Below are 56,913 nucleotides of genomic sequence, written 5' to 3' on the forward strand. Positions count from 1 at the left end.
TCATCGCCGACGAGCCCACCAGCGCCCTCGACGTGTCGGTGCGGGCGCAGATCCTCAACCTGCTCCTGGACCTCAAGGAGCGGCTGAACCTGGCCATGGTCTTCGTCTCGCACGACATCCAGACGGTCAAACGGATCAGTGACCGCGTGGTCACCATGTACCTCGGCCGGATCGTGGAGCAGACACCCGCCGCCGGGCTTCCCGAGGTCGCGCAGCACCCGTACACGCGGGCGCTCTTCTCGGCCACGCCGGGTCTGCTCTCGCCCCTGGATCCCATCCCGCTCGTCGGCCCCGTCCCGCTCGCCACGAAGCCGCCGACCGGATGCCCGTTTCGCACCCGGTGCTGGAAGGCGACCGACGGCTGCGCCATCGAGATGCCCCCGGTCCGGTCGGGCGACGGCGGCGCCGGCTCCCACGAGTTCCGGTGTTACCACCCCGTACCCGCTGGATCCAGCAACACGGAGCTGGTCGAGCTCGCCAGAGCAGCGACCGGCCGCACCACCCCCCTACATCTCGAGGAGACAGCGTGACCACCCCTGCCCCGCGGTTCGCCGGAGTCGTGCCGCCGGTCGTCACCCCTTTGACCGAGGAGGGTGCGGTCGACGTCGCCTCCCTGGAGCGGCTCATCGAGCGGATGCTCAGCGCAGGCGTCGACGGCATCTTCGCCCTCGGCAGCTCCGGCGAGACCGTCTTCCTCACCGACAGCCAGCGGGACCAGGCTCTCGAGGTCGTCGTGAAGACCGTCGCGGGCGCCGTACCGGTCATCGCCGGCTGCATCGAGCCCACCACGCGCCGGGTCCTCGACCGGGCCGACGCGTCGACGCGCCTGGGCGTCGACGGCCTGGTGGCCACTGCACCCTTCTACGCCATCGTCGGCCCGTACGAGGTCGAGCGTCACTTCCGGTCGCTCGCCGCGTCGGTCGAGCTTCCCCTGCTGGCGTACGACATCCCCGTCTGCGTGCACACCAAGCTCTCCCCGGGTCTGCTGAGCCAGCTGGCGGTGGAAGGCGTCCTCGCGGGCGTCAAGGACTCCAGCGGCGACGACGTCGCCTTCCGTCAGCTGGTGCTGGCGATCACGGAACGCGCGCCAGACGCCGGGTTCAGCCTGTTGACCGGGCACGAGGTGGTGGTCGACGCGATGATGCTCGCGGGCGCCTCCGGCTCGGTCCCCGGCCTGGCCAACGTGGACCCGGCGGGCTACGTGCGACTGCACCGGGCTTGCGTGAACGGCGACTGGGACACCGCCCGCGTGGAGCAGGACCGACTGACCCGGTTGTTCCGGATCGTCGACGCGGCCGACCCGGCGACGGCGGCGGGGGCGACCCGGGGCGTGGGCGCGTTCAAGACCGCCCTGGCCCTGCTCGGCGTCATCGACAGCAACAACGTGTCACTTCCGATGCGGCCGCTCGACGCCGACGAAGCGGCGCGGGTTCGTGCCCAGCTGGAACTGGCGGGGCTGCTCTAGCCATGTCCAAGGTGCGCAAGCCCCCGGTCGTCGACGAGGCGGTAGCCGCGCTCGACATCGGGGGCACCAAGACGGCTGCCGCCCTCGTCACGAGGCAGGGCGAGGTCGTCCACCGGGCCACGGCCCCCACCCCTGGTCGGGCCGGGGCGACCGCCATCCTCGACACCGCGGCCGATCTCGTCGATCGGTTGCGGGCGAGGGCGACGGGGACACGCGTCCGTGCCGTCGGAGTCGGTAGTGCCGGAGTGATCGACCACCGAACGGGCCTGGTGCTCTCGGCCACCGACGCCCTGGCCGGTTGGGCCGGCACGGATCTGCGACGACGACTGCGCGAGCTGCTGGACCTGCCCGTCGCGGTGATCAACGACGTGCACGCGCACGCCCTCGGCGAGACGCGCCACGGGGTGGCCGCCGGCCACCAGACGACGCTCTTTCTCGCGGTCGGCACCGGCATCGGTGCCTCGTTCGTCGTTGACGGCACCGTGCTGGCCGGCGCCCACTCCGCGGCCGGGCACGCAGGCCACCAGCCGTCGCCGTACGCCGGGCAGTTGCCCTGCACCTGCGGCGGGCAGGGACACCTGGAGGCGATCGCGTCCGGGCCCGGCCTCGCCCAGGAGTACGCGCGGCGTACCGGCCAACCGGTCGACGACCTGCGGTCGGTGGCCGCGCGCGCAGCGGACGGCGACGCGACGGCCCGGGAGGTGGTCCTGCTGGGCGGGGCTGCCGTGGGCTCGGCTGTCGGCGGACTGGTCAACATGCTCGATCCCGCTGCCGTCGTCATCGGCGGCGGGGTCGCCGGCCTCGGTGACCTTTGGTGGCAGGCACTTCGGGACGCCGTGCGGCGGGAGACGTTGCCCAGCCTGGTCGACGTGCCCGTGCTGGCCTCGACCCTCGGATCGGACGCCCCACTGCTCGGCGCCGCGTCACTCGCCTGGGAGGGCACCGAATGAACAAGCTGATCGCGCATCTCCGTCACCGCCTCGTCGTCTCCTGCCAGGCGTACCCCGGTGAGCCGATGCGCACCCCGGACACGATGCGCCGGGTCGCCCTCGCCGCCGCCAAGGGCGGTGCCGCCGGCATTCGCGCCCAGGGTGTGGCGGACATCGCGGCCATCCGGGAGGCCGTCGACCTCCCGCTCATCGGGCTGTGGAAGGACGGCGACGACGACGTCTTCATCACCCCCACGCTGGAGCACGCGCTGGCCGTGGCACGGGCGGGCGCGCACGTCGTCGCGCTCGACGGCACCGCGCGGCCCCGGCCCGACGGCCGAACCCTCGCTGACACCATCGCCGCCGTCCACGAACTGACCGGGGCTCTGGTGATGGCCGACTGCTCCACCCTCGGCGAGGGCATCGCCGCCGCGGCGGCGGGAGCCGACCTGGTCGGCACCACCCTTTCCGGCTACACCGCGTACACCAGCAAGCAGCCCGGCCCTGACCTGGACCTGGTTGCTCAGCTCGCCACCGCGATCGACGTGCCGGTGATCGCGGAGGGTCGGATCCACACCCCGGCCCAGGCGGCGCAGGCGCTGCGGGCCGGGGCGTGGGCGGTGGTGGTGGGCACCGCGATCACCCACCCCAGCACCATCACCGGCTGGTTCGCGTCGGCGATGGCGACCGCCAACCCTGCTGTCACGGAGGCCAAGCTGTGGCTTTGAGCGATCTCACTCTCGCCGAATGCTGGGCGTACCGACCCGATCTGGCTGTTCCGGAGGACCTGGACGCCTTCTGGGAGCGGACACTTCGCGTCGACGAACCGGTGGAGGCGACGTACGAGCCCGTCGACACCGGTCTCACCCAGATCCGCACCTGGTCGGTCACCGTCGCCGGCTACGGCGGCGAACCGGTGCACGGCTGGCTGCACCTGCCGACGAATGCCGCCGGGCCGTTGCCCTGCGTGGTCGAGTATCTCGGGTACGGCCGTGGTCGTGGCCTGCCGCACGAGAAACTGTTCTGGGCCTCGGCGGGCTTCGCGCACCTCATCATGGACACCCGGGGTCAGGGCTGGAGTGCCGCGCCCGGCGACACCGCCGACCCGCACCGCTATCCGGCGGGCACCGTTCCGGGTTTCCTCACCCGGGGGGTCACCAGCCCGGAGGACTTCTACTACCGCAGGCTGATCACCGACGCGGTCCGGTTCGCCCAGGCTGCCCGGGAGCATCCCGCCGTCGACCCCGACCGGGTCGTCGTCACGGGCATCAGCCAGGGCGGTGGCCTCACGCTGGCGGTGGCCGCGCTGTTCCCGGAGGTGGCGGCCGCCATGCCCGACGTGCCCTTCCTGTGTGACTTCCCGCGCGCCGTCCAGGTCGCCGGTCAGGGTCCCTACGGCGAGGTCGCCGAATATCTCGCGCTTCACCGGGGTCAGAGCAGCCAGGTTTTCCGTACGTTGTCGTACGTCGACGCCGCCGTGCTCGCACCCGGCGCGACAGCGCCCGCGCTGTTCTCCATCGCGATGATGGACCAGATCTGCCCGCCCTCGACCTGCTTCGCCGCCTACCACCGCTACGGCGGTGACAAGGAGGTGCGCGTGTACGAGTTCAACGACCACGAAGGTGGCGAGGCGCACCACCAGCTCGAACAGCTCGCCTGGCTGCACAAGCTCTTCGGCCGCTGAGGACAGGGCCGACGCCTGGCGTCAGCGCGGCTCCCAGGCGTCGGGCAACGCGGTGAGCTTGCGGACGTGGGCGGGCAGCCGACCGCTGACGATCTCGGCGAGGCTCACCTCGTCGACGACCCGCCGCACGGCGGCGCGCACCGCCACCCACAGGCCGGGCAGGTTTTCCGCCGAACCCTCGTACCGGGTCTCCTCGGGGCGCAGCCCGCGTACGCCGGCGAGCGGGCCCTCGACGGCCCGCAGCACCGCGCCGACGGTCACCTCGCGCGGCGGTCGGGCCAGCGTGTAGCCGCCCTCGGCGCCGCGCTGGGCGCGCACGATGCCGGCCCGGCGCAGATCCGCCAGGACCGCCTCCAGGAACTTGCGAGGCATGTCCTGCTCGGCGGCGATGGCCTGGGTGGACAGCAGCGAAGGGTACGCGGTGGCGAGGCTCAGCGCTGCCCGTACCGCGTAGTCGCCGCGCGCGGAGATCTGCACAGTGTCATCATGCCCGCCCGGTGCCGTTGGCCGGTGTGGTGGGCGACCCGGGTCGCGTGGTGTGAGAACCGTTGGCGGATCCGCCGGCGCGGAAACCGCCGCCGTTGGCGCCCGTCGGCTCGGTCGGCGGCCGGGGCCGGATCACCCGGGCGGCCGGTTGGTCGCGCGCGGCCCGGAACGCACCGGGGCTGACGCCGACCTCCCGGGTGAAGAAGCGACCGAAGTTCGTGGGCTCGGAGAAGCCGAGGTGCCGGCCGATCTGGGCGATCGGCTGGTCGGTCGCGGCGAGGAGTCGGCCGGCCTGCAACGCGACGCGCTCGTCGATGACCTGCTTGGCGCTGCGACCGGTGACGGCCAGGCAGGCCCGGGTCAGGGTCCGCACCGAGCAGCGGAGCTCGGCCGCGTAATCCTCCACCCGGCGGGTGTGCGCGTAGCTGTGCTCCACCTCCCGACAGAACCGGTGGAACGTCTCGTCCTCGGGGCGGGGCGTCGACCGGTCGGCACTGCCCAGGGCCAGCCGCAGCAGCAGTACGGCCAGTTGGTGGCGGAGCAGCGCGCGGGCGGCGACGGTGTCGGGGTGCCGCTGGCAGTCCACCACCAGTTGGCTCACCTCGGTGATCACCGCGTCCTCGTCCTCGCCGGCCAACTGCCGCCAGGTCACCGGTGTGTCCAGGTCGACGTCGAAGCCGCGCAGCGCCTCCGGGTCCCAGGCGACCACTGTCGCGTCGAACTGCGGACCGGAGCAGCGAAGCACCTGGCCGGCGCGGACCCGCAGCAGCGTGCCGGGCCGACAGGGCAACGGGTGGAAGTCGGGTTCGGCGTCGCCGTGCCCACGCGTGGTGAGGATCAGCAGCTCCCGCTCGACGATCACGGGCCGACGCCAGCGCGGGTCAGGGGAGAGGTCGGCCAACGCGAACGTGGCTATCTCGTCGGGGACGGGTGACGCCGTTCCGATCGGTGGCGCGGGGGAGGGACCGGTGGAGACCATCGCCTGCGACGGTAGCCCGAACCGCAGGTCACCGCATCCCGATCGACGCGCGCAGCGAAGTTGGCGCGTCGATGCGGGCTTGTCGCGATCGTCGTGGCCGGGCTACGTTACCCGGCGGTAGCGCCGTCCGGTCCGCGGTCCGCCCGGCGCACCGCCGGCCGCCTACCCGGTCGGCGGCCTCCGCCGACTCGCGATGGGATGGGCATGACGCAGCTGTTCTCGGTCGAAGGCAAGACGGTCCTGGTCACTGGTGGTTCGCGGGGGATCGGTCTGATGATCGCCCAGGGGTTCGTCCGGGCCGGCGCCCATGTGATCATCTCGTCCCGCAAGGCGGACGTCTGTGAGGCGGTCGCCAAGGAACTCTCCGCCGAGGGCCGCTGCGAGGCCATCCCCGCCGACCTGGGCGACGACAGCGGCGCCGAGGCGCTGGCCGCCGCCGTACGCGAGCGCTTCGGTCGCCTCGACGTGCTGGTCAACAACGCCGGCGCCACCTGGGGCGCGCCGCTGGAGGGCTACCCGGAGGCGGCGTTCGACAAGCTCTGGGCGGTCAACGTCAAGGCCGTCTTCCGGCTCACCACCGCGCTGCTGCCGGCGCTACGCGCCGCCGCCAGCGCCGACGACCCGGCCCGCGTGATCAACATCGGGTCGATCGACGGCATCCGGGTGCCGTGGATGGAGGTGTACGCGTACTCGGCCACGAAGGCCGCAGTGCACATGCTCACCCGCAGCCTGGCCCACCAACTGGCCAGCGAGCAGATCACCGTCAACGCAATCGCGCCCGGCCCGTTCGAGAGCAAGATGATGGCGTTCGCACTCGACGACCCGGAGAGCCGGGCCGCCATCGAGCAGCAGGTGCCGCTGGGCCGCATCGGCCGCCCCGAGGACATGGCCGGCACCGCCATCTACCTGTCGTCGCGCGCCGGCGCGTACCTCACCGGCGCGGTCATCCCCGTCGACGGCGGCATCACCACGCACGGCTGACACCGGCTGACCCGGGTCGGGCTGCCCGCGTACACCTTCGGGTGTGTGCCGGGGCCGCGCGGACTCGGCAGATCCGCGCGGCCCCGGTGTGGCCGGTGTTGCCCGTTCGGGCGGTGCTCAGCGACCGGCGAGCAGCCGGTTCACCGCCGTGTCGACGTCCAGGTGCTCGGCCTCACGGCCGCGCGGGACGACGACGTACGTCCGTCGAAGGAAACGCACCAGGACGCTGCGCGGCACCTCGAAGAGGGCGTTGCCGTCCGGTGACGAGAGGGCCAGCGCGACGAAGTCACCGCGCGGTGTGGCCCAGGGCCAGACCCGCACATCCCCGATGCCGGCTGGCTCGTCCAGGCCGGTGACCAGCAGTTCGCGGGCAAAGGACCAGCTCACCGCCTCGCCGCCGGCAGATTCGGCGTGGAACAGGACATGGACCGCATACGGGTCAGCAGGGTCGTAACGCAGACTGGCACGCACCGGCAAGGCGGTGGCGTCAGGTGCGACGAGCCTTAGCGACGTCTCGACCTCTACGGTCGTCGGTCGGATGACACTCATGGACGTTCTCCCCCCGGCACCGCTGCGGAACGCGCGTGTCCCGCTTTTCCCATACTCAGGTGCTACTCCTGGCTACGCTCCGCCATACGCTGACTTCACCCAGTGGTGGGAAGGGGGACGGAAAGGCCGCGTGAATACGAGGATTCGCGTAGAATTTCCGGTTCTGCCCAGTGCGTGATCCCGCCCGGCATCGGGTGGTTCAGTCGTCGACTTACTCCGGTAACGTCCAGTCGGCCGTTGCAGTGACGGGCCCGAGCGACACTGGGGGGTGAAATGGTGACGAAGAGATCCTCTATGGATCCGTCGGCGGCGCCCGGCCCGCCGAACGTCGCGGTCCGAGCAGCCGAAAAGCGGGGGTACGCAGTGCCGATGGAGCAGCCCGAACGGGCCGGTCGGCCGGCGTCCGGTGCCGATCATCCGAGCGGCCGAGGCGCGGACCGGTCAGCTGTTGGCCCCGGCGGTGGCAGCACCGCCGTGCAGGACCCGCCACGCCGCCCCCGCTGGCGGGAGCGGATCACGGTGACGCTCGATCTCATCCGGGCCAACCCCACCGGCCGGATCGCACTCAAGATCTTCATCGCGATCGCCGGGGCGCTCGTGGTGACCATCGGCATCGCTCTCATTCCCCTGCCCGGTCCAGGCTGGCTGCTGGTGATCGCCGGGCTGGGCATCTGGGCCGTCGAATACCACTGGGCGCGCCGGCTGCTCGGCTTCACCCGCCGACATGTCCACGGATGGACACAGTGGGTGACCCGACAATCACTGGCGGTGCGAATCGTGCTCGGCTCCGTCGGCCTCGTCTTCGTGGGCGCCGTGGTCTGGCTGTCCCTCAAGTACAGCCTCGGCATCGACGTGGTGGCCGAGGCGATGCACTACCTCGCGACGCACTGACCCCGGATTTCCGGTCCGGTTCCACGATCGGGTAGAGTCAGTGGCGCTGAGGGCGATTAGCTCAGTGGGAGAGCGCTTCGTTCACACCGAAGAGGTCGCTGGTTCGATACCAGCATCGCCCACCCTTGGTTTTTGCAGGTCAAAAGCCCGTTACCGGAGTCATCGGTAACGGGCTTCGCCGTATGCGCCGCTTACATTGGGAGCAGATTGGGAGCAGCGGCTCTAGTTGGGCAGTCCCGCGGGCGGCGACCGGGCAGTCCGATGCCCCGATCGTTCGACCGCATCCGTCCAGATGCAAGCTCCGGCAGCATCATGAGGCTCCGACAAAAGCCTGCCCCACAGTCAGACAATCTGCGGTGCCCTGGCCGCCCCGCTGGGCGCCGTGAAGATGGCCAGTGCCGCCATAGTCAGGGGGCGGCGGCCCAGCGAGCGACGAATTCCACCTTCGCCGGGTGCCGCGCCGATGTCGACGAAAGTGCGCCGGGTTAGCGTGTGCGCGACGACCAAGGCGATGCCGCCAGTAGCAGGCCGGCGTCTGTCCCCGGCAAGGCGTCAAGCGTCCATTGTCGCCCAGCGTCTGTCGCATGCCTCGCCATCGATGATGGTGACTCGGTAGATGCCGGTGGCCCCAGGGTTGGCAAGGCAGCGATCGGCGATCTGGGTGCCGGATTGGTTCGGAGGCATGGCGAGGCCTGAGTCAGATCGTGGAAGCGGCCACCGCCTCAACATCACCGACATGGAGGTACAGAAGTGTGTCGGGTCGGGCATCGTCTCGGTGCTCCGACAGGTAGAGCTGCATCGGCTCGCGTGAGACGCATACGAACAGCGGAAAGCTGGGCTCAAAGCGGTGCTCCCACTGCTTGGCGAAGCCGAGCCGCGCGTACCAGGTCGCCGAGGCTTCAGCGTCCGCAGTGTGCAGGATGGGCGTGATCTTTTCGTCCATGCAGGCATCCTTGCAGACCGAAAACCGTTCCCCGTGGGGCGAAGATGCGCGCACACTAGCCGCCGGCAGTGCGCGCTGCGAGGGTGTGAGGATGCGCTCGCCGAGACGTCGGCGGGTACGCGCTCGCCCCAGGGCGGCTGACCGCCGTTCAGGCACCCTTGCAGCAGACCAGCGCGTGCTGGCGCCTGTCGGTCGCCCCCGTCATCACTTCCACACGGTCGCGTGGTTGCCGCCCGGTGTGTTCGTCCACCCGGCCAGCATTCCCCGATTGTTGAGTGCCATCACGGCGGCCGCCGGATCGCCGGTGACCATCCGGCGGTTGCGCAACAGGAAGGCTCGTCGTGGGTCGCCTGCGGTGGTGCCAGCGATCCAGCCTCGTTCGTTGATGCGGGCGTCATACCCGGGAAACTCGGTGCGGACACCCTGGTACCAATGGAAGACCCGGGCCGCCCCATCCGCCGAGTTGCTCCACCCGACGACCTGACCATGGTCGTTGATCGCGAGTGCCCCGCTGATGCCGGACGGCGTGCCAAGGTCGATCATCCGGCCACGCTGCCAGAGGAATGCGTGCTGGACGCCGTCCGCCGTGGTGCTCGTCCCAACGATCTGCCCGCGTTCGTTGATGTCGGCTGGCACCGTCTCGTTGCCGCCGAGGGTTCCCAGGTCGGTCAGAGTGCCCCGCTGCCACAGGAACGCCCGTTGTCCGTTGGACGAGTAGTGCACGCCGATCACCTGGCTGTGGTTGTTGATGCCGGTGGCGCTGCGGTCGCCGACGCCTCCCAGATCGGTCAGGACGCCGCGCCGCCAAAGGAAGGCGCGGGTCAGGCCACCACGGATGAACGTCTGATTGTCACCGACGACTTCGCCCTTGTCGTTCACCGCCAACGCGGTGCCCGTACCTCGTTCGTCGAGCGTGCCCAAGTCCCGCGGCCGGCCCTGCCGCCACAGGCACGGGCGTGCCGCGTGGACCGCGGACTGACAGAATCCGACGACCTCGCCGCGCTCGTTGACGTCCCGCGGAAGGCTGCCGTTGCCGCCGGGCAGCGGACGCAGCACCGTGTGTTTCCCGGCCTGCCAGAGGAATCCGAGCGGCGGTTGGATCTCTCCGTTGACCGTGTTCGTCGCGGTGACGATCACTTCACCGTGGCTGTTGATGTCCGACGCAGAACTCGACATCCATCCCGCCGGGTGGATGTTGACCGCTGTCGGCCTCCTCGGCCCGGACGCCCACGCCGGCGCCGCCGTCAGCAGCGGAAACGCAATGAGCAGCGCGCAAACTAGCCGTCCGATCAGACGGGACATGGGTTCTCCCAACCACACCGCAGGAATGACTGAGGGTCCGGGGTCGATTCACCATTTCACCCGTACTCCGGCCAAGGCAAGACAGAGGGGGCATGCAACCAGTATCTGATAGACGACCCCGTCCACCTGGCGTGGCTAACCAGGATTCGGTTTCGGTTGACCACCGAATCCTTTGCCTTACGAAGCACCAAGATCACGTTCACTGATCTGCCGCTGAAAGGCGCGGTGATCGTGGGCATGCTGCCCCGATCGACCGATGCGGCTGCGGGAGCCAGCGCTAGCGCCAACCGCAGCACTGGGCCGGCAGCTCAGGAGTGGTCGGCGGTCCGGCGCGAGCCCGGTCTAGGGGGAGCAGGCTGGGAGCAGCGGGGTGCCCTGAACAGCTTTGAAGTGCGCCCAATGGCATCGAACGGCGTTCAATTGCACCCACCCCTGCCTGCGGCTCCACGTTCTCGCAGGTCAGAGTGGGTGTGGCGTCCTGTTTCACCGCGGAATGCTCTGCGGTTTTGCACAGCGGTCGACAACTCTCTATGTTGCCTGGCTGGGGAGTGTGCGCAGGTCAAGGCTTCACGGTGAGAGCCGTCTCGTCCTGCGTTGTGGTTCGTCCGGGCACCGAAACGTGGTCGTGCCGTCCCACAGAGAGCGCCATCATTGCTCCGTGACCAGTTTCCCTGCGCAGGCGCGCCGCGTCCGCGACAGCACGCTCTCGCCGCAGCGCAGGCTCTACGCATTGCGGGAGTGCGCTCTGCACTGTGCCCCGTACGGATTCCGCGCCACCTGGCACCACCTGGTCGTCGCCGCCCGGTATCCCACGCAGTCTCACCGACGATCTCGACGCGCTCGTGCGTGCCGCTGACGAACTGCAGCGGACACGCGACGTGGTCGTTCAGCGTGCGCAGGAGTACGCCGCTCTGCGGCGTCGAGAGAAGGCCACTGGCAGACGACTCCCACGGACGCCGCCACCTTGGAACTCGTGGGGCTGGTCCCGGATCGCCTACTGTCCCGACCCTGAGCACCACCCGACGGGACCTCTCGCCACGGTCGTCCAAGCGGTCCTCGATCGCCACGATGCCGGAATCAGCGTCGACAGGCACTGCCTGGCATGCGGCATCGAAAGGCGCCCGGGCCTCGCATGCCCGACCTGTGGCGTCCATCCGGACGGCCCCGCCGCACGTTGGCGTGCCTCCCCAGCCGAGGAACGCTGGACACGGGTTTGGCGCCGTGAGCTAGACGACCGGCCGACGCCGCTCGTCCCATGAGTTCGAGGTGCACGGATCTGTCGATAAGCGGATGTTCGCGGCGGCCGCGATGATCAAAGATGTTGGCCATGAGCCACGAGCACCACACCTTTCACAACCCTCCGTCGGCAACGCCCGCCGATGTGCGGAGGGCTCTCGACCGCAACGACATCGTCGGGGCTACGGATGCAATGGTCGGATGCGCGTTGTACGGCGACGGCGACTGGAAGGCGTCGCAGGAGCTCTACCTAACTCTGCTCGATCACCATGACCACCAGGTGCAGGCGCTTGCAGCCACTTGCCTCGGGCACCTCGCGAGGGTCTACGGTCAACTCGACGAAGATCGGGTAGTACCCGCACTCCGCCACGTGCGCGCCAGGCCTCACGTCAGGGGGACTGCCGGCAACGCTCTGGAGGACATTGAGGTCTTCTTGCATCCTCGGCGTGCGCGCTGGCGTGGGCGCCTGTGGCGACTTGTACGACCGTGGACCTGGTTCTAACGCAGTTCGGCGCAAAAAGTCTTCAGCAATCACGGACCCGGGTGCAGGCAGGACATTCAAGTTCACTGTTTGCCGCCGATCGGGTGTCACAGCTCGTCAGGAGCAGTCCGTGCAGCGAACACCAGGCCTTGCCGATGAGCGGGGGTCCCATCGACGATCTGCTCGCCAGGCGCTGGCGATAACGGCGTGCCGCTAGATCCTCGGGATCGTGCGCGACACTGGGCTCGTGGATCAACGGCTGAAGGTGCTGTGGTCGCGGCTTCTACACCTGCGTTCGAGCGCGGCGGCGTTGGCGGCGGAGTCCGGTGTCCTTGTTGTAGCGGAGCGGCACTCGCGTCTTGTTCGACTGGACCCGCAGAGCGGGGCGCCGTTATGGGAGCAGGAGGTTGAGGACTGCTGGGGCACTACCGTCGTCGCGGGGGACCGCTGTCTTTATCTGAGTCAGGCTGGTGTCCTGCATTGCTTCGACGTGCACAGCGGGCAGCGGAGGTGGTCGACACCGAAGCTGCGCCTGCGCCACTACATCAGTGTGAGTGGATCCATCGTTTTTCTGGGCGGGTGGCGCGGCTACCGTCCGCTGATACGGGTGGATCTGACCAACGGCGAGCTTCTTCCGGGCCAGTTCCCGGGACCGGCATCGGACAGCAGCTTGGCCTGGCCGCTGACCGTACGACTGGACCCGACGCCGGGCTGCACGGCCGACGCGGTCCTCATCGCGACTGCCAAACAGGCGGCACTGTTGCTGTTGGACGCTCGGACCGGCGTTGCGAGGGGTGAGTGGTCGCTGCCAGCGCCGGTGCACTTTCCCGATTCCGGCATCGCCTTCAGCGCCAGCGAAGACGGCCGTATCGTCTTTCTCAGCGGTAGGCGCACCGTCATGGCCCTGCATCCGGCCAGTGGCGGCATGGAGATCCTGTGGCGGCACGACCGTGACCTGCCATCGCTGCCCCTGCTCCTCACCGGTCGGACGCTGTGGCTGGCTGAAGACGCCGGGGTCACGATCATCGATCTCGACCGCAGTGCCCGTACCGAGGTGACGCACCTCCCGCCGGGTGCTACCAGTGAGGGTGTCCCCGTCTGCGGAGGTGCACTCTTCGCCCGCGCCGGTAACCAACTCATCATGGTGAACCGGGCCGGGGAAACCTTCGGTTGCGTGCGACTGCCGGCACGCATCGATCGGCTACTTGCCGACGGTCGATCCCTGGTACACGCCATCGGCAAAGGCCACCTCACCACGATCGACATCTCGACCACGCTGACGTGAGCACAGCTCCCGCTCGGCATCCGGATTTGCCGCCACCCGTGCCTGGCACCCTCCGAACCATCACCCCTCGTGGGTGCGCCCAGGGCGGCATCAGTCCGGATCCCCGCATCGGACACCGACGCTTTCTATCTCCCCGCTGCGAACCAGTTCTCGGATCGCTCTGGTCATGGCCGACACGCCCGGTTCCGGCACGATCAGCTGGTCAACGGCCCAGAAGTAACTGCCGTTCGCGACTTCGCCGGTCTTCTTCCAACTCGCAAGCAGGCGGCGGACCTCGTCGACGGTGAAGATCGTCAGGGCCCAACTGGAGCCGTCAGGAAGATCGACGAAGGCATCCACGTTGGCTAGAGGCTCGTCGGTGTCCGTGTGGGGATTGAGAAGGATCCGTGCCACGAAGGTCGGTTCCGTGATGGTCACGTACGGATCGGTGTTGCCCATGAACGCCCATCATGCCGCACCGAAGTCGAACGTCATCGAGGGATTGTGTGTGCAGTGCGGTGTAGGTCCGGCGGTGGTCGAGGCGGCTCCGGGATTCGGGCTTGTCAGGCCGTCAGGCAGGTGCCGAGGCGCTCCAGAGGCGAAGTGCCCGGTCGCGAAGCGGCTCGGAGAGTTCGCGCGAGTCCTTCATGTCGGCCAGTACGTCGCGCAGATCCCGGGTCGGCCAGCCGGCGTCCAACCAATCGAGTGCCAGTGTCGGCCAGTGCTTTCCCCATGCGGTGAGCGCGAACCGCACGAGGGCGGGAAGCGGCGTGTCGGCTAGCGACACGTCAGCCAACTCCGCACTGACGTCGCTCGGGGTGTGCTCCAGCAGTGGCAACAGCCACACCGGCCGGTCGGCGGCCGGGTAGACCAACTCGTCGGCAGCGCCATGGATTAGCCAAGTGCCGACACCATCCCGCACGAGGAGCAGGCCGTTGCTGATCCTTAACGTCAGATAGGGACCATCGCCGGCGGAGCTCATACCCAACACCCTGGTATGCCTTGGTATGGCGCGGCATCCGAGAAGACGGTCGGTTGTCACCGTCCTCGTCGGCGTTCTCCCGGGTGTCGATGCCGAAGTCGATGAGTCAGAAGCTGTTACTTGACGGCGTTCAGTTCGTGGGGGAGAGCCGGCCTGTCTCGTGGCCGTGGGCGTTGAGAAGCACGAGAACATTGCCGTCGAGACCGGCTCGTCTGGCCGTTGTGAGCCATTGGTCGATCGGTACGTTGTCGGCGCAGAACGCCAGCGTGGTTGGTCTTGCGGTGGCGAGCAGGGTGCCGCCGGCAGAGGTAACCCATCGGCCGGTCTGGTCGTTGCAGCCGTCGGATGCGTGCCACTCACCGTCTGTGGTGAACTCCAGGTAGGCCCCCTTGTGTCCGCTCTTGGGCGTCCAACGGCCCATCGGCTGGTGCTGGTCTGCGGGTACGAGCGTCGCCGGTAGTTCGACGGCTGGCGCCAGGGCCCGTCGAGCCTCGTCGGTGACCACCGGCGGTTCCAGCACGGATTCGGCCTTGTCGGGTTCGGGAGTCGGTGTCGCGCCGGGGATCAGCTGGACGACCACTTGCCCACGTCCGTCGAGAAGTACTGGCATACCCGCGCCGTCGAACTGGTAGGCGGTCACGCTCCGCAGCCACCCGGGTGTCTCTTGACTAGCCTTGGCGCAGCCAGGCGTGCCTTCGACGACGGCCGTGGAAGCCGACCAGATGTCGGCGAGGAAGACACCTTCATCGTTGGCCCGCCATGATCCGCCCAGGGTGCCGCAGCGGCTGCCGATCAAGTGCAGGTCACTGTCTGCGAGGCGCAGGATCTTGCCCGCGCCGGGGTCAGCAACGTCAACGAGCGTCCAGGAGCCGATCAGCATCTCCGGCGCTAAGGGCACCACAGCCCTCGTGGTGTCCGTGACCGGCGTTCTTGGGTCTGCTGCCTCCGGGTGGCCCTGCCTCGCGCATCCGCTGAACAGCACACCCATCACCACCATCGTCGCCAGGTGGCCCTGATGCGCCTTGCGGCATCTCATCCCTTGGTCTCCCAGCTCATCCATGCACCGTCGGGCCGGGACCGGGCGCACTCGGCTTGCGACAGATGCTCTTCTTCTGTCAACGGCTGGTAGGAGCGTTGGATGCGCCCACGATCTTGTCGGACCGCGACCCACCGCACTGGCCGCCCCCGGAAAGAAGGGGCGAGCGAGCTGTCAACCCGCAGATTGCGCGGAGGTGCTGGGCGACGGCGCTGGGGTTCGCCGTCTGAGCGCTCGGCGGCCACCGGCCCGACAGTTCATCCAGACGGTGAGGGATGTACTGATCTAGTAGCCGCGATTTGCTAGTAGATGTAGTAGCCGCCGACGGAGGCCTGAAGCCAGTGAGCGGATCCTGCCAGGGTCTGGCGGCAACAGGTCAGGGTTCGGCACATCCGGCCGAACGGTTCAGAGCAACTCGAGGATGTTGCCTTCGTTGGACTCGCTGCCGTCTGGGCCGTGGCCTGGATGATCTCGACGATCATGTCGAACAGCGTCTGCCCATGGCCGTGCTGAGCCTGGCGCTTGCGGGGCGAGCGGCTTGCTCCGCCTACCGCTACGGCGCGGGGGCCGGGTAGCTGATCGCGGCGATGTCCTTGCTCAGGTCAGCGAGGGTGAGTTGCGGGTTCAGGGCTTGTATCACGGTGTCGGTGAGCGGCAGGTGAGCGACGATGTGCTCGACTGCGGCGCGGTTCAGCTCAATCTCGTAGTAGTCGCTGGCGAACTCCATGTAGTGATCGACGATGTCGTCGAGCATGATTTTGAGCATGCCGGAACCGTCCGGCCCGGTGTCGTCGTACGGCCCGCGCAGTGGTGGAAAGCTGATGCCGTCGCCAGCGTGCCAACGGTCGTCATCGGATAGTCGCCACAGCACTGCGGTCGCGATGAACTGCCCGTTCTCATCGCAGAAGGCGGGTTCACCCACCTGCGGGCGTAGCGCGGCGGGGATGCCGTCAAGCAGACCCGGCCACAACTCATGGTCCGGGCCACCGTAGGGCGAGATGGTCGACTCATGGTCAAAGACCCGGATGAACGCTCCGTCGGCGGTGAACACGACCGCCCACTCGTCACCACTTCCGTTGCTCATCAGCGCCGCCTCGTCCGGACCCCATGCTGAGGTGTAGGCGTAGTACGGTGCTCCACCATCGATGATGCGTTCCAGCACGGCCAACGCTTTACAGCGTTGCCGCAGCCGTCCGATGGTCGGCAATCTGGCGGCGATGTCGTACGCGGTCACCGGCTGACCCTACTGGCACCGCGGCGGCGCAGATCACCTGCATGATCCGGCTGCCGGTGGGCGGTGGGCGGTGGAGGATCATGTTGGGGATGGGCAGTGTCGTGGAGGTGCGGAGTCCGGTCGATGTTGCGCAGCTCCGCGCCCGGCTGGGGGATGCGGGTGTTGTCCAGTTCCAGGAGCCGCTCGCCGAGGCGGAGTATCGGTCGGTGGCCGCGCTCCTGGGGGATCATCCGATGGTTCCGCTTCGGGTCTACGGGTTCGATGACGACTTGGCGACGCTGCGGTTCCTGCGCTGGTTTCCACATGTTCGCCGGTTCAGCGTCGCGGGCCTGTGGCACCTGACCGATCTGGCCCCGTTGGATCAGTTGAGCGCTGAGGTGGAGTTCCTTGACATCGGCGAGACCCGGAAGCCTCTCGACCTCGCTCCTGTTGCCCAATTTCGTCGGCTTCGCCGGCTGAGGGTCGCCGAGCACCGGCGTGGGCTTCCCGAACTGCTGCACGCCAACCCGGGTCTGCGGGACCTGTCGCTGTGGCGGCTTCCCGTCGACCACGTCCTGCCCGTCATCGCCCTGCCACACCTTCAGGCCCTGGCGCTGACCCTCGGCTCGTTGACAAACAGCGAATGGCTCACCCATCTCCCCACACTCCGCTACCTGGCACTGCGCCAGGTTCGAAAGCTCAACGACCTCACCCCGGTGACACACCTGCCGGCATTGCAGTGGCTGTGGCTGGAAACGCTCACCGTCGACCGGCTTCCGGACTTCAGCTCCAGCATCATGCTGACGCGCGCCGAATGCCTCGGGATGCGTCATCTCCGCCATCCGGCAGCCCTCCAGGGCCTCGCCGCGGCACCACAGTTGCGGGAACTCCTGGTGGCAGCGCCGCATCTGCCAGTCGACGCGCTCGTTCCCTTCGTTGGTCACCCGACACTCGAACGCGCCGGGATCGTGCTGGGCAGCCAACAGCGCGACCGCGACGCCGATGACCTTCTGCGGCTGCCCGCACCGCGTCCGGACACGCAGTTCGCCGCGATGCACGGGCTGACCCGCATTTTGTAACCCAAGCTCCTGCAGATGGCGGCGGCGATCTGCGTCTGTGGGAGGCTTCGTCGCGGTGAAGGTTGATCAAGAGACACTGGACGCTGCGGCGGCGAATTCGAATTCTCCAGCGTGGAAACGAATCTGGAATGGACCGTCGCCTGATGGCACTTGGGATCTCCCAGAGCCTGCCGTCCTGCCCTGGCTGGCCCGGACCTGCTCGACATTCTCCCGGCGCGAACGGGTCGAGGTCCTGGCACTCGCGGGGGTGGTCGCACGGGCGGCCGACGCCGCGAGCCGCACGTTGTACGCCCAGGAGATCGCCACCTTACGGGCGCTCGCCTGTGATGGTCTGGCGGACGAGGCCTTTCACGACTTCACCTTCGTGGGTCCACAACGGGCAGTTCTCGGTTTGGACGGTGAGAAAGTCTGGAGCTCAGAACTGAGTCATATCAACGGCGGTGAGGCCGAACTGGAATGCCCAGCGTGCGAGAGCGAACTACTCCTCTGCCTGGAGCCTGGGGAATCCACCATCGAACCGGGCCTCTCCTCGGAGTTGGCCGAACGCTTGCATGCCGAGGCCGTGCAGGCGGGTCGTGAATTCGTGGCTACCTCCCTCACAAAGTTGTTCGGCCGTTTCACCTGTCCCGAGTGCCGTACCACGTTCAATATTGCCGATCAGGTGGCAAGCGGTTTAGCGGATCGAGACGGACGCGGAGTGCAACCCGACGGGCCGCGAGATCGGGGGGCTGCATGAGTCTCTGGGGGAGACGGACCCATCCGGCAACGAGAGTGCCGACCTGTGGGAGTGAAACGGCTGGGTGACTAGCCGGGTGACGATCGGGACGGACGTCAGCGGGCGAGCAGGGACTTTCATGGACGGTTTCAGCAGGTCAAGACCGGTGGAACGGCAGGCCAGCGACCCGTGTTGGTTGCCTGGGGGTCAAGGGGTCGGCGTCGGCCGACGACGTTGGGGCACGGTAGCCGGGCCACGACCGAGCACACTGAGATGTATGAGGACCATGGCGACGTTCCGCCTTCATGGTGGCGGGGAGCGTACCGCTGCGCATGTGACGCAACTCCTGGGCATTCAACCGAGCGACGTGTTCGAGGCGGGCACACCGGTCGGCTCCCGAAGTGCGACTCGGCATGAGGAGTGCGGCTGGTTGCTCAGCAGTGCGGAGAGGCCCGAGAGCGACGTCGAGCTTGCCGAGCAGTTGGGGAGCTTGCTCGACATTTTGGAGCCGGTGACGGACCGGCTATGGCAGCTCATCGATGGGGGCTACTGGGCGAATTGGTTTTGTTTCCTCGGCTCCCACGCTGCAGAACATGCCGTGGAGCTTGACCGTGACCTTCTCCATCGGTTGCTCAAGTTGCCGGGTGGTCTATGGCTGGACGTCTACGGGGACGACGAGGGTGATGAGGGCGACGGCTGACCATGCACGCCTGTGACGCGAACACCCACCCGGTGGTGAGTGACGAAATGAGTGACAACCAAGGCATGCAGTCACGGACGACCACGGACGTCGGTGGACTGTTGGCGCCGACGGACGAGCATGGACACCGGAGGATTCATCCGGCCGCTCAGCGCCGGTGGAACAGCAGGTCAACGATTCGTGTTGGCTGCCTGGGGGTCAAGGAGTCTCTTCAGCCTTGCCCAGAGCGTCGGCCAGATCGCCGACGAGCTTCTTGGGCCGCCGATGCCACCACCAGCCCATTCCGGGAGTGATCTGGTGGTAGCGGCCTACTGCGAGGCCGCCATCCTCAATCGTGGCGGCTCGGAAACGCTCGTCCAGCGGTTGCAGCATCGAGTGCCAGCATGACCGAACGGGGTGAGTCACGTGGGGCCACACCTTAGCTAGCCAGTCTCTGCAGTAGAGATCATTTGTGTACTCATAAACGAGGTCGGAGTAGCCCCGCTCAACCTGGGCGACGAGCCACGCCCATTTGCCGATCATCTCCTCGATCGTGAATTCCTTGCGCCACCCTTGCTGATGGAGCGCCGAGCTGGCGGCCCGGACGGACTCCAGGTCCTCGGTACTCAAGTGGCTGTCATCAGGGTCCAAGTCCACGTCGGGATGCTAGACCGGCCGTGGATCCACCGGCGGCAGCCGGGGCACACACGGGGCACAAGGCACTGTGAAACGTCGGCAACCAGCCATCAACGACGTGAGCCCAGGAGCAACCGTGACCAGCGCGCTGACCAGGTCGTCGCAGGTCAGGGAACAGTCCGTCTAGCAGATGGGGAGCAGCGGCGATGGTCATGATCAGCAGCTGTCAGTCATTGACCCGTCGTGTGGCAACGTCCGTGGACAGGTAGGTAGGGGGCTGCCCAATGAGGACGCCGACGCGGACGATCGACGTCATGTTCTGGGTTCTTCGTCGTCGCTGAATAGGTTCGGCTGCGCGGTCTGGGGGAAGGCGTTCATCGTCACCCGACCCGTACTGCGGTCGATGGCGGCCGTAGTGCCGCTGTCCGCCTGCGTTGGTGTGTCGGGGCCGCTGTCGGCGTGAGTGTGTCAGGCCGATTCGGTCTTGAGCCGTCCGTCTGTCTACGGCTGCGCGGGCCGTTCGAAGCAGGTGCCGGAGATCCTAGTTTCGACGGTGTGGACGTGTCGGAAGCCTTGTCCCTGGTAGTAGGCGTGCAGCCGGGTGTTCGTCGTCCAGGCGTCGAGGCGCAATCGGGTCACCCCGGCCTCGTAGGCCCGACCGCCGGCCCAGTTGAGCATTTCGTCGCCCAGATTCGCTCCGGAGCGTTGGAGCGGAATCATCATTCTCGCCGCGTAGAGCGCGTCGGCTGGGTCGTCCGCCGGGTTGTGCCCTGCGCGATGTCCTTGGGCAAAGCAGTTCAGGTACTTTGTTGCACAGGTCCATTGGGTAGCGCGAAATCCCACGCGACCGAACAGCCGGATCTGCCGCATGGCCGTGGCGCGCCTGCCCACCGCCGACGCTATTGAGGTACGCGGTTCCACGGTGCGACCTCGCGTCAGGCCCGATCCCATGGGCCTGACGCGAGTCCATACCGTGGTTCGCTGGTTCGATTCCCGCATCGCCCACCAGGTTTGGCAGTGCGCCCGTTCGCCTACCTCGGCGTGGCGGGGCTGAGCTCGATGACGCTGCCGGTGGCCCGGGACCGCTCCGCCGCCCACACGACCCGGTGCGAGGAGATGCTCTCCTCGGGCCCGGAGGTGACCAGTGAGCGGTCTCCGGTGGCGACCGCCGCGATGAACGCCTCGATGAGTGCCGCGTCGGCGCCACCGTGCCCGTCGGCGGCCGAGGCGTCGCCGTCGGGATCCAGGTCGATGGTCTCGACGGTGTCGGTGAGGAACTCGTGGACGTGCAGGCTACGGCCGTCGCCCTCGATGCTGCCGAGCGTGCCGAAGATCCGGGTCTTGCGGAAGTCGAGCGCGGTGAACGCCGTCATCGTGAAGGCGACGGTGACGCCTCCCTCATATTCGAGGTTGACCACCTGGTGATCGACGACGTCGTTGCGTCCTGTGTAGACGCAAACGCCGTACGGGCCGTCCTCCAGGGCCTTGCGGACGCCGTCGGCGCTGACATCGTCGGTGAGGACGCCCAACGGCCATGCCTCATGGACGGGGTCGCCGAGGAAACGCTCGTAGATCCGGATCGCGGAGTAGGCACACGACCGTTCGACCGGGCAGTCGACGCAGCGCCCGGCCGCTCCGGCCGGTCGGTTCTCCGGCCGGAAGTGGGCGAGGCCGCCGAAGGAGGAGACCCGGCGGACGGGTCGGCCGATGAGATGGCCGAGCCAGTCGATGTCGTGGCACGACTTGGCCAGCAGCATCGAGGACGACTCGGCCTCCACCGCCCAGTTGCCGCGCACGTAGCTGTGGGCGTGGTGCCACCAGCCGACCGGTTCCAGGTGGTCGATGCTGACGATTGCACCGATCCGCCCGGAGTCGACGAGTCGCTTGAGCGTCCGGGAGTAGGGCGTGTACCGGAGTACGTGACAGACGGCGAGGAGGACGTCGTTGTCGACGGCTGCGGTGACGATGCGTTCCGCCTGCTCGGGCAGCGGCGCCATCGGCTTCTCCAGCAGGATCGCGTAGCCGCGTTCGGCGAAGGCCACCACCGGCTCGACGTGCGCGCGATCGGGGGTCGCGACGATCACTGCGTCGGCGAGCCGGGGCTGTGCGGCGAGGTCTTCCCACGAGGCGAACCGGAGCTCCGCGGGTACGTCGAATTCATCGGCCAGTGTGCTGCGGCGGGCGGGGTCGGGATCGGCGACAGCTGCGATGGTGGCTTTGGAGGTGGCGACGGCGAGCCGCGCGTAGGCAGCGCCTCGCGCTCCGGCACCGACGATTGCCAGAGTGATGGACATCAGGTGTCTCCTATTTGATGGCGCCGGAAAGGATGCCTTTGACGAAGTGGCGCTGGAAGAAGAGGTACAGGACGACCACGGGCACGATGACGATGATCGTTCCGGCGCTGAGCAGCGGGATGTTGCGGCCGTAGGCCTGGATGAACTTGCCGAGCCCGGACGGCGCCGTGCGCATCGCCGGGTCCTGGATAAGGATCAGCGCGAGCAGGAACTGGTTCCACGCCCACATGAAGTAGAGAAGGCCGAGAGTGGTGAGCGCCGGCCGGGCGGTGGGCAGCAGGACCCGGCGCAGGATCTGCCTGCTGGACGCGCCGTCCATCTCGGCGGCCTCAATGAGCTCCGGGGGCAGCGACTCGAAGTGACTGCGCATCCAGAACACCCCGAACGGCATGAACGCCCCGATGAGCGGCAGGATGACTGCCCAGTAGGTGTTGAGGAGACCGATCGACTTGAGGTCGTAGTAGAGCGGGATGACGATCGACTCGTACGGCAGGGCCAGACCCAGCATGAGCAACGCGAAGATCGGCCCCCGGACGGCGAGCCGCATCATCGCCAGCCCGTATCCGGCGAGCGTCGCGAGCACCAATGCGAGGGGTACGACGCCGAGCGCAATGATCAGACTGGACCGCATGAGGTCCGCGAACCCGCCGGACGACCAGGCGTCGACGTAGTTGTGCCACTGCGGATCCGACGGCCACGCCAGGCCCGGGCTGAGATTGTCCTGTGGTTGCAGCGACGCGGCGAGGATCGCGTAGAAGGGAACGAGCACCGAGGCTGTAGCAGCCAGCAGCGACAACCGGGTCAGCGACCGGATCATGGCTTCTCCCGGGTGAGGCGGTTCAGGGCGAACATGACCGCGCAGGTCAACAGGGACAGGACGACGGCGAGCGCACAGGCGGTGCCGACCTGCCCTGCGGTGAAGGTCAGCCGGTAGATGGCGACACCGGGCACCATGGTCGACTCGCCGGGGCCGCCGCCGGTCATCACGTAGACGACGTCGAAGCTGGCCAGGGCGGCGATCACGGTGACGGTCGCCGCCACCGACATCTCCCGGCGCAGACCCGGCACGGTGACGTGCCAGAACTCGTGAATCGCGCCGGCGCCGTCGAGCCGGGCGGCTTCGTACAGGGCCGGATCGATCTTGCCGATTCCGGAGTACAGCAGCAGGAAACAGAGCCCGGTCGAGACCCAGGTCCCGACGACTCCGACCGCCGGGTAGGCCCAGGTGAAGTCACCCAGCCAGGCCCGGGTGACGTCGGACAGGCCGACCGCGCGCAGCAGCGCGTTGAACGGTCCGTCATCGTCGAAGAACAGCTTCCACACGCTGCCGACCGCTACCAGTGGAAGGATCTGCGGCAGGAATATCACGGTACGGACGAACGGCATGCCCTTCCAGGGCACGTTCGCGACCAGCGACGCCAGCACCAGGCCGAAACAGATCGGGATGACCGAGTAGAAGAGGATTAGCCCGAAGGCGTGGACCAGGGAGAGCCGCAGCGCCGGGTCGGCGAGGATCTCCCGGTAGTTGTCGAGCCCGGCCCAGGTGGCGACGCCGATCCCGTTCCAGTCCCAGAACGAGATCCACAGGCTGTGTAGCCATGGCGCGATCACGAAGGCCGCGTAGAAGAGCAGCGCCGGTGCGGTGTAGAGCAGCGGTACGTATCGTGCCCGCGAGCGCCGGGCCCGCACCGGCGTCGCGGATGCGACGACGGTACGGTCCCGGACGGTCGCGCGATTCGCGAGGCTGTCAGCCATGCGTCTTGGCCCAGTCGGACTGGACGGCTCGGATGAACGTGGCGGCGTCGACCTTGCCCGCGATCAGCTTCTGGGTCTCGGCGACCAGCGTGTCGTTCATGGTCGCGGTGGCGTTGTTGTTGAACCCGATGAGCCCGTCATCGGCGTTGACCTTGTTCCACGCGGCGATCAGGTCGGCGGAGATGGTGCCGGGCTCGGCGGTCACCGTCGAGGTGTCGGAGGGCAGGAAGCCCTGCGCGAACGAGGCCTTGGCGGCCTCCGGGCCGCGCAGGAAGTCCAGGAAGGCGGCGGCGGCCTGCGCGTTCTTCGACTTCCGCGAGATCCCGTACGCGACCGACGTGCCGATGGCGGTGGCCTTGGGGCCGGGGAAGGGCACGAAGCCCGCGTCGCCGCGCAGCGCGTCGCCGATCTTCTTCGAGTCCCAGGAACCGTCCACGAAGAAGACGCCGTCGCCCTTGGTGAACTTGTCCACCGCGCCTTGGAGGTCGATGCCGTTGGCGTCCTTGGAGTAGTAGCCCTTCGTACCCCAGTCGGTGATGCTCTGGGCGCCCTTGGCGTTCCCGGCGGTGTCGAAGGTGGACCCGCCCTCTCCGAAGACCCACTTGGCGTACGCGGCCGGGCCGTCCGTGGACTGACCGATGAGCTGGATCGGGAAGGAGGCGTGACCCTCCTTGTTGCCGAGTTGCAGCGGGGTCTCACCGCCGGCCTTGGCCTTGGCCAGAGCGGCCTCGAGGTCCTCCAGTGAGGCCGGAGCCGCGGCGATGCCGAGCTTCTTCAACTTGGCCTTGTTGTAGTAGAGCCCGACCTGGGAGAAGGACGCGGGTGCCGCGTACAGGTCGCCCGAACCGAGGGTGGTGCCGTCCTTGGCGATCCGCCACTGGTTGAGCTGTCCGGCCGGGTACGCCGACTCCCAGCCGTACGCCTTGGCATAGGGCTGAAGGTTGAGGATCAGCTGGTCCTTGACCGTGGTGCCCACCGCGTTGAGCAGCACGATGTCGGGCGAGGTGTCGCTGGACAGCGCGAGGTTGAGCGACTTGTTGTAGTCATCGTACGTGGTGTCGACGTAGTTGATCTTGACGTTGGGGTGCTTGGCCTGGAATGCCGGGATGATGTCCTTCATGGCGGCACCCGACTCGGGGGTGGCGATCAGGTTGAGTTCCACCTGTCCGGACGGAACGCCGGTCTGGACGGCCGCGTTCGCGTCGGCGGCCGGTTCATCGCTGGATGAGCTGCCGGGTGCGCACGCTCCGAGCGCGAGAAGCACGGCGGCCGCGCTGAGCGCACTCTTCACCGATGGCATGGACTTCATGGGGGTCTCCCTGAGCAGGAAGTAGTTTCGAAGGAAACTTGCGTTCGCTATAGTGAGCCGTCTACGAACGCACGTCAAGGGGCAGCGAATGACCGTAGGTGATGCTCTTCCAGGCGGGGGCCAGAGCGCCTTACGGCACCTGAACACGCGTCGTGTGCTGCGGCTTCTCTACGAGGGGCCGTCGCTGACCATCAGCGGTGTCGCCCGCGAGACCGGGCTGTCCCGCCCCACCGTGCAGGGCATCCTGACCTCGCTGGTGGAGTCTCGACTCCTGGTCCTGGACGGCTTCGACAACGCCCCGACCGGAGGGCGACCCGCCCAGCGGTACCGCTTCGCCGCGGACGCGGGCATCGTGGCCGGCCTCGACATCGGGGCGCACGCGGTGTCGGTGCGGATCGCCGACCTCGCCGGCGCGCAGGTGGCGGCCGCTCGGGCCGCCATCCACCCGGACCTGGACCCGGCTGAGCGCATCGACGCCGCTGTCAACCTGCTGCGACGGACGATGCCGGCCGACGCGCCGCGGTTGTGGGCGGCCTGTGCCGGCTCCCCGGGCATCATCGCCGACGGTGCCGTGCGGCTGAGCGTGGCCATTCCGGACTGGACCGGCACGGCGTTGGCTAAGGAGCTCACCGCCCGTCTGGACTGCCCGGTGAGCGCCGTCAAGGACGCCAACCTCGCGGTCCTGGCCGAGCACCGGGTCGGTGCCGCGCAGGGGGTCGACCACGTCCTGTACGTGCATGCCGGGCACCGCCTCGGCGTCGGCGTGCTGGTGGACGGCAGGCCGTTCGGCGGCGGCCGGGGGGCTGCCGGCGAGATCGGCCGGCACCCGGGCCTGGGCTGGGAGGTGGCACCCCGCAAGCTGCTCTCCGACGCGGGGGTCGCTCCCGGCATGAACTCCCGCGAGTGGGTCTTCGCGCAGGCCAGGCGGGGGGACAAGCGCGCTGTCGAGGCCGTCGACGACTACGCGCGGGCACTCGCCGAAGGAGTGGGCGCCATGGTTCTCGCCATGGACCCGCAGTTGGTCGTGGTGGGAGGCGGCATCGCGCGCGCGGGTGAGACGGTGATGAAGCCGGTACGGCGCCACCTCGCCGAGATTCTGTACGAGTTGCCAGTTCTGGCGATCTCCGCGCTGGGAGACGACGCGGTGGCCATCGGCGCGGTCGAGACCGCCCGGGACGCGGTCCGCGCAGAGCTCTTCACCGATGGCTCTTGACAGCGGTAGGGCTCACCGGCATATTCCGAAAGAACTTTTCTTTCGTTTCCCCGGGAGTGTCCCATGGCGCATCGCTTTCGAAGAGTTCTAGCCGCCGCCGGTTCGATGATCCTCGGTGTCACCCTCGCCGGTGTCGTCACCGCGCCGCCGGCCCAGGCCGGCGACACCCCTCCCAGCCCGCTCGCCAAGCCGGGCTACACCATCGACTTCGCCGAAGAGTTCGACGTCAACACCCTCAACAGGAATCGCTGGCTGCCCTACTACCTGCCGCACTGGACCTCACCGGCCAACCGGGAGCTGGGTGCCAAGGCGCGCTACACCATCGCCGACGGGGTGCTCACCCAGCGGCTGGACGCCGACACCCCGGCGTGGAATCCGCAGTACGACGGCACGGTCAAGATCTCCTCGTTCCAGACCTACAACAAGGACTACTGGCACAAGTTCAACGCCTCGATGCCGTTGAACCACCACGAGCCCGACTTCAACGGCTACACGTTCCAGTACGGCTACGTGGAGATGCGCGCCAAGAAGTCGAACGTCGGCGGAGGCGGCCACCAGGCGCTCTGGCTGGTCGGCACCGGGGACACCTCCAGCGCCTCGCGCAACCCCGAGGTCGACATGGTCGAGACGTTCTTCAACGAGCCGAACAACTGGCGGATCGCCGCCCACGGCTGGGGCGACCCGAACTTCCTCTCCAACTCGTACGCGTCGATCGCCCCCGTTCCCAGCGGGTCGCCGACCACCGAGTTCCACACGTACGGCATGGAGTGGACGCCCACCGAAATCAAGTTCTACTACGACGGCCAGCTCTACCGGACGATCAACGACGCCCCCAACATGCCAATGGGGCTCATCATGGGCATCTACACCGACGCCGGCTCCGGTCGGCACAACGACGTCTGGCTCAAGACCTGGAGCGTCGACTACCTGCGCGTCTACAAGAAGGACGGCGGCTACCCGGTGTCCTATCAGCGGCTGAAGAACCGGCAGACCGGCCAGTACGTCAAGGACGACGGCAGCGGAACCGCCAAGTACGTCGCCGCTTCCGGCACCGACCAGTCCGCTCAGTGGGCCGTCGAGAACGTCGACGGCTACGTCCGGCTCAAGAACCGCGCCACCGGCAACTACCTCCACGTGGAGAACCAGACCGGCACCGTGCAGACCGGGACGGTGCCCGGCACCTACTGGTCGGCGCAGTGGAGCCAGGAGTCCGTCGACGGTCACCTACGCCTGAAGAACCGTTGGAAGGGCACCTACGCTCATACCGAGAACATGACCGGCAGCGTCCAGTACGGCGCCGCGCCCGCCGGCTGGTGGACCAGCCAATGGACGCTCGAACCCGGCTCCTGACGAACCGCGAGAGCCGCAACCAGCATCCCCCACTCTGAGTTCTCGCAGGTCGAAGGCCACCTCCCGGGTTCGGGAGGTGGCCTTTGTGCTGCGCCTGGGTGCCCACCGCTGGCCCGCCGGACGGAGCGGGGATCACCTTGGCGAGGGAGGCCGGCCACCCGGTGCGCGGTGCGATGGTCGGGCCACCACCGGCTGTCGCCGGAGGACGAGGAGGCGTCAGTGGCGGCTGTGGCCGCGCAGGGTGAGACTGGGTGATGACGATGAGGAAGCACGCCGTCCAGGCCGCACGGATGTTCGACGGCGAGCGCCTCGTGGACGGCGGAGTGCTGGTCCTGCTCGACGGCGGCCGCATCGCTCCCGATGCTGATTAAGCCAGACGCGCGCCCGGATCCGGACGGCCCACCGGGGTACGACGGGTCAGCATTCACCAGATCAATCCTCGCCGGACACGATAACCCGGCGATTCGCCCCGCCGCCTCCCCGCCGACGCAATGCATCACGACCGCGACGCTCATAGCCTGTTGGAGCGGCCGGGTCTCGATCTGGACCCCAGCCGCCTGAGGAGAGAGGCAACGCTGTGCGAGCAATCCCGCTGTTCGTCGTGGCACTGGTGCTCTGCGGGTGTACTGCACCAGCCCCGCCCGCCGCCGGCCCGGCCTCGCAGGCCGGGTCGGCGCCGGTGCCGTCGTCGCCGGCCGCGTCGCCGCCGGTGCCGGCCTTCCAGCAGAGCCTGCCCGGCAGCGCCCGGCGCGAGTGCGTCGCGGTGCCCGGCGACGCCACGCTGGTGCGCTCGGGCGACTTCATCGCCGGGGACTTTGTGGAGTACCGCCGGCAATGGCATCCTGACCTCGGCCCCGACCTGGGCAAGCTGTTCTGGCTGCCGGCCCGCCCCCAGCTCAACGCCGCGCTCACCGTGACCGCGACCTCCGGCGGCCGCACCGAGACCTACAGCGCCGGCTCGCTGGCGACCAACGACGCCGGGCAGGCGATGTACCCCAGCGGCATCCCGTTGCCGGCCGCCGGAACGTGGAAGCTCGTCGCGCAGGCCGGCGACGGGTGGGGGTGCTTCGAGCTGACACTGCGCTGACCGGCGTTCGGCGCGCGCCCGGGCCCAGCTCAGCGGACAACACCAACGCCAGTCAGCTCCGATCCCAAATGAACGGCTACGTCAAAGACGGGGCGCTCAACAGCTACCACGTCTCCTGCGCCTGTCCGACGCCGAGATCGCAACGTTCCTGATGTTGCGATTCATACCGGCTTAATGGCGCCGTAAGCAGGACGCGTCACGGGTGTTCGTCACCTCCGGCTAGCGCGAGATGCTGTTCCGGCAGCGCCGCTCCACACGGCGCTCGGCCGACATGCTCTACCGCCTTCGGCTCGTCGACAAGATGCCCGCCACCGGGCGCACCTTCCGCACCGGTCAAGGTCGGCGACTCGAAGAAGCTGGCCGACGACGCCCGCAAGCCGTTGGTTCGGTACAAGCTCAACGACCAGGCGCTGCAGGCCAACGCTTTGACCACGGGTGGCAGGTGCTGACCGAATGAGAGGTCGCTATTGGGCGACCGCTTGCCGTCGGACCTCGGCGCCTGAACACTTCCCCGCCTGATCGGCAATGTCAGGGTGAAGCGCGGACTTTGCCGAGGAGGGCCATGGATTCGGATGCGGATTTGATAGGCCGGTCGCTGGATGGCGATGTCGACGCCTTCGTGGAGGTGGTCGAGCGTCATGAGGCCGCCGTCGGTTCGTACCTCGTTCGCCGGGCGGGGCGGGATGCGGCTGAGGACCTCCTGGGCGAGGTTTGGGTTGCGGCGTTCGAGTCGCGGCGATCGTACGACCGGTCGTACAACGATGCGCGGCCGTGGCTGTACGGGGTGGCATTGAATCGCTTGCGGCGTTACTGGCGGTCCCGGCCGGCCGAGGACCTGGTCGCGGACGTACCGGACGTGGCTACTGGATGGGATCCGTGGTCGGCGGTGGACCTCGGCATGGACGCCCGGGCGGTGCTCCGGTCGGCCCTGACGCGGCTCAGACCCGAAGAGCGGGAGGTCCTGAGGCTCGTCGCCTGGGAGGACCTGACCGCAGCCGACGCCGCGCGGGCAATCGGCATACCGGCCGGCACCGCGCGGCGGCTGCTGAGCCAGGCCAGGACGGCACTGCGCGACGCCCCGGGGGTGTCTGCGCTTCTGAAGGACCGCAACAGCACGAAGGAGAGACACCGATGACCGACGAGCTCGATCTGGTCGGTGCGTTGGGCAGCGCAGAACCACTACGCCCGGAGGTGTATCAGCGGGCGCGGGCGGTGCTGCGGGCGGCTATGGCCGACCCCGGATCCGTGCGGCTGCTGGGCGCGATATCAGCGGAGGACACGACTATGGAGGCGACTTCAACCATGGAAACGACGACAACCACGCGGGACCACGAATCCAGCCCGGCGATTCAGCAACGCCGCCGGATCGGTATCGCGGGCCGATTGGGCATCGGCGCCGGGATGGGGGTTGCCGCCGCGGCGGCAGTCGTCGCTGTGGTGCTCAACTCGCCGGCGACCGGGGGCATCGAGGCCGGCAAGGATTCGTCAGCCGCCACCTCGGGCTCGACCACCGTCGACGGGTCCGCCGAGCGCGCGCCGCTGATGACCCTGGCCGGGTCCATCAAGACGGTCACCCCGTCGGCGGGCGACGCGTGGCTGGTGAAGGCGACACAGGTCCACGGCACCAAGACCATGCAGGTCGTCTACACGCTGTACACCGACGGTCACGCGATCTATACGGGCAACAGCGTGAAGGACATCAAGCGTGCGATCGCCCGTCACCAGGACCAGATGACGGACGGCGGCTATGCTCCGCTCCTCAAGGCAGCCGTCGCCGCGGCGGACAGCAGCCCGGCCGACGGCCGGACCCAGATGCTCAAGGCAGCCAAGGATCCGCTGGTGGGCCTCGACCCCGCAGCGCAGAAGGCGGTATGGGACAAGCAGCAGGCGGCCGCCCAGGTGATCATCAAGCAGAAGGGCGGCAACGCCAAGCCGAAGCCGTACAGCCCTCAGGCCGTTCAGCGGCACTTCGACAACGCCCTGTGGACGTACAGCACCCAAGCGCTGTCCGCTGGCGACGGCAACACGCAGGTCCGGGCCGGTGTGCTGCGTCTGCTGTCCACCATCTCCGCGGTCAGCGTCAAGAACTCGACCACCCACGGCAAGGCCACGCTGACGATCACCGCCGGCCCCGAGGCGTTCGGCGGCGAGGCTGGCGAGGTGCTGACCATCGACGCCACGACCGGCATGCTGGTCAAGGACGTCTCCACCGTGCCGGGCCTCCCCCAGGCCTCCACGACGTACGAATCCTCCCGCGTGACGAAGGCCGACCTGTAGGCGGGGAACTCCCACCCACCAGCATTCCGGCAGACGGGCGTGACGCGCCCGGCGATCGATAGCGGTGCGGGCCGCCCAGAGGCGGCCCGCACCGTCGTTTTGTTGTTCGCACGGCCCGCGCCTGACTGCGATGATCGACGCGTGACGTACATCCCGGACCTGGCGCCCTATGACTACTACCCGGGCGCCCCGGACGCCATTGCCATTGGTTGGCTGGACTCGCGCATGCCCTTTACCCCAGGAGCCTGCCCGCGAGACGTTCGAGATCGCTTGGTGAGCCTCGGCGCCAAACCGGTACGGCTCATGCGTGGGTACCACCACTGCCAGTTCTGCGAGGCAGCGGTCGAGCCTCCGCGCGTGATTCGGGCCGACATTCGGCTCTACGACGCTCCCGGTGTTGCGCGTGGCAACGGCGAGATCTGGCTCACCGGAGTGGACGGGACGAACTTCGCTGCACCGGCGCTGATCGGCCACTACGTCGAAGAGCATCGCTACCTGCCACCTGATGACTTCATCGAGGCGGTTCGGACCGGTGTCCCCACCCTTGGCGTCGCATAGTGGCGATCCGGCTTCTGCCGCACTCGGCTGGCAAGTGAAGGTCAGCCGGACCGGCACCGCAAAATGCCATCCTGATCTGCCGATGATCACGCACTCGCAACGGGGAGCCGCTCCCCGCCGACGCGTGCGGGGATGACAAGGGTTCCTGTGCGCGCATAACGTGCACTCGATGTTCGGACACGCGTTCCTGGGCGCCGCCGAGACCGCCATGGCCCTGTTGCGCAATCCGAGACTGGCCGAGCAATGGTCCTCGCCCAGCGCACTTCCGGAGCGTTGCGGGTGAGCTTGCGGGAGTCCGCCGCAGTTCCGTCATCGGAGACACCGATCCCACGGGGAGCGCCTTGACCGGGCCCTTCAGGCTGAAGACCTCTTCGGCGACCGAAGGCGTCAGTGACGGGTCAGACTCTGCACTCAGGATCGCTGGGGTAGGTGCCGACCGGGCGATCAATCGCCCCCGTCAAAGTCGGTTTCGTCGACGAGGCCGACCAGGAGTGTCTCGAAGTCGGGGGCGAGGACGGTGATCTGGTAGTTCCATTCCTGGTCGACGTGCACGACGTGATGTGCTAATTGTGCTGATAGCTTGGCTCGTCGGCGTCCCCAAGGGAGTGCACATGCCCAACGTGGCCCTCATCGCCGGCCCGGTAGTCGACCTGGCTTCCGCTGCGTCGGCTCTGGCAGCCACCGGCCTACAGGTCGTCAGCGCAGGCAACGTCTTCCGCGAACACGTGCAGCAGCAGACTCCGCTGGGCGAAGAGGCGAACGGGTATATGCAGGCCGGACATCTTGTCCCGGATGAGCTGATGGTCGGAGTGGTCGCTGAAGCCCTAGCCAACGTCGACGGTGGCTGGGTGCTGTACAACTTCCCTCGCAAGATCCGTCAGGCCGAGTTGCTGATGCAGAGCGGTCACGGCCCCGACACAGTGATCGAACTCGTCCTGACTGAGGACCAACTCCGTCTCGCCGTTCACCGCCGGGTAGAACGACGGATAGAACTGGACCCCCAGCAAGCCGAGCGACGCCAGGAACTCCTGCTCATGTACACGCATTCACAAGAGAACCACCAAGAGCAGATCGAGCCGTTGCGCGCCTATTACCGGACCCACGGCCTGTTGCAAACCGTCAGTGGCTTCGGCGACTTCGAAGACGTAGCAGCCAGACTGATCCCAATCGCCTCCGATGGCCAACGCTACCCGTGAGATCGGGCAGGTAGGCCGGCAGCCGGCCGACGTGGGAGGACTTTCCTTACGTCCATTCAAGGCGGCCCGCAACGGGCCGCACGCGCCGCCGCCTGGGCGCGCGCTCCGCTGTCGCTACACGCCGGCCACGTACACGCCCGTCGGCCGGCGTGGACAGCGGGAAGCCCGGGGGTCCGCCGCAGACGGTAGCGCAGTCAACGCGGCTGATGGCGGCGTTGGTGTGACAGGTCGGGGTGGTGGTGTCCGCCGGGATGGCTGTCGGGGTCCGTGTGGACGCGGCTAGGAGCAGCTGGCCGCGATGAAGTGTCTGTATCTGTGGACCCGGTCCCTGGACCGCACCGGAGCAGGCAAAACCCGATGGACGATGCGCTGGAAACCCGCGTTGAACGCCGCGCCGGATGTCTGGTGCCCCATCCCGTTCGAGGCCGCGCGCACCTCGCCGGAAACAGCGGTGCGGGCCTGGCCAGGGCTCAGTCGAGCAGATAGCTGGCAGGGACCGCGTTGGTGAGCCAGACGCCGTTGGCGCTGCGGTGGAACACGTGCCCGTCGGCGGCCATCGCCGCCGCGTCGATGGTGAGGATCACGACCCGACCGGCGCGTCGAGCGCCGACCCGGTGGGCGGTCTCGGTGTCGGCGGAGAGATGGACGTGGTGCCGGCCGCCGCGGTGCAGGCCGGTGGCCCGGATCGACTCCAGCGCACCGGCGCTGGTGCCGTGATAGAGCCGGTCCGGTGGGGTGACCGGGGGTAGCCCGAGGTCCACCGGGACTGAGTGGCCCTGGTTGGCCCGGATCCGCAGCACCCCGTCGGTGCCGCGCTCGACAGCGAACCGCTGCTTGTCGTTGCCGGCGACGACCGCGTCCAGCTCGGCCCGCTCGATCCGTAGGGCGGCGAGCAGAGCGTCGACGGGAGTCCAACCGGCCGGATCGAGCACCAGGCCGGCCCGGTCGGGATCGTGCCGGAGTGCCTTCGACATCCGTTTGCTCAACTTCACCAGGCGCTCGCGTTCCACGCTGGCATTGTGGTCGATCCCGTCGCTCGAATCGAGAGGTTTTCCGGCGACCCCGATCCCGGGTCCTTTCTCCGGTGAGCCTGTCGGGTACGAACCGCCGGCTCCAACCTGTCTACTGCGGAGGCGGGTCACCCCGAGATCGTCGCGTCCCGGACCCTCAAGGGGGTCGACTTCGGTGCCCGGGGAATCGGCAGGAACCTGGCCGACGCGAGGGGGTTCAGACCCGGGTGATCCGCACCGCGTCGGCGACCACGAGTCCGGTGCCGCTGGTCCAGCGACTCACGCCGACCTTGTTGCCCGTGCCCGCAGCCAGGGTGAACACGCCGAGCGAGACCCACCTACCGCCGTTGACCCGCTGATTGACGGAGACGGACCTGCTGCCTGTGGTGGTCTCCACAAGGTATGGCGTCTGGTTGTTGTAGCCCGCGTCGGCCGGGTACCAGACTGAGATCTCATAGCTTGCGGTCGCCGGGATGGTCGACCGGAACCAGGCGACGTCGCTGGACGACACCGGACTGGTAAACCGGTAGTCGGTGCCGAACCGTTGGCCGGAGTAGGCCGACGTGCCCCATGCAGTGCTCGCGGTGAACCCGCCCGAGGCGCTGTTGTCGATGGTCGTGGTCCACTGCTGCGGCGGCGGGGTCTGCGTAACCCTCACGTCGAGGTAGTTGCGGTCGATCTTCATCGTGACGCCACCCCACGTCTCGGTGACCTCCCCGGCGTACTGGTGCAAGCGCTGCTGGTTCGCGTAGTAGGCATCGGCGCAGTAACTTCCGGCATCGGTGTCAGCCACCCCGTTCCACCAGGCGATCCAGATCTGGTCGAGTCGCGTGTAGCTCGGGTTGTCGTATGCATCGCAGACGTCCTTGATGCCGGACGAACCGCTGGAGTACATGCCGGCGAGGTAGCCCCGTACGTGCAACTGCTCGGTCCAACCGGACAGGAACGACAGCACGGCGGCCCGGCACGACGCGTTCGACGGGTACTGCTCGATGTCGTTGTAGATGGTGCTCGCAGTGCCGATGCCCAGTGCCTGGGCGGCATTCGCGGCGCTGTTGGCCGCGGAGACGCCTTGCGACCGGGCGGTGGTGGGATCGGCGGACATCTTCGGTGTGCGGGTGCCGCACGGTGCCTGGTAACCCAGTTCGATGGGGATCAGCCGCCATCCGTTGCTGGTCTGGTTGGCCACCCAGCTTGCGGTGAGGTTGGGCTGGGAACAGGAGCGGCTCGCCCCGCTGATGTAGATGCCGACCGCGCCGTAGGGCGAACTGGCCCGCCACGCGTTCATCGTGGTCTGTGACGGAGCGGCGCAGGTGTCGAATCCCCTGCCGGTGAAGGTGCCGGGTTGCGGGCCGGTGGCCAGCGGGGTCACTGCGGTCGATGCTTGTGTGGGTGTCGCGGCCACAGCAATCGACTCGGCGGGCGCCACGATTGCTGCGGCAAGGATGAGACTCGCCAGCCACCCGGCAGTGACTCTCACGTTGCCTCCATCTGAAGAAATTCTTGCCTGGGAACGGGCAGTGCGAAAGATTTCTACCACGAATCGATGAGTAGCAATAGAGGGTCGGCGTTGACCCGCTGTCCGTTCGCACAACGCCTGCGGCGTCGTCGTCGGCCTCCTGAGCCCGCCGGTCGCGCAACCGGGGGCGGGTCGACGGCACCGGCGAGGACCGGGCGGCGAGAAATGCGCCGCACCGACGCCATCCCGTCCGGGCCCTGACCCGCTAGTGTGTGGAAACAGCGTTTCCATTCATGCCATCACAGGGCAGGGGACCAGCGTGCATCGCAGCCAGGAAGACACCGCCGCCTCGCCGGAGGTCGGCGAGCAGGCCACCACGTTCGGCCCGCTCCAGCTCTCACCGGGCACGACCCGGGCCAACATCAGCGGGTACTACTGGCTGGCGCTGACGTCGATCATGACGTTCACGTTCATCCCGGCCGCGCAGACGGCGCTACTCACCTCCATCCTGGGTGTGCCCAAGGGGGAGCAGGGTTCGATCGTGGGCACCGCTGGGCTGATCAGTGAAATCGTCCTGATCGCGGCGGTCGGCCTGGCCGGTGCCTGGTCCGACCGCCTCGGACGGCGCCCGATCGTGGTCAGCGGTTACATTCTGCTTGGCCTCGGCGTCGGCATGGCACCGTTCGTCGGCTCGGTCCTGCCCTACTACCTGGCCCGGGGTGTCGCCGCCGTCGGCGTGGCGATGGTCACCGTGATGCTCACGGCCGTGGTCGCCGACTACGTCCAGGACACCACCCGCGGCAGGGCCAACGGCATCCTCGGCTTCTGCAACGGTCTCGGCGCGCTCGTCACGTTCTTCGTGCTGATCAAACTGCCCGACATCTTCGAGGGCATGGGGATGGACACGATCGCCGCCCTGCGGGCGACCTACCTCATCGTCGGCGGGCTGGCCCTGCTCACCGCGATCCTGATGCGGCTCACCCTCCGGGGCGGGCTGGCGACAACGCACTCCGAGCACATCCCGATCCCGAGGCTGCTGCGCGAGGGCGTCGCCGAGATCCGGCGCCCCGGCGTCTCCTTCGCCTACCTCAGCGCCTTCGTCGCCCGAGCTGACCTGGCGCTCGTCGGTGCCTACCTCACCCTCTGGGCACAGCAGTACGGCACCCAGCACCTCGGGCTCAGCGAGGCCGAGGCGCTGGCCAAGGCAGGTCTGTTGCTGGGAGTGGCCAACGGCATCGCGTTGATCGGGGCACCGGCCATCGGCATCATCGCCGACCGGCTGTCCCGCACCGACGCGGTGCTGATCTCCCTGGGGACCGCCGCCCTCGGCTACACCGCCACGATCTTCGTCGGGGACCCGTTCAGCCCGCTCGGCTACGCCGTCGCCGCGCTGATCGGCCTCGGCCAGGTCAGCGCCGTCATCTCCAGTCAGGTGCTGATCGCCGAACAGGCTCCCAGCCGTACCCGGGGCTCGGTCATCGGCACGTTCGCGCTCAGCGGCGGCATCGGCATCATGATCGCGTTCGCCGCCGGTGGCACCCTGTACGACAACTGGCGCCCCGCCGGCCCGTTCGTCCTGTTCGGCATCCTGGCCGGGCTGGCCTGCCTGTACGGCCTGGCCGTGCGATCGAGGATCCCCAACCACCCGGTGGGCTGAAAACCCCAGCCGCACCCCCGCAGGACGTTTGACGGCGTCCGATCTTATGGAAACACTGTCACTTCCAGGGAAACGCAACGGGAGTGCCGGAGGTGGGTGTGCCGACCATGATCGTTGTGGGCGCAGGGCCGGGTGGCCTGGCCTGTGCCATCGCCGCCGCCGACGCGGGCGGCACCGTGCTGCTGTTGGAGAAGGCGCCGGACGTCGGGGGCGCCCTGCCGTATTCCGGTGGGCACCTGTCCGCCGGCGGCTTCTCGCTGCAGCATGAGCGGGGCATCAGCGACGACCCCGAGCGGCACTTCGACGACGTCTGGCGGATCAGCCGGGGCGCCGCCCGGGCCGACCTGACCCGGCTGACGCTGCGCGAACAGCCGGCGGTGCTGGAGTGGCTGCTCGCCGCCGGGTTCACCGTCGATCCGGGTACGCCCCGCATCGTGTACGGGCACGAGCCGTACCGCACGCCGCGGACCGTCCACGCCACCACCGTCCCTGGCGGTCCGGCCATTCTGGCCGTGCTGCGCCCGATGCTCGACGCGCATCGGGCCGCCGGCCGCATCGATCTGCGCTGCGAGGTGCGCGTCACCGAGCTGCTGACCGAGGGCGGCGCTGTGGTCGGGGTGGCCACCGCCGACGGCGCGCGGTGGCGGGCACCCGCCGTCGTGCTCGCCACCGGCGGATTCGGGTACGCGCCGGAGCTGTTCGCCGAGCTGGAGGGCGCGCCGCTGACCACCTCGGCGGCACCCACCTCGACCGGCGACGGCCTGCTCATGGGCCGGTCGGTCGGCGCCGGCCTGCAGGGCCTGGGCCGCTACATCCCCACCTTCGGCGGGCTGCCCCCGGTCGACGGCGACCTTCGGGTCGACTGGGCGCACCGACCGCACCTGGTGGCGCCGGAGCGGCCGCCCTGGGAGATCTACGTCGACCGCGCCGGAAGTCGTTGGATCGCCGAGGATGAGCCCAGCATCGACCACAAGGAGCGGGTGCTGACCACTGTCGACCGGATGACCTTCTGGACGGTCTTCGACGCCCATGCCCTACGCGAGTCGTACCCGATGGTGCACGGCTGGAGCGCGGCCGAGCTGGACGCCCAGTGCGGCCGGCGCCGCGGCGTGCACCGGGCGTCCGGGCTGGCGGAGCTCGCCGGGCTGGCCGGCATCGACCCGGCGGGGCTGTCGGCCACGGTGGCGCGCTACAACGGTTTCGTCGCCGACGGCCGGGATGCCGACTTCGGCCGAACGTACCTGCCGGCGCCGATCGTCGAGCCGCCGTTCTACGCGCTGGAGAACCATCCGGTCACCCTGATCACGTTCGCCGGCCTGGACGTGGACGAGCTGCTGCGGGTCCGCCGTGCGGACGGCACGACGATCCCCGGTCTGTACGCCGTCGGTGAGGTGATCGGCTCCGCCGCTGTCAATGGCAACGCGTTCTGCTCCGGCATGTGCCTGACGCCGGCCATGGCCTTCGGTCGGCTGGTCGGGCGTCGGCTTGCGGGGACCTCCGGCTGAGCCGGTATCGGCCGGCCCGTCCAGAACGGACAGAGCTTCCGGGCCGAGTCAGTGTGCGAAGGCGAAGCCCTCCGCGCGCAGCTTGCCGGAGCTGATCGGCACGAAAGGGGTTCTGATCTCACCCCGGTAGGTCAGCGCGGGCCAGCCCCCGGCGGCGCAGAGCTCGTCGAGGACGGCCTGGTTGGTCTGCGGCACGACCGCGTCCGGTACCGCGTTGAACACGCCCGTGAGGTCGCGGGTCACCACGAAGTCGAGCGCGGCGGCGGCGTCGCGGTAGTCGATGCGGTAGTGCAGGGCCTCGGCCGAGAACGGCACGCTGCCGCCGAGCATCTCGTGGGCCAGCTTCACCCGGGTCGGATAGTCGAGGTCGCGCGGATGCCCGTACACGTCGGGGATCCGCAGCGCGGCACCGCGCGGGGCGGCCAGCACGGCGGCCTCGGCGGCGGCGAAGTTGCGGGGGGAGGCGTCCGGGTCGTCGGTGACCGGGGTTGCCTCGTCGACCAGCGCGCCATGGCCGGCACCGTAGACCGACACCGAACTGGTGAAGACCACCCGGGGATGCACGGTGGCGGCGGTGCGCGCGGACGCGGTGAGCGTGTCGGCGTACTCGGCGATGCGCTGGTCGGCGTCGAAGGCTCGGGCGATGCGCGGGCTCACGGTGAGCACGACCGCGTCGGCGTCGTGAGTGACCCGCTCGACGGCGGGACGATCGCTGCCACGGAGGACCGCCACCTCGGTGCAGACGGGGGCCAGCTCGGGCACCCGGTCGGGGGAGGTGGTCGTGCCGATCACCTGGTGGCCGGCCGAGACCCAACGACGGGCCAGCTCCATGCCGACGTTGCCGCACCCGATGATCACGTAACGCACCTGGACCTCCTCATGGAAACGCCGTTTCCACACTCTGCCCCATCTCGGGCCCCCTGCCAAGGCCGTGCCGCCGAACCCGCCCGTCGGCGCTGCGCTGGCCCGGGAAATCGATCACGTCGGCCGGAGTCAAATCGCCTGTCCGGCTATTGACAGGAGGGTCGGCCGGCTGCCTTTATGAACCTATCCAATTTTGGAAACTGCTGTTTCCACCAGCGAAACGGCAGCCAGGGGTGCACCGTTCCCCACAGGAAGGAGAGCGGGACCGCAATGGGATTGCTCAGAACTACGGCAACAGCGGTGGGCGTAGCGGCGTTGGCCGCCGCCGCGACCGCGGTCTGCGTGTCCCCCGCGCAGGCGTACGGCCCCACCCCGGGCAACCTGGGATGCCGGCTGTACTTCAACGACGCCGGTACCGGCAGCTCGCCGACGAACTGGGCCGACTCGTTCGGGCTCACTCAGACGCCGGCGACGCCGAGCCCGGGTCAGACCGTGACGGTGACCTTCACCGCTGCGGCCGGTCCGAACAACGGCCCGGTCGCGATCAACCCCGGTGACGTGCCGATCGTCGTGGAGGCGGCGCTGGGTGGCTCGCAGAGCGGCCCGGTCACCCTCCAGCAGACCAACTACCCCGCCGGTCCTGTCCCCGGCAACACCCCCACCGGCCCGATCACCGCCACCGGCACCTATGTGGCCGGAGCGACCGGAGCCGCGACGCTCACCGTCAACCGGGTGATCCTCAACAACCCGATCGCCAAGACGTACTGCTCCGCCGCTGGCGACCGGGACCACAAGGCAGCGCCGGTCCCGACCTCCATCGTGGAGAGCTTCACCGTCTTCGGCGGCACGGTCTCGGTCACCTCGGTGACCGGCCAGACCGTGACCGGGGCTGCCCGGGCCGGCAACGTCATCAACTACGCGGTGACCGGTCTCGCGCCGTCCACCGCACTGACCGCAACACTGCGCGCGGCCGACGGCACCGGAACGGCCGAAGGCTCCGGCACGGGCACGACCGACGCTGCCGGCGTCGGCACCGGCACGCTCACGGTGCCCAGCGGCGCCACCACGGGAGCACGTACCGTGGCGGTCTCGGACGGGACCAACACGGTTTCCGTCCCGATCACGATTCTCGGCGCGCCGGGCATCGCGATCACCCCCAGCGGTGGCGGCTCCGGCACCGTGGTGACGGTCACCGGCACCAACTGGAACCCGGGCAGCACAGTCACGATCGGTGGTTACAAGGCGCTCACCGGCGCCCCGCCGCCGCCCGCGACGAGCGACCCGGCAACGACGGCCACGGCCGGCGCCACCGGTGGGATCAACGCCACCTTCACCGTCACGGACAGTGCCACCGCGTACATCGGCGCGCAGTCCGGCGCCCTGTTCGCGATCTCCGCGTGGACCGGGTCGGCTGACTCGTGCACCGCCAAGACCGGCTCGGCCACGACCGGCAACTGCACCCTGTCGTACAACCTGTCGGAGACCGTGACCGCCGGAAACCTGTCGATGGCTCGCGCCGCCGGCACCGGCAACATCCCGTTCTCCGGCGTCACCGTCGGCGGCAGCGTGCAGACGGCGACGGGCAACCTCTCGACCGTCACGGTTACCGACCACCGGGGCAGCACCTTCGGGTGGAGCCTCGTCGGCACGGTCACCGACTTCACCGGCACCCCGGGCGGAACCATCGCCAAGAGCAACCTGTCCTGGACGCCGGCCTGCGTCGACACCGCGGGCGCGACCAACGCGGTCACCGCGGTGGCCGGCACCCCGGGCACGGTCGACGCGGCGACGCTCTGCTCCGCACCGACCAGCGCCACCGGTACGGGCGGCAGCTTCGACGCCTCAGCCGGGCTGACCCTCTCCGTGCCGGCGAACCAGCTCGCCGGTACCTACGCCGCGACCCTCACGCTCACCCTGAGCTGAGGACCGCATCGAGGTGAGGGCGGTCGGTGCGAGCCGGCCGCCCCCACACCGACCAGTCGAAGGGTGGAACCGCGTGCGTCACCCCCTCTGGCCACGCCGCCTCCGCACCGGTGCGGCAGCCCTCGCCGTCGCAGTCGCCGCTGTCACGCTGACCGTCGTCCCGATCAGGCCGGCCGCCGCTGCGGACAACGGCGAGTGGGCCGTCGTGCCCACCCCGCCGGCCAACGCCGGGCCCACCCCCCGGCTCTACTTCTTCCTTGAGTCACCCGCCGGCCGGACCCTCACCGACTCCGTGCGGGTGATCAACCGCACCGACACCGAGCGCACCTTCACCGTGTACGGCGCTGACGCCTACAACACCGCCCGCGACGGCGGATTCGCGCTGCGCCAGCTCACCGAGAAGCAGTCGGACATCGGGGTGTGGACGGTGGTCGGCGCCGGCACCGTGGTGCTCCCGCCCAAGGCGCAGGCCGACATCCCGTTCACCATCACCATCCCGACGAACGCCAGCCCCGGCGACCACATCGGCGGCATCGTCGCGATGGAGTCCGTTCCGGGCGGTCGGAGCGAGCAGAACGGCGTCGCCGTCGCGGTGCAGCGGGCCGTCGGCGCCCGCGTCTACCTGCGGGTGGCCGGGCCGGAGATGCCCGGGCTCAACCTCGCCGACCTGGACCTGACGCACCCGACGCCCTGGCTGCCCACGCCGGTCGACGGTGCCCTGGAATACACCCTGGCCAACACCGGCAACCTGCGCCTCGCCCCCACCATCACGGTCACCGCCTCCGGCATGTTCGGCCACCGGATCCACCAGCGTGGCGCCACCCCACAGCTCGACCTGGTCCCGGGCGCCGAGTCGCGGATGCGTACCCGGTTCACCGGGCTGTGGCCGGTCGACGTCGTCACCGCCACCGTGACGGCGAAGGCCGACGGCGGCGTGCTCACGGTGCGGACCACCCGTACCGTCGTCGTCTCCTGGACCGGCGTCGCCGCACTCGCCGCGCTGATCGCCGCCGCAGTCGTGGCCTGGCGCAGGCGCCGCCGCGCCCAGGTGGCCCGCCCTCGGGGCGTCTCACGCGTCCGCGCGCACGCGGAGGTCGGATGACGAGGATCGGACGCACCCTGACCGCCGTCGTGTGCGGGCTGGTCATCGGGCTGGCACTGCCCACCGGGCCGGCGTGGGCAGCCGAGGGACTGACCCTCGCCGCCCCGGCGGCGGCACCGGGCGACCGGCTCGGGGTGAACGGCACCGGCTGGCCCGGCGGCACACTGGTCCAGCTCGTCACCTGCGGGCAACTCGCCATCGGCGGTTCGGCCTCCTGCGACACACGTGCCGCCCTGGCTGTTCCGGTGCGCCCGGACGGCACCTTCGCGGTGCAACTCGTGCTCGGCACCCCGCCGGTGCCCTGCCCGTGCGTCGTGCACGCCACGCTCGTCGGCGGCACCGCGCGCGGCCAGGTCGACGCGCCGCTGGAACTCACCGGGCACACCATGGGGGAGACCCCCACCGTCTCGGCCGCCCCGGTCCGCCTCGACCTGGTCGAGGCGAGGATCGCCGGCCGACCGGGCTGGCGGAGCCTCTTCGGCGCCGCCGCGACCCGGACCCTCGTCTACACAGTGCACAACCCCGGGCCGCACCCGCTGCCCAACCCGCCCCTCAACGTCCGGATCGGCCGGGACGGCGGCGGCGACCGGGTCAGCACGCCCGGCACCGGCAGCATCCGGCCGGGCGAGACACGCACCTACCGGATACCCGTCACCACCCCGTTCGCCGCGTTCGGCCGGTACACCGTGCAGGCCGACCTGGGCGGGTTCGGCCCGGCCGAGACGACGCTCCGGACGTACCCATGGGGCCTGTTCCTGGTGCACCTGCTCGGCGGGACGCTGATCATCGTGGGCATCGCCCGCCGCATCGCCAACCGCCGCGACCGCCCGCCGCTGCCCGCGATGGCCGCCGCACCGACCGGCACGCTGCTGCCGTCCGTCGTGCGGGTCGGCTCACTCGGGGCGTACCTCGTCTTCGACGACGCTCCCGGCGCCGGCCGGCTACGTCGACGGGCCAACGCCCACCTGAGCGTCGCCGCGCTGCGGGACCTGCTCGGCGACACCGGGCTGCCGAACGGATCCGGCACCGAGGCCGCCGGCACGGCGGTCATCGACCTCACCGCCCTCGACGCGGTGCTCGCCGCCCGCCCAGGCGCGGCCACGCCGGCCGGAGCACGCGCCGGCAACCAGAGCGCCGCCGCCGTGATCGATCTGGCCGCGCTCGACACCTACCTCGGGAGCCCTCGATGAGCCGCGATCCTGGCACCCACACCACCGGCTGGGACCGGGCCCTGACGGTACGGGCGGCCGTCGCCACCGTCGCCGCGCTGCTCGCCTTCGTCGGCTGCGGCGCGGTGCTGCCCGGCGTGGGCGGCGCCGACGGCACCGGCGTCGGGCCTGGCGTCACCGCCGACGCGGTAACCGTCGTGTTCGTCGGCACCGACCTGACCAGGACGGCGAACCTGACCGGGTTCAACACCGCCTCGGCCGGCGACCCGGTACGCCAGATGCGGGCGCTGGAAAGCCACGTCAACGCCAACGGCGGCATCGCCGGCCGGCGGATGCGAGCGGTCTTCCGCAACTACGAGGCGAGCGACGACTCACCGGCCGCCGAGGAGAAGCTCTGCAACCAGATCACCCAGGACGACCGCGCGTTCGCGGTCGTGCTCACCGGCCAGTTGCAGGCCAACGCCCGCCCCTGCTACGCACAGCGGCACACCCTGGTGCTCGACGCCACCCTGATCACCATCGACCAGGCGACGAACGAGCGCCTCGCCCCGTACCTGTTCGCCCCGGCCTATCCCGCGTACGACGACTTCGTGCGCGCGTACCTGCCGGCGCTGGCCGCGCAGGGCTTCTTCGACGGTGCTCGGCAGGCGGGCATCGTCGCGGTCGACGCACCGGCCAACCGCGCGATGTACGAGCAGCACGTGGTGCCGTACCTGAAGCAGCGGGAGATCACCCCGACCGTGGCCTGGATCGACTCCACCGACCTGGGCACCCTCAACACGGGGCTCAACCAGGCCGCCGTCGACCTGCGGGCCAAGCGCGTCGAGCGGGTCTTCTTCCTCGGCGGGACCCGGCTGGCCTCCTTCTTCCTCACCTCCGCGTCCGCCCAGGGCTTCACCGCCCGGTACGGCATCTCCAGCTACGACAATCCCAGCTTCCTGATCGGCAACCCGGACATCATTCCGCGCGAGGCACTGACCGGGGCGGTGGGCATCGGCTTCAACCCCAGCCAGGACGTCGCCGACCGGGAGTACGCCTTCCCCGCCACCGACCCCGAACGAGCGTGCCTGGGCATCTTCGCCGCAGCGGGGGAGTCGTTCGGCACCCGCGAGAACGCCCGCGTGGCCCTCCCGTACTGCGACGCGGTCCTGCTGCTGCAGACCGGCGCGAAGGACCTCGGCGCGGACCTCAACGCGCACCGGTGGCTCGCGGCCGTGGGCAGGCTCGACACGCAGTTCCAGCCGGCGACCGGATTCTCCGGGCGGCTCGGCCCGGACCGGTTCGCCGCCTCGAACGGCTACCGGGCGTTCGGCTACGACAGCAGCTGCGCCTGCTTCACCTACCGCGGGGAGGACGTGTCCTTTGCGACCCGATGACAACACCCGCCGGGGCGTCCCGCCGGGCACCGCCCGCGACGGTGCGAGGGCATGGCGTTCCCGCAGCGCGGGCTGGGGAGCGGGTACGGCCAGCGGCTTGCTGACCGGGGTGCCGCTGCTCGGCGCCGCGGGACTCGCCCGGGGTCTCGATGTCGACCTGACCAGCGTGCTGGCCGCGGTGATCGCCGCCGCGGTGGTCGGCGCGGCCGCGACCGTCGCGGTCGTGCAGCGGGTACCGCACCGCCATTCGGTACGCGCCGCGCTGCTCGCCGGCGCCGGGCTGGGCGCCGCACTGCTGCTGGTGGTCAACGTCGCCGCCCCGGTGCCGGGGCTGTTCGCGCTCACCGCGCTCGGGCTGCCCTGGGCGGTCCTGGTGGTGTCCGGCCGCGCGATCGCCGCCACGACGGCCGCCCTGCGGTACTGGCACGTGGGGCTGCTGAACGGGCTCGGCCTGGCCGCGCTGCTCGCCAGCGGCACCGGCGGCGGATCCGGGTACCACTGGTCGGCGGCGGGCGTCCTCGCGGCGCTCGGCATGCTGGCCGGGGCGACCGCCGAGCAACTGCCGGGCGATGCCGGCTGGCCACCGGCGCTACGCACCCTGTTCGACAACGCCACCCGCCCACCCACCGCGCGTACCGCCGTGCTGGCCCAGGCCGGCCTCGGCATGATCGTGCCCGGCGCGCTGATCTTCGCCGTCGACGTGCTGCGCACCGGGTTCGGCCTCGGTCCGCGCGGCGCCGTCGGAGTCATCGGCGACGCGCTGCTCGCCGGGGCCGCGCTTGCGGTGCTCCTGCGCGGGGAGCCGGCGCTGCGCCTCGCCGTCGCCGCAGCCCCGGCCGGGTTGCTCGTCGCCGCCGGTGCCCTGTCCGTCGGGGCCACGGTCGGCGTCGTGCTGTTCGCATCCGGCCTGGCCGTCGCCGTCGGTGCGCTGGTCGCGCTCGCCGTCTCGGGCGAACGCATCGCCGCCGAGGTGCTCCACCCCGACGCCGGCCCCGCGTTCGTGGCGGCGACATCGGTGCTGTCCCTGGCCGGTGGCCTGGGCGGCGCCGGCCTGCTCGCCCTGCTCAACACCCGGTACGGCGCCGGTCCGGCGTTGGCGGTGGCCGCGGCGGCGGCGCTGGTCGGCGCCGGCTACGCCCGACGGCTCCGGCGCACCGCCGCCGCCGACGCCGAACGGTTGGCCCGGGTGCTCGCCGACGAGGCGGAGGTCGCCCGGCTACGGCACAGCGGCGCACGTCCGGCCGCTCTCTCCTGCTCCGGCATCGACGCGGCGTACGGTCCGGTCCAGGTGCTCTACGACGCGGCAGTACGCGTCGGCGACGGCGAGATGGTGGCGATCTGCGGCCCGAACGGGGTCGGCAAGACCACGTTCCTGCGGGTGCTCTCCGGCCTGCACCGCCCCGCCGCCGGGGTGGTCCGGCTCGGCGGGGTCGACGTGACCGCGCTGACCGCGCCCCGCCGGATCGAGCTCGGTCTGTCCACCGTGGTCGGTCAGGCGGTGTTCGGCTCGCTCACCGTCACCGAGAACCTGCGCATGCACGGCTACGCGCTGGGCCGGCGCAGCGACGCGGTGCACCGGGGGGTCGACGCGTCGTTCGCCGTCTTTCCCCGCCTCTACGAGCGGCGCGACCAGGTCGCCGCCACCCTGTCTGGCGGTGAGCGGCAACTGCTCGTGCTCGCCAAGACGCTGATCCAGCGCCCCCGGATGCTGCTGGTCGACGAGTTGTCGCTCGGCCTGGCACCGGTCGTCGTCGGCGGCCTGCTGGAGATGCTGCGCCGACTCAACGCGCTGGGCACCTCGGTGCTGGTGGTGGAGCAGTCCGTCAATGTGGCGCTGTCGCTGGCCGACCGGATCTACTTCATGGAGAAGGGTGCGATGGTCGCCGAGCACACCGCGGGCGAGCTGGCCGGTCAGCCGGACCTGGTCCGGGCCCTGATGCTCGGCGGCCACGCGCCGGCCGAGGACACCGAGCCCGCGCCCCAGGCGCAGGACACGGAGCCCGCGCCCCAGGCGCAGGACGCGCCCACGACGAAGACCACCCCGGTGGACGGGGCGGTGATCCGATGATCGGCGGTTTCGACGTCGGCCCGGACCGCATCGTGCTGGGCCTGTTCACCGGCCTCACGTACGGGCTGCTGGCGGTCGGGCTGGTGCTGGTCTACCGGTCCAGCCGGTTCGTCAACTTCGCACACGGCGCGGTCGGGGTGTTCGGCGCCGCCGTGCTCGGCCGGCTGGTCGGTGACGGGGTGCTGCCGTACTGGCTCGCCCTGCCGGTCGGGATGCTCGCCGCCGCCGCGGTCTCCGGCGCGATCGAGCTGAGTGTGGTCCGCCGGCTGCGGCACCGGCCCCGGGTGATCGGCATGATCGCCACCCTCGGGCTGTCCCAGTTCGTGCTCGTGCTCGCCCTGCTGGTGAACAGCTCGGGGGCCAGCGGCCCGGCGTTCCCGGCGCCGCCCGGCATGCCGTCGTTCACCATCGGCAACACCCCGGTCGGCCCGGCGTTCACCGCGATGCTGCTGCTCACTCCGGTGCTGCTGGTCGGGCTCGCCATGTTTCTCAAGCGCAGCCGGTTCGGGCTGGCGATCCGGGCCGCCGCCGACGCCCCCGACGCGGCCACCCTCAACGGCGTCACCGCGGCCCGGATGGCGACCCTCGCCTGGTCGATCGCCGGTGCCGTGGCCGCCTTCTCGGCGATCCTCATGGCGCCGACCCAGGGCACCCAGTCGATTGAGTCGCTCGGCCCGGCCCTGCTGGTGCGGGGCCTCGCCGGCGCGGTGATCGCCCGGTTCTCCTCCGTCCCGATCGCGTTCGGCGCCTCGCTGGGCATCGGGGTGGGCGAGCAGATCCTGCTGTCCGGTCAGTCCAGCGGCGGCCTCGTCGAGCTGGCCCTGGTCGCGGTCATCCTGGTCGCGCTGCTGGCCCAGCCGGTCCGCGCGCGCCGCGACGGCGAGGACGGCGGCTGGGGCCGGATCGGTGCGCCGCCGCTGCCCGCCGCCTACCAGCGGATCTGGCTGCTGCGCAACCTGGGCCGGGTCGTCGCCGGGGTGGGCTTCGCCGTCGCCGCCGTGCTGGCCTTCGTGATCAGCAATGAGACCGCCTCGGTGCTCATCGCCATCATCGGCTTCACCCTGGTCGGCCTGTCGATCGGGCTGGTCACCGGTGTGGCCGGCGAGCTGTCCCTGGGCCAGTTCGCGTTCGCCGGCATCGGCGCCGCGGTGTCGGTGCAGGTCTCCGTGCGGACCGGCAACCTGTTCCTGGGGATCCTCGCCGGCTGCGCGGCGGCGGCGCTGGCCGCAGTCGCGGTCGGCGTGCCGGCGCTGCGCCTGCGCGGGCTCGCCCTCGCCGTCACCACGCTCGCCTTCGCGCTGGCCACCAGCACGTTCCTGCTGCGGCAGGGTTGGCTGCTCGGCGATGGCGCGCAGGTGCCCAAGCCGCGCATCCTCGGCCACACCTTCGACCTGGCCACCGACTACTACCTGTTCGCGCTGGTGGTGCTGCTGCTGGGCCTGTGGGTCACCGCCAACCTGCGCGCCGGTGCCTTCGGGCGGATCCTGGTGGCGCTGCGCGACAACGCCGACGCCGCCCGCGCGTTCACCGTCGCGGTGCCGGTGCGGGTCCTGCAGGCGTACGCGGTCGCGGGCGCGCTCGCCGGTCTCGGCGGGGCGGTGATCGGCCACGGGCAGAGCCAGCTCACCGTGAACACGTTCCCGGCGTCGGCCAGCATCGACGTCGTCGCCACAGTGGTGGTCGGCGGGATCACGCTGCTGGGGGGCCCGCTGCTCGGGGCGTTCCTGATCGTCGGCGTACCCGGATTCCTGGAACTGGACATCATCGGCCAGGCCGCGCTGACCCTGGTCTGGCTGGTCGTGGTGATCGCGCTGCCGGCCGGACTCGGCGGGCCGGTGCTGTGGCTGCGTGACCGGATCGCCGCGCTGATCGCCCGGGGCCGCGACGCACCGACGCCGTCCGCCACCGAGGAGATGGGCGGGCCGGCGCAGGCCGCCGGCTCCGGTGGCCCGATCACGCTGCCGCCGCGCACCGTCCCGCTGCGACCGGCGGCGACCGGCGAGCCGCTGCTCTCGGTGCGGGAGGTGGCCCGCTCCTTCGGCGGCGTGCGGGCCGTCGCCGGGGCCAGCCTGGACGTCGCCGCCGGCGAGGTGGTCGGCATCATCGGCCCGAACGGCGCCGGCAAGACCACCCTGTTCGAAATCATCGCCGGCTTCACCCGCCCCGACCGGGGCGCGGTCCTGTTCGCCGGCCGCCCGGTCACCGGGCTGTCGCCGCAGCGGCGGGCCGGTCTCGGGCTGGTGCGCTCGTTCCAGGACGCCCGGCTCTTCGCCACCATGACCGTGCTGGAGACCGTCATGGTGGCCGGTGAACGCACCGCACCGACCAGCCTCGTCGCCGCGGCTCTTGGTGCTACCGGGCCGGACCAGGCCAAACGCCACCGGGCCGAGGAACTCGTCACGCTGATGGGCCTGGCCCCGCTCGCCGATCGGTTGGTCGGGGAACTGTCCACCGGCACCCGCCGGATCGTCGAGATCACCTGCCTGCTGGCGCTGGAGCCAGCGCTGCTGCTGCTCGACGAGCCCTCATCAGGAGTGTCCCAGACCGACGGCGTCGCGCTGGGCGAGGTGCTGCGCCGGATCCACGACGAACTCGGGGTCACCATGGTCATCATCGAGCACGACCTGCCGCTGCTCGCCCGGCTCGCCGACCGCCTGGTCGCGATGGACGGCGGCCGGGTCATCGCCGACGGCACCCCGCAGGAGGTCCGCGCCCACCCCGACGTGGTCCGCTCCTACCTCGGCACCGACCACGCCGCCGTCAACCGCTCCGGCGTGCCCGCTCAACGTACGACGGTCCCGTCGTGAGCCCGCTCCGCGTCGCCCCGCCACTTGCCCGTGCCGGCCTGCGCCGAACCTGTCAGGAGATCGCCATGCGAACCTTCCGCCGGCGGGCGCTCACGCTCGCCGCACTGCTCGCCACCAGCAGTGGCCTCGCCGTCGTGGCAGCACCCCCGGCCGCGTTCGCCGCGCCGGCCCTCACCGTCAGCGTGACCACCGGGCTGACGGACAAGCAGCAGGTCATCGTCAACGGTTCGGGTTTCGCCCCGAACCTGAAGCAGATCGCCGTCGGTCAGTGCGTCGCCGGCTTCAAGGGCCCGACCGACTGCAATCTGTCCGGCGGCGCCGCGTTCGTCAACGCCGACGGCAGCGGGAAGCTGCCCACGGTCACCCTGAAGCTGGCCCAGAAGTTCGGCGCGTTCGACTGCACCAAGCGCGAGTGCGTGGTCGCGGCGCAGATCCTGCCCACGAGCGGCAACGCCGACCAGGTCGAGGCCAACAAGGTCTCGGTGACGTTGACGTTCGGCAAGAAGCCGGCGCAGAAGCCCGCACCGGCAACCCCGTCCGCAACCCCAGCCGCGCCGGCGGCACCCTCGGCCACGCCGGCCGCCACCACCTCACCCCCGACCGGGCCGGCGGGCGCCGCCGGCACATCGGCCCCGACGCTGGTCAACGCCAACCGGGTGAACGCCGGCCCGGACCGGTACGCCGTCACCGTGCTGGTCGGCTCCGGCCTGCTGTTGCTCTGCATCGGCCTGCTCGTGCTGATGCCCTACCGGAACCGGAGGTCCTCATGACCCGACGTCGTTTCCCCGTCCGGCTGGCAGCGCCCGCGCTCGTCCTGGCGCCGCTGCTGCTGACGATCCCGGCGGCGGTCCCCGCCCGGGCGGCGCCACCGGCCGCGGCGATCGGTCCCACCGCCGCGACGCTGGGCTGCCGGCTCTACTTCAACGACGCCGGTACCGGCAGCTCGCCGACGGTCTGGCAGGACACCTTCACCCTGACCCAGTCGCCGGCCGAGCCGAAGGTCGGCGACACGGTGACCGTCACACTCACCGCGCCCACCGGCCCCGACAACGGGCCGGTGGGGCTGAACGCCGGTGACGTTCCGGTGAACGTCACGCTGGCCCTGGGCGGCTCGCTCTCCGGCAGCGCGACGCTGCGGATGTCCTCGTACCCCGCGCGGGCCGTCGCCCCGACGGAACCGCTCGGCCCGATCACCGCGACCGGCACCTACTTCGCCGCCGCCGCCGGAGCGGCGACGCTCACCGTCGGCCGGGTCACCTTCGCCAACGCCTCGGCCACGACGCACTGCTCGGCGGCCGGCGACCGCGACCACAAGGCCGCACCGGTGCCGACGTCCATCGTGGAGAGCTTCACCGTCGGCGGTACCGGCACCGCGACCCCACCGCCGAGCCCGTCCGCCTCCGCAACGCCGCCGCCCTCCGCGAAACCGTCACCGTCGCTCCCGCCGTCCGCGACGGACGACCCGCCGCCGACGGCAACCGACGAGGTCGACACGCCGGCCCAACCCTTCGGCCCGAAAAGCGTGAAGCTGAACTGCAAGACGCTGAGCAGCCTTTCCACGTGGACCGCCACGCACACGTTGAGCATGTCGCCCAGCAACCCCGGTCGGGGTGCCAAGGTGACGGTGAGCCTGAAGTTCTCAGCCGGCCCGAAGAGCGGACCGGTGCCGGTCGGCGCCGGTGACCTGGTGCCCAAGGCGACCGTCAAGGTCGGCGGGGTGGGCAGCGGCACGGTCAACCTGACGGGCCCGGCGTACGGCGCGATCGACGCCAACGCGATCCTGCCCGGCGCCACGCTGACCGGGACCTACACCACCTCGCAGGCGGGCCTGGTCAGTCTGACGGTCACCAACGTCGTCTTCGATCACCCGCAGGTCGACACCGAGTGCAACGCCGGCGCCGACCCGGTCACCGGCCCGAAGGAGACGTCGATCGTCGCCAAGTTCACGGTGAAGTCGCGGGCCGCGACCGACGACGAGGGCGAAGGCGGTGGCGGTGGCAACGGCGACGGTGGTGGGTCGCTGCCGACCACGGGCGAGGGGGGCGTGACGACTCTGATACTGCTCTGGTCGAGCGCGGCGCTCCTGCTCGGTGTCGGTCTGGTCGTGGTGCTGCCGAGGCGTCGCCGTCTGCTGCGCAGCTGAACCGGCGAACGGCGCGGGCCGGGGATGCTGCCCCGGCCCGCGCCGCTTGCGTTCGCCGACAGCGCCGTGTCAGTACTCGCGCAGCAGGGAACCGGCGCCGTACACCTTGTCGGTGATCCCGTTCTCGCGCAGCGCCATCCACCAGGTCGCCGCGTTGATGGCGATCACCGGCTTGCCGAGCCAGCGCTCGGCCTCGTCGGCCAGCCCGACCATCGACAGGTTGGTGCCGCACTGGACCAGGGCGTCCACATCCGGGCCGTCCACGGCCAGCAGCGCCCGGCGCAACTCGTCCTCCGGAACGTGGGCGATGGAGACCGCGGTCGGGCACTTGAGCCCCTCGATCGCGGCCACCTCGAAGCCGATCTCGGAGAAGAACTGCACGACGTTCGTGTCGCCGATCGGTTGGTACGGTGTGACCACGCCGATGCGGCGTGCGCCGTAGAGGCGCAGTGCCCGCTCACACGCCTCCGCGCCGGTTGCCACCTCCAGCCCGGTGATCGCCTTGATCTGGGCGACGAACTGCCGGTTGCCCTCGACGCCGCCCCAGAACGTCTCGGCGGACATGCCCATCACCATGTAGTCGGGCTCGCAGGTCAGCACCCGCTCGCAGGCCCCGCCGATCTCGTCGCGGATCTGGGTCAGGAGGTTCTCGAAGTTGCCGTCGCTGGAGAGGTCCTGGTCGCGGATGTGGATCCGGGAGAAGTGCGCGGTCACCCCGGGCACTGTCATCCGGTAGAAGTCCGGCTCCACGATGGTGTTGGTCGACGGGGCGATGACGCCGAACTTGCGGCGCCAGCCGAGCGCGTCGGTCATGAGCGGACGGCTCCTTCCTGGGCGGGGGTCGGGTGGGACGTGGTCGAGGCCCGGCGGTGAGCGCGCACGGTCAGCCACGCCGCGGCCAGCAGCGCCGCCTGTCCGAGGGTGTTGGTGCCCTGCTCCACCCACTGCATGGCCAGGGTTTCGTGATCCGGGTGGTTGCGCAGCGGCACCAGCAGCAGCACGCAGGCCAGCCCGGCGACGTAGAGCGCCACCGCGCCCCAGGCACGCCGCCGGCCGGCGATGATCGCGGCCAGGACGCTGACGGTGGTCACGCCCGTGGTGGCGAGGGCGAAGATGGGGGCGAAGATGGCGTACGCGGCGGCCACGCCGGCGGTCACGGCCAGCACGGCGGCGAACGGCCACCACGGCACGCTACGCCCGCGCAGCGCGCTCGCCAGGCCCCAGATCAGCCCGACCGCGCCGACCGCCATCAGCGGGAACAGCGCCGCCTCCAGCCAGGGCAGGTCGATCGAGAATCCGGCCAGCAGCAGCTTCCAGGTCGACTTGGCCAGGCCGCCGAGGCCGATCAGGACGGCGCTGACGCGGGCGACCGGGCCCACCCGCGGCACGACCCGGGCGGCCACGCTGGCCAGGATCCAGAACCCGACCAGCGCCAGGCCGGTCGGCACGAAGTCCTCCAGCGCGAGGACGACGGTGTAGTCGCTGCCGTTCACGACAGGTGCTCGCGCCGGGTCACGGCGGGCCCGCCGACGGGCTCGCCGAAGAGGTCGCGCTTGCGGAAGGCGGCGACGGCGAACCGAGCGGCGGCCTTGCGGCTGGTCAGCCAGGCGGCCCGGCTGCCGTTGCGGCCCCCGGCGAGGACCCGGTCGGCCAGCCACGGGGTGACCGTCTCGACCCGGTCACCGAGGATGTTGAAGACCTTCTTGGCCTTCGCCAGCTCGTCCGGCGGGTAGTCGTGGGTGAGCAGGTCGGTCACGACGATGCCGGGGGAGAGGTGGTGCACGGTGACCCGGTCGGCGACCCCGGCTGCGGCGAGCTCCTTGGCCAGCCCGTCGGTCAGGTAGGTGACCGCGCGCTTCGATGCCCCGTAGCCGGTCAGCCCCGGCCGGGCCTGGCCGTTGGAGCCGAAGCCCTCCATGTTCCACAGCGCGCCGCGGCCCTGCTCGATCATCGCGGCGAGCACCACCGCGCTGGCCCGGGCCACCCCGCCGAGGTTCGCCGCGAGCACTTCGTCCAGCTCTGCCGGCGGCAGCTCCCACAGTGGGCGGCGGGCATGGTTCGTGCCCGCGTTGTTGATCCAGATGTCGACCCCGCCGAACGCCTCGGCGGCCGTCGACCAGAGCACGGACACGTCGGCGCGGTCGGTGACGTCCGCTCGTACCCCGAGCACCTCGGCTCCGGCCGGCACGGAGGCTTCGGAACGCAGTGTGGCGAGCGCCGTTGCCACCGACTCCGCGCTGCGTCCGCAGAACGCGACCCGGGCGCCGCGGGCCAGCAGCGCGCGTACCAGGCCGGCACCGATCCCGCGGGTGCCGCCGGTCACCACCACTGCGGTCATTCGGCTGGCTCCCAGTCGAGCAGGCCGTGCAGGACGCTGTCCAGCACGTTGCCCCGGAACAGCTCGTACACCACGGCGAGGCGCCCGCCGGCGGACATGCCCGGTTCGGCGTCGATGGCGAACTCGCGGCCCTTGACCTTCCACACGTCGCCGCCGTCAGCGTGAAAGTGCCAGGACGGGTAGCTGGCCCGGCCGAAGCCCTGCGCGTTGCCCCAGGCGTCGGGGCCCTCGAAGAACAGCCGGTCACCGTCGCGGCGCTGCTCGACCACGTACCGCCGGTCCAGGCCAGCACCGGCCCAGCTGACCACCCGCCGGGTGCGCAGCAGGTCGATCGGCTCCAGGTCGAGGCGCACCGCGACCCCGCCGCGCAGTTGCTGGTCGGCGCCCCACAGCTCGCAGCTGCCGGTGAACGCGCCGGCCTGCTTGGTCGGCAGGATGTACGGCACCGGACCGCGCCGCTCCTCGGCGGACAGGAACCCCGCCACCCGTTCGCGGGTGTCCGGGTTGGTGTCGTGGTCGAAGCTTCGGGTGTAGACGCCGTTGAAGCAGCCCACCACCGTCCAGCCCTGGTAGAGCATCGACGAGTAGACCTGGGTCTCGCCGTCGGGCAGCACCTGATTCCAGGTGTTCAGGTCGACCTGCCAGCCGGGGCCGTAGTAGTGCGAGTCTACAAAGGAGCCGTACGGCTGGCCGGTGCCGAAGAAGTCGGGGCCGGTGTAGACCCGGTCGGCGTCGGAGTCGATGACGCCGAAGGCGAACGGCGCGCCCAGCCGGTAGCGCCCGGCCAGCTCGCCCCCGCCGACCAGCCCGCCGTCCATGAAGTACGTGGTGACGCCGTCGGCGAAGACCGACGAGCGGCGGATCTTCTCGAAGCCCTGCCAGACGCCGGTGGCGGTGAACAGCGACGGCCGGCCGTGCCACTCGCCGGCGATCCGCTGCTGCCACTCGCTCGGTTCAGCGGCCGCCGGTGCGGGGGCCGGTGCGGTCGGTTCACCCATTGCCGATCAGCTCCGCCCGGATCCGGTCGGTCGCCGGCTCGCCGATCAGCCGGGTGACCCGGGCCCAGACCGGGTCGACGTCGGGACTGAACAGGTTGACCCGCACGGCGGTGTCCCGGGCGGCCAGGTCGGTGTCGGCCAGGCCGGCCACGACGTCGGCCGGTAGGCCGTCGGTGACCAGCGCGGACCAGTGCTCGGCGTACGCGGAGACGGCGGCTCCGATCTTCCGGAACGCCTCCTCGGTGGCCCGGCTGACCAGCATCCACGGCGACATCAGCGCGTGCTGGCGCGGCCCGATGTCGGCCCGGCTCAGCCCGTCCATCGCGCTGGCCTCGGTGAAGACCGGGGTGAGCGGCTGGTACGCCGCGTCCAGGTAGGGCAGGTGGCTGCTCAGCTCGGCCCGGGGAATCAGGTCGAGGTGGTAGGCGTAGTAGTCGCCGCCGTACACCGAGTCCAGGGTGAAGTGCGGGACCGCGCTGTCGGCGGCGGTGAAGGCGAAGACCATGTGGCTGTCGAGGCGGATCATCGGAACGACCAGCCCGACGTAGACCACCTTGGCCACCGGCTGACCGGGTGCGCCCTGCCAGACCCGCAGCGCACCCACCGGGTCGGGCGACATCGGGCTGCTCAGCGGCTCGTCGATGACCGCGGTGAGCGGGTGCCGGGCGGTCAGGTGGGCCACCGCGTTCTCGCAGAGTTCCAGCGGGAGACTCATGCCTGCTCCTTCGTCGTCGCGCTGCTGGTGGGGCTCGCCTGCGCCTCGGCTCCTGCGGCGGCGTCGGCGCCCTCTTCCTCGGTGATGCGCTTGAGCCCGATCCGCTGCGCCTCCGCCACGGTCGGGTGGTCGCCCTTGGCCTTGTGCACCCAGGCGCGGGCCAGCTCCGGGTTCTCCCGGCGGGCCGGCGAGGGGATGACGGTCGCCTCCCGGCGCGGCACGTCGCCCGTGATCCGGTCGGCGTCGGAGAGCATCCAGCCTCGTTCGGCCAGCTCCTGGCGGCGTCGCCGGTAGTGCACCGCGATGAGGTCGCTCTTGACGTGCAGTTCCGCGCCGAGGTCGAACGGAAGCAGCTCGGGGCGGACGTTGTTCACCACCTCGGCGTCCTGGTAGAAGATCTTGAGGACGCGCTGTACGGCGTTGCGGTTGGCCCACGCCCCGGTGAAGAAGGTGCGCAGTGCGACCCACTTGACCAGCGTGGTCGTCTCGTCCACCGGAATGTTGGTGTCGTAGATGATCAGCTCACCGATCGACAGCCGGACGTGCAGCTTGATCATGTTGGGCAGCATCCAACCGGCCGAGGTGACCACCGGCGGGCGGTTGGCCAGGTCCGCGTTGTTGCGGTTGACCAGCGACCAGAGGCCCTTGGAGCGCGGCGGGTGCAGGCTGACCGTGGCGTACGCCGACCACTCGTCGGGGATTTCGAGCTCGTACTCGGGAACCTCGGGCTTCTGCGGGTTGCCGAATGCGCCGCCGTGCACGAAGGGCGCGTGCGCGATGTCGCAGCCGTTCTCCAGGATCCGCTCGTAGTTGGCCTTCCACAGGAACTCGCCGGTCACCGCGCGGAACTTGCCGCCGTTCTCCACCAGGTTGTCGAACTCCGGCCAGACCGGGATCGGTGGTCGCTCGGCCTCGGGCAGGTCGCCCATGAAGACCCAGACGAAGCCGTAGCGCTCCTGCACGGGGTACGAGTCGACCCGGGCCTTGTTCGGGATGCCCCGGCCGGGCTGGTTCGCCGGGATCTTCGTGCACGCCCCACCCGGCTCGAACTCCCAGCCGTGATACGGGCAGACGATGTTCTCGCCGGCCGTCGAGCCGCCGGAGAGCGCCGCGCCCCGGTGCACGCACAGGTCGGAGAGAGCCACCACGCGCCCGCGCGGGGTGCGGTAGAGGGCCAGGTACTGGCCGAGCACGGTGATCCGGGCCGGCT

The 56,913-nt window shown here is 69.9% G+C and carries 52 protein-coding genes, 1 tRNA gene and 1 pseudogene (1 of these 54 only partly in view); 29 read left to right on the forward strand and 25 right to left on the reverse strand.

The genetic code is table 11. The features are described from left to right. The 5 genes from KBX34_RS09145 to KBX34_RS09165 all read left to right on the forward strand — a co-directional run. Positions 1–530, forward strand: a 530-nt coding sequence (locus KBX34_RS09145) for an ABC transporter ATP-binding protein (RefSeq protein WP_210924422.1), incomplete at its 5' end; no start/stop codon positions are given. Continuing rightward, positions 527–1,465 (forward strand): dihydrodipicolinate synthase family protein, encoded by a 939-nt coding sequence (locus KBX34_RS09150; RefSeq protein ID WP_210924424.1) that lies wholly within the window; start codon positions 527–529, stop codon positions 1,463–1,465. The genes KBX34_RS09145 and KBX34_RS09150, both read left to right, overlap by 4 nt. 2 nt (positions 1,466–1,467) lie before the next feature. After that, complete coding sequence (locus tag KBX34_RS09155; protein ID WP_088946965.1) at positions 1,468–2,415, forward strand: ROK family protein; 948 nt, start codon at positions 1,468–1,470, stop codon at positions 2,413–2,415. After that, on the forward strand, positions 2,412–3,122 hold the full coding sequence (locus tag KBX34_RS09160; protein ID WP_210924426.1) for an N-acetylmannosamine-6-phosphate 2-epimerase: 711 nt from the start codon (positions 2,412–2,414) through the stop codon (positions 3,120–3,122). Before KBX34_RS09155 ends, KBX34_RS09160 begins: the two co-directional genes overlap by 4 nt. After that, positions 3,113–4,078 carry an acetylxylan esterase gene (locus KBX34_RS09165; protein WP_210924428.1) on the forward strand — a complete coding sequence of 322 codons (966 nt, stop codon included), beginning with the start codon at positions 3,113–3,115 and terminating at the stop codon, positions 4,076–4,078. The genes KBX34_RS09160 and KBX34_RS09165 overlap by 10 nt, the downstream gene beginning before the upstream one ends. Before the next feature lie 21 nt (positions 4,079–4,099). Here the strand turns inward: KBX34_RS09165 and KBX34_RS09170 are convergent, their stop codons facing one another. Together KBX34_RS09170 and KBX34_RS09175 are read right to left on the reverse strand one after the other, a co-directional pair. Further along, positions 4,100–4,555 carry an Rrf2 family transcriptional regulator gene (locus KBX34_RS09170; RefSeq protein WP_030333674.1) on the reverse strand — a complete coding sequence of 152 codons (456 nt, stop codon included), beginning with the start codon at positions 4,553–4,555 and terminating at the stop codon, positions 4,100–4,102. 7 nt (positions 4,556–4,562) lie between these two features. After that, positions 4,563–5,543 carry an AraC family transcriptional regulator gene (locus KBX34_RS09175; protein ID WP_210924431.1) on the reverse strand — a complete coding sequence of 327 codons (981 nt, stop codon included), beginning with the start codon at positions 5,541–5,543 and terminating at the stop codon, positions 4,563–4,565. Positions 5,544–5,747: 204 nt separating this feature from the next. On the opposite strand from KBX34_RS09175, the gene KBX34_RS09180 reads away from it, so the two are divergent. After that, complete coding sequence (locus tag KBX34_RS09180; protein ID WP_099857187.1) at positions 5,748–6,524, forward strand: glucose 1-dehydrogenase; 777 nt, start codon at positions 5,748–5,750, stop codon at positions 6,522–6,524. A gap of 117 nt (positions 6,525–6,641) precedes the next feature. Here KBX34_RS09180 and KBX34_RS09185 read toward each other — a convergent pair whose 3' ends face one another. Then, positions 6,642–7,073, reverse strand: coding sequence for an SsgA family sporulation/cell division regulator (locus KBX34_RS09185; RefSeq protein WP_007457244.1), 432 nt, complete (start codon positions 7,071–7,073; stop codon positions 6,642–6,644). Positions 7,074–7,346: 273 nt separating this feature from the next. Between KBX34_RS09185 and KBX34_RS09190 the strand changes: the two genes are divergently transcribed. Together KBX34_RS09190 and KBX34_RS09195 are read left to right on the forward strand one after the other, a co-directional pair. Beyond that, positions 7,347–7,964 carry a TIGR02611 family protein gene (locus tag KBX34_RS09190; RefSeq protein ID WP_247667739.1) on the forward strand — a complete coding sequence of 206 codons (618 nt, stop codon included), beginning with the start codon at positions 7,347–7,349 and terminating at the stop codon, positions 7,962–7,964. Between the two features lie 50 nt (positions 7,965–8,014). Then, a tRNA-Val gene (locus KBX34_RS09195) sits at positions 8,015–8,086 on the forward strand. Positions 8,087–8,661: 575 nt separating this feature from the next. On the opposite strand, the gene KBX34_RS09200 is transcribed toward KBX34_RS09195, so the two are convergent. Both KBX34_RS09200 and KBX34_RS09205 read right to left on the reverse strand, forming a co-directional pair. After that, positions 8,662–8,907: a glyoxalase superfamily protein gene (locus KBX34_RS09200; protein WP_210793311.1), complete on the reverse strand. Its 246-nt coding sequence runs from the start codon at positions 8,905–8,907 to the stop codon at positions 8,662–8,664. 204 nt (positions 8,908–9,111) lie between these two features. Next, entirely contained in the window at positions 9,112–10,209 is a 1,098-nt protein-coding gene (locus KBX34_RS09205; RefSeq protein WP_210793312.1) for a hypothetical protein, read from the reverse strand. A gap of 1,964 nt (positions 10,210–12,173) precedes the next feature. Here KBX34_RS09205 and KBX34_RS09210 point away from each other — a divergent pair. Continuing rightward, on the forward strand, positions 12,174–13,211 hold the full coding sequence (locus KBX34_RS09210) for a PQQ-binding-like beta-propeller repeat protein (RefSeq protein WP_210924432.1): 1,038 nt from the start codon (positions 12,174–12,176) through the stop codon (positions 13,209–13,211). 90 nt (positions 13,212–13,301) lie between these two features. Here the strand turns inward: KBX34_RS09210 and KBX34_RS09215 are convergent, their stop codons facing one another. The 4 genes from KBX34_RS09215 to KBX34_RS09230 all read right to left on the reverse strand — a co-directional run bounded on the left by KBX34_RS09215 (position 13,302) and on the right by KBX34_RS09230 (position 16,442). Beyond that, positions 13,302–13,649, reverse strand: coding sequence for a hypothetical protein (locus KBX34_RS09215; RefSeq protein WP_210924433.1), 348 nt, complete (start codon positions 13,647–13,649; stop codon positions 13,302–13,304). Between the two features lie 112 nt (positions 13,650–13,761). Next, a complete protein-coding gene (locus tag KBX34_RS09220; protein WP_210924436.1) occupies positions 13,762–14,172 on the reverse strand; it encodes a hypothetical protein in 411 nt (136 codons plus the stop codon). Positions 14,173–14,302: 130 nt separating this feature from the next. Beyond that, complete coding sequence (locus KBX34_RS09225; RefSeq protein ID WP_210793316.1) at positions 14,303–15,160, reverse strand: META domain-containing protein; 858 nt, start codon at positions 15,158–15,160, stop codon at positions 14,303–14,305. A gap of 601 nt (positions 15,161–15,761) precedes the next feature. Further along, positions 15,762–16,442 (reverse strand): hypothetical protein, encoded by a 681-nt coding sequence (locus KBX34_RS09230; protein ID WP_210793317.1) that lies wholly within the window; start codon positions 16,440–16,442, stop codon positions 15,762–15,764. A gap of 89 nt (positions 16,443–16,531) precedes the next feature. Here KBX34_RS09230 and KBX34_RS09235 point away from each other — a divergent pair, with 89 nt between their 5' ends. From KBX34_RS09235 to KBX34_RS09245, 3 genes are all read left to right on the forward strand, one after another. After that, positions 16,532–17,500, forward strand: coding sequence for a hypothetical protein (locus KBX34_RS09235; protein ID WP_210793318.1), 969 nt, complete (start codon positions 16,532–16,534; stop codon positions 17,498–17,500). A 55-nt stretch (positions 17,501–17,555) separates the two neighbouring features. Then, positions 17,556–18,236 carry a hypothetical protein gene (locus KBX34_RS09240; protein WP_210793319.1) on the forward strand — a complete coding sequence of 227 codons (681 nt, stop codon included), beginning with the start codon at positions 17,556–17,558 and terminating at the stop codon, positions 18,234–18,236. A 265-nt stretch (positions 18,237–18,501) separates the two neighbouring features. Then, entirely contained in the window at positions 18,502–18,915 is a 414-nt protein-coding gene (locus tag KBX34_RS09245) for a DUF4279 domain-containing protein (protein WP_210924437.1), read from the forward strand. A 198-nt stretch (positions 18,916–19,113) separates the two neighbouring features. Here the strand turns inward: KBX34_RS09245 and KBX34_RS09250 are convergent, their stop codons facing one another. From KBX34_RS09250 to KBX34_RS09275, 6 genes are all read right to left on the reverse strand, one after another. Further along, positions 19,114–19,551 (reverse strand): hypothetical protein, encoded by a 438-nt coding sequence (locus tag KBX34_RS09250; RefSeq protein WP_210793321.1) that lies wholly within the window; start codon positions 19,549–19,551, stop codon positions 19,114–19,116. Positions 19,552–20,031: 480 nt separating this feature from the next. Then, positions 20,032–20,253 carry a hypothetical protein gene (locus KBX34_RS09255; RefSeq protein WP_247667740.1) on the reverse strand — a complete coding sequence of 74 codons (222 nt, stop codon included), beginning with the start codon at positions 20,251–20,253 and terminating at the stop codon, positions 20,032–20,034. A 308-nt stretch (positions 20,254–20,561) separates the two neighbouring features. After that, positions 20,562–21,824, reverse strand: a complete 1,263-nt coding sequence (locus KBX34_RS09260; protein ID WP_210924439.1) for a Gfo/Idh/MocA family protein — start codon at positions 21,822–21,824, stop codon at positions 20,562–20,564. 10 nt (positions 21,825–21,834) lie between these two features. Beyond that, positions 21,835–22,641, reverse strand: coding sequence for a carbohydrate ABC transporter permease (locus KBX34_RS09265; RefSeq protein ID WP_210924441.1), 807 nt, complete (start codon positions 22,639–22,641; stop codon positions 21,835–21,837). Next, positions 22,638–23,579 carry a carbohydrate ABC transporter permease gene (locus KBX34_RS09270; protein ID WP_210924443.1) on the reverse strand — a complete coding sequence of 314 codons (942 nt, stop codon included), beginning with the start codon at positions 23,577–23,579 and terminating at the stop codon, positions 22,638–22,640. The genes KBX34_RS09265 and KBX34_RS09270 overlap by 4 nt, the downstream gene beginning before the upstream one ends. After that, positions 23,572–24,888 (reverse strand): ABC transporter substrate-binding protein, encoded by a 1,317-nt coding sequence (locus KBX34_RS09275; protein ID WP_099851651.1) that lies wholly within the window; start codon positions 24,886–24,888, stop codon positions 23,572–23,574. The genes KBX34_RS09270 and KBX34_RS09275 overlap by 8 nt, the downstream gene beginning before the upstream one ends. Positions 24,889–25,042: 154 nt before the next feature. On the opposite strand from KBX34_RS09275, the gene KBX34_RS09280 reads away from it, so the two are divergent. The 6 genes from KBX34_RS09280 (at position 25,043) to KBX34_RS09305 (ending at position 31,373) form a co-directional block, all read left to right on the forward strand. Continuing rightward, entirely contained in the window at positions 25,043–26,101 is a 1,059-nt protein-coding gene (locus KBX34_RS09280) for an ROK family transcriptional regulator (RefSeq protein ID WP_210924445.1), read from the forward strand. Positions 26,102–26,206: 105 nt separating this feature from the next. Beyond that, positions 26,207–27,451: a family 16 glycosylhydrolase gene (locus tag KBX34_RS09285; protein WP_210924447.1), complete on the forward strand. Its 1,245-nt coding sequence runs from the start codon at positions 26,207–26,209 to the stop codon at positions 27,449–27,451. 577 nt (positions 27,452–28,028) lie between these two features. Then, positions 28,029–28,538, forward strand: coding sequence for a hypothetical protein (locus KBX34_RS09290; RefSeq protein WP_210924448.1), 510 nt, complete (start codon positions 28,029–28,031; stop codon positions 28,536–28,538). A gap of 562 nt (positions 28,539–29,100) precedes the next feature. Next, on the forward strand, positions 29,101–29,673 hold the full coding sequence (locus KBX34_RS09295; protein ID WP_210924450.1) for an RNA polymerase sigma factor: 573 nt from the start codon (positions 29,101–29,103) through the stop codon (positions 29,671–29,673). 110 nt (positions 29,674–29,783) lie between these two features. Continuing rightward, on the forward strand, positions 29,784–30,815 hold the full coding sequence (locus KBX34_RS09300) for a hypothetical protein (protein WP_210924452.1): 1,032 nt from the start codon (positions 29,784–29,786) through the stop codon (positions 30,813–30,815). A 141-nt stretch (positions 30,816–30,956) separates the two neighbouring features. Beyond that, a complete protein-coding gene (locus KBX34_RS09305; protein WP_210924454.1) occupies positions 30,957–31,373 on the forward strand; it encodes a hypothetical protein in 417 nt (138 codons plus the stop codon). Between the two features lie 444 nt (positions 31,374–31,817). Here KBX34_RS09305 and KBX34_RS09310 read toward each other — a convergent pair. Further along, positions 31,818–31,928: pseudogene (locus KBX34_RS09310) on the reverse strand (SMI1/KNR4 family protein); the annotation flags it as partial. A gap of 56 nt (positions 31,929–31,984) precedes the next feature. Between KBX34_RS09310 and KBX34_RS09315 the strand changes: the two are divergent. After that, positions 31,985–32,569, forward strand: coding sequence for a nucleoside monophosphate kinase (locus KBX34_RS09315; protein ID WP_210924456.1), 585 nt, complete (start codon positions 31,985–31,987; stop codon positions 32,567–32,569). A gap of 470 nt (positions 32,570–33,039) precedes the next feature. On the opposite strand, the gene KBX34_RS09320 is transcribed toward KBX34_RS09315, so the two are convergent. Together KBX34_RS09320 and KBX34_RS09325 are read right to left on the reverse strand one after the other, a co-directional pair. Further along, on the reverse strand, positions 33,040–33,579 hold the full coding sequence (locus KBX34_RS09320) for an RNA 2'-phosphotransferase (protein ID WP_210924457.1): 540 nt from the start codon (positions 33,577–33,579) through the stop codon (positions 33,040–33,042). 217 nt (positions 33,580–33,796) lie between these two features. Further along, entirely contained in the window at positions 33,797–35,059 is a 1,263-nt protein-coding gene (locus KBX34_RS09325) for a glycoside hydrolase domain-containing protein (RefSeq protein ID WP_307871359.1), read from the reverse strand. Positions 35,060–35,357: 298 nt separating this feature from the next. Here KBX34_RS09325 and KBX34_RS09330 point away from each other — a divergent pair, with 298 nt between their 5' ends. Together KBX34_RS09330 and KBX34_RS09335 are read left to right on the forward strand one after the other, a co-directional pair. Beyond that, positions 35,358–36,695, forward strand: coding sequence for an MFS transporter (locus KBX34_RS09330; RefSeq protein WP_210924459.1), 1,338 nt, complete (start codon positions 35,358–35,360; stop codon positions 36,693–36,695). Between the two features lie 107 nt (positions 36,696–36,802). Further along, entirely contained in the window at positions 36,803–38,200 is a 1,398-nt protein-coding gene (locus KBX34_RS09335) for an FAD-dependent oxidoreductase (protein ID WP_210924460.1), read from the forward strand. Positions 38,201–38,248: 48 nt separating this feature from the next. Here KBX34_RS09335 and KBX34_RS09340 read toward each other — a convergent pair whose 3' ends face one another. After that, positions 38,249–39,067: an NAD(P)-binding domain-containing protein gene (locus tag KBX34_RS09340; RefSeq protein WP_210924461.1), complete on the reverse strand. Its 819-nt coding sequence runs from the start codon at positions 39,065–39,067 to the stop codon at positions 38,249–38,251. Between the two features lie 267 nt (positions 39,068–39,334). Between KBX34_RS09340 and KBX34_RS09345 the strand changes: the two genes are divergently transcribed. The 8 genes from KBX34_RS09345 (at position 39,335) to KBX34_RS09380 (ending at position 51,652) form a co-directional block, all read left to right on the forward strand. Further along, a complete protein-coding gene (locus tag KBX34_RS09345) occupies positions 39,335–40,987 on the forward strand; it encodes a hypothetical protein (RefSeq protein ID WP_210924462.1) in 1,653 nt (550 codons plus the stop codon). 73 nt (positions 40,988–41,060) lie between these two features. After that, entirely contained in the window at positions 41,061–42,089 is a 1,029-nt protein-coding gene (locus tag KBX34_RS09350; RefSeq protein WP_210924463.1) for a WxL protein peptidoglycan domain-containing protein, read from the forward strand. Beyond that, positions 42,086–43,279: a hypothetical protein gene (locus tag KBX34_RS09355; RefSeq protein WP_210924465.1), complete on the forward strand. Its 1,194-nt coding sequence runs from the start codon at positions 42,086–42,088 to the stop codon at positions 43,277–43,279. Before KBX34_RS09350 ends, KBX34_RS09355 begins: the two co-directional genes overlap by 4 nt. Then, entirely contained in the window at positions 43,276–44,634 is a 1,359-nt protein-coding gene (locus KBX34_RS09360) for a hypothetical protein (protein WP_210924467.1), read from the forward strand. The genes KBX34_RS09355 and KBX34_RS09360 overlap by 4 nt, the downstream gene beginning before the upstream one ends. Further along, complete coding sequence (locus tag KBX34_RS09365; RefSeq protein WP_210924469.1) at positions 44,621–46,702, forward strand: ABC transporter ATP-binding protein; 2,082 nt, start codon at positions 44,621–44,623, stop codon at positions 46,700–46,702. Before KBX34_RS09360 ends, KBX34_RS09365 begins: the two co-directional genes overlap by 14 nt. Further along, entirely contained in the window at positions 46,699–49,509 is a 2,811-nt protein-coding gene (locus KBX34_RS09370) for an ATP-binding cassette domain-containing protein (RefSeq protein WP_210924471.1), read from the forward strand. The genes KBX34_RS09365 and KBX34_RS09370 overlap by 4 nt, the downstream gene beginning before the upstream one ends. 65 nt (positions 49,510–49,574) lie before the next feature. Then, on the forward strand, positions 49,575–50,279 hold the full coding sequence (locus KBX34_RS09375) for a neocarzinostatin apoprotein domain-containing protein (RefSeq protein WP_172861981.1): 705 nt from the start codon (positions 49,575–49,577) through the stop codon (positions 50,277–50,279). Next, positions 50,276–51,652: a hypothetical protein gene (locus KBX34_RS09380; RefSeq protein ID WP_210924473.1), complete on the forward strand. Its 1,377-nt coding sequence runs from the start codon at positions 50,276–50,278 to the stop codon at positions 51,650–51,652. The genes KBX34_RS09375 and KBX34_RS09380 overlap by 4 nt, the downstream gene beginning before the upstream one ends. A 69-nt stretch (positions 51,653–51,721) precedes the next feature. Here KBX34_RS09380 and KBX34_RS09385 read toward each other — a convergent pair whose 3' ends face one another. The 6 genes in view from KBX34_RS09385 to KBX34_RS09410 are tightly spaced (each overlapping or abutting the next) and all read right to left on the reverse strand, a layout consistent with a single transcriptional unit that may run on beyond the window. After that, positions 51,722–52,465 carry an arylmalonate decarboxylase gene (locus KBX34_RS09385; RefSeq protein ID WP_141908497.1) on the reverse strand — a complete coding sequence of 248 codons (744 nt, stop codon included), beginning with the start codon at positions 52,463–52,465 and terminating at the stop codon, positions 51,722–51,724. Beyond that, complete coding sequence (locus KBX34_RS09390) at positions 52,462–53,145, reverse strand: hypothetical protein (protein WP_141908498.1); 684 nt, start codon at positions 53,143–53,145, stop codon at positions 52,462–52,464. Before KBX34_RS09390 ends, KBX34_RS09385 begins: the two co-directional genes overlap by 4 nt. Continuing rightward, complete coding sequence (locus tag KBX34_RS09395; RefSeq protein WP_210924475.1) at positions 53,142–53,990, reverse strand: SDR family NAD(P)-dependent oxidoreductase; 849 nt, start codon at positions 53,988–53,990, stop codon at positions 53,142–53,144. The genes KBX34_RS09390 and KBX34_RS09395 overlap by 4 nt, the downstream gene beginning before the upstream one ends. Beyond that, the gene (locus KBX34_RS09400; RefSeq protein WP_210924477.1) at positions 53,987–54,988 is read right to left on the reverse strand and encodes a hypothetical protein; all 1,002 of its coding nucleotides are present in this window, start codon (positions 54,986–54,988) and stop codon (positions 53,987–53,989) included. The genes KBX34_RS09395 and KBX34_RS09400 overlap by 4 nt, the downstream gene beginning before the upstream one ends. Next, positions 54,981–55,703 (reverse strand): hypothetical protein, encoded by a 723-nt coding sequence (locus KBX34_RS09405; RefSeq protein WP_088947003.1) that lies wholly within the window; start codon positions 55,701–55,703, stop codon positions 54,981–54,983. Before KBX34_RS09405 ends, KBX34_RS09400 begins: the two co-directional genes overlap by 8 nt. Continuing rightward, on the reverse strand, positions 55,700–56,913 hold the 3' portion of the coding sequence (locus KBX34_RS09410; protein ID WP_088947004.1) for an aromatic ring-hydroxylating dioxygenase subunit alpha. It continues 52 nt past the right edge of the window; the window shows 1,214 of its 1,266 coding nt (coding positions 53–1,266); its start codon lies beyond the right edge, outside the window — the gene reads right to left on this strand; the stop codon is at positions 55,700–55,702. The genes KBX34_RS09405 and KBX34_RS09410 overlap by 4 nt, the downstream gene beginning before the upstream one ends.

Source organism: Micromonospora sp. M61, from assembly GCF_018070245.1.
Lineage (GTDB): Bacteria > Actinomycetota > Actinomycetes > Mycobacteriales > Micromonosporaceae > Micromonospora > Micromonospora zamorensis.

Excerpts from the sequence above, each read along its gene's own strand:
- KBX34_RS09360 (WP_210924467.1), top strand. The coding sequence starts at position 43,276 with ATGAGCCGCGATCCTGGCACCCACACCACCGGCTGGGACCGGGCCCTG.
- KBX34_RS09345 (WP_210924462.1), top strand. The coding sequence starts at position 39,335 with ATGGGATTGCTCAGAACTACGGCAACAGCGGTGGGCGTAGCGGCGTTG.
- KBX34_RS09185 (WP_007457244.1), bottom strand. The coding sequence starts at position 7,073 with ATGAGTGTCATCCGACCGACGACCGTAGAGGTCGAGACGTCGCTAAGG.
- KBX34_RS09285 (WP_210924447.1), top strand. The coding sequence starts at position 26,207 with ATGATCCTCGGTGTCACCCTCGCCGGTGTCGTCACCGCGCCGCCGGCC.
- KBX34_RS09155 (WP_088946965.1), top strand. The coding sequence starts at position 1,468 with ATGTCCAAGGTGCGCAAGCCCCCGGTCGTCGACGAGGCGGTAGCCGCG.
- KBX34_RS09175 (WP_210924431.1), bottom strand. The coding sequence starts at position 5,543 with ATGGTCTCCACCGGTCCCTCCCCCGCGCCACCGATCGGAACGGCGTCA.
- KBX34_RS09375 (WP_172861981.1), top strand. The coding sequence starts at position 49,575 with ATGCGAACCTTCCGCCGGCGGGCGCTCACGCTCGCCGCACTGCTCGCC.
- KBX34_RS09315 (WP_210924456.1), top strand. The coding sequence starts at position 31,985 with ATGCCCAACGTGGCCCTCATCGCCGGCCCGGTAGTCGACCTGGCTTCC.
- KBX34_RS09215 (WP_210924433.1), bottom strand. The coding sequence starts at position 13,649 with ATGGGCAACACCGATCCGTACGTGACCATCACGGAACCGACCTTCGTG.
- KBX34_RS09380 (WP_210924473.1), top strand. The coding sequence starts at position 50,276 with ATGACCCGACGTCGTTTCCCCGTCCGGCTGGCAGCGCCCGCGCTCGTC.
- KBX34_RS09385 (WP_141908497.1), bottom strand. The coding sequence starts at position 52,465 with ATGACCGACGCGCTCGGCTGGCGCCGCAAGTTCGGCGTCATCGCCCCG.
- KBX34_RS09400 (WP_210924477.1), bottom strand. The coding sequence starts at position 54,988 with ATGGGTGAACCGACCGCACCGGCCCCCGCACCGGCGGCCGCTGAACCG.
- KBX34_RS09270 (WP_210924443.1), bottom strand. The coding sequence starts at position 23,579 with ATGGCTGACAGCCTCGCGAATCGCGCGACCGTCCGGGACCGTACCGTC.
- KBX34_RS09355 (WP_210924465.1), top strand. The coding sequence starts at position 42,086 with ATGACGAGGATCGGACGCACCCTGACCGCCGTCGTGTGCGGGCTGGTC.
- KBX34_RS09295 (WP_210924450.1), top strand. The coding sequence starts at position 29,101 with ATGGATTCGGATGCGGATTTGATAGGCCGGTCGCTGGATGGCGATGTC.
- KBX34_RS09395 (WP_210924475.1), bottom strand. The coding sequence starts at position 53,990 with ATGACCGCAGTGGTGGTGACCGGCGGCACCCGCGGGATCGGTGCCGGC.
- KBX34_RS09255 (WP_247667740.1), bottom strand. The coding sequence starts at position 20,253 with ATGATGATTCCGCTCCAACGCTCCGGAGCGAATCTGGGCGACGAAATG.
- KBX34_RS09225 (WP_210793316.1), bottom strand. The coding sequence starts at position 15,160 with ATGGGTGTGCTGTTCAGCGGATGCGCGAGGCAGGGCCACCCGGAGGCA.
- KBX34_RS09245 (WP_210924437.1), top strand. The coding sequence starts at position 18,502 with ATGGCGACGTTCCGCCTTCATGGTGGCGGGGAGCGTACCGCTGCGCAT.
- KBX34_RS09190 (WP_247667739.1), top strand. The coding sequence starts at position 7,347 with ATGGTGACGAAGAGATCCTCTATGGATCCGTCGGCGGCGCCCGGCCCG.
- KBX34_RS09220 (WP_210924436.1), bottom strand. The coding sequence starts at position 14,172 with ATGAGCTCCGCCGGCGATGGTCCCTATCTGACGTTAAGGATCAGCAAC.
- KBX34_RS09160 (WP_210924426.1), top strand. The coding sequence starts at position 2,412 with ATGAACAAGCTGATCGCGCATCTCCGTCACCGCCTCGTCGTCTCCTGC.
- KBX34_RS09260 (WP_210924439.1), bottom strand. The coding sequence starts at position 21,824 with ATGTCCATCACTCTGGCAATCGTCGGTGCCGGAGCGCGAGGCGCTGCC.
- KBX34_RS09275 (WP_099851651.1), bottom strand. The coding sequence starts at position 24,888 with ATGAAGTCCATGCCATCGGTGAAGAGTGCGCTCAGCGCGGCCGCCGTG.
- KBX34_RS09200 (WP_210793311.1), bottom strand. The coding sequence starts at position 8,907 with ATGGACGAAAAGATCACGCCCATCCTGCACACTGCGGACGCTGAAGCC.
- KBX34_RS09180 (WP_099857187.1), top strand. The coding sequence starts at position 5,748 with ATGACGCAGCTGTTCTCGGTCGAAGGCAAGACGGTCCTGGTCACTGGT.
- KBX34_RS09405 (WP_088947003.1), bottom strand. The coding sequence starts at position 55,703 with ATGAGTCTCCCGCTGGAACTCTGCGAGAACGCGGTGGCCCACCTGACC.
- KBX34_RS09335 (WP_210924460.1), top strand. The coding sequence starts at position 36,803 with ATGATCGTTGTGGGCGCAGGGCCGGGTGGCCTGGCCTGTGCCATCGCC.
- KBX34_RS09235 (WP_210793318.1), top strand. The coding sequence starts at position 16,532 with ATGGGCAGTGTCGTGGAGGTGCGGAGTCCGGTCGATGTTGCGCAGCTC.
- KBX34_RS09205 (WP_210793312.1), bottom strand. The coding sequence starts at position 10,209 with ATGTCCCGTCTGATCGGACGGCTAGTTTGCGCGCTGCTCATTGCGTTT.
- KBX34_RS09370 (WP_210924471.1), top strand. The coding sequence starts at position 46,699 with ATGATCGGCGGTTTCGACGTCGGCCCGGACCGCATCGTGCTGGGCCTG.
- KBX34_RS09265 (WP_210924441.1), bottom strand. The coding sequence starts at position 22,641 with ATGATCCGGTCGCTGACCCGGTTGTCGCTGCTGGCTGCTACAGCCTCG.